General features: G+C 38.5%; 63 protein-coding genes (1 of these 63 running past the window's edge). 54 read left to right on the top strand and 9 right to left on the bottom strand.

Annotation, left to right across the window (positions count from 1 at the left end; all coding sequences use genetic code 11):
• The 14 genes from upp to ACIQ7L_RS12365 all read left to right on the top strand — a co-directional run.
• Window positions 1-261, top strand: the end of a protein-coding gene (gene upp, locus ACIQ7L_RS12430; protein WP_003202275.1) for a uracil phosphoribosyltransferase. The gene continues 369 nt to the left of window position 1, outside the view; 261 of the gene's 630 nt are visible here — the last part of the coding sequence; its start codon lies off the left edge, out of view; the stop codon is at window positions 259-261.
• A 395-nt stretch (window positions 262-656) separates the two neighbouring features.
• Window positions 657-770 (top strand): DUF4024 domain-containing protein, encoded by a 114-nt coding sequence (locus ACIQ7L_RS12425; protein ID WP_400569479.1) that lies wholly within the window; start codon window positions 657-659, stop codon window positions 768-770.
• Between the two features lie 26 nt (window positions 771-796).
• Window positions 797-1,021, top strand: a complete 225-nt coding sequence (locus tag ACIQ7L_RS12420; protein WP_400569477.1) for an AtpZ/AtpI family protein — start codon at window positions 797-799, stop codon at window positions 1,019-1,021.
• Complete coding sequence (locus ACIQ7L_RS12415) at window positions 1,021-1,413, top strand: ATP synthase subunit I (protein WP_000567602.1); 393 nt, start codon at window positions 1,021-1,023, stop codon at window positions 1,411-1,413. The genes ACIQ7L_RS12420 and ACIQ7L_RS12415 overlap by 1 nt, the downstream gene beginning before the upstream one ends.
• A 7-nt stretch (window positions 1,414-1,420) precedes the next feature.
• Window positions 1,421-2,140, top strand: a complete 720-nt coding sequence (atpB, locus tag ACIQ7L_RS12410) for a F0F1 ATP synthase subunit A (protein WP_400569474.1) — start codon at window positions 1,421-1,423, stop codon at window positions 2,138-2,140.
• Between the two features lie 70 nt (window positions 2,141-2,210).
• A complete protein-coding gene (gene atpE / locus ACIQ7L_RS12405; protein ID WP_000052064.1) occupies window positions 2,211-2,429 on the top strand; it encodes a F0F1 ATP synthase subunit C in 219 nt (72 codons plus the stop codon).
• Between the two features lie 128 nt (window positions 2,430-2,557).
• Window positions 2,558-3,064, top strand: coding sequence for a F0F1 ATP synthase subunit B (atpF, locus tag ACIQ7L_RS12400; protein ID WP_400569472.1), 507 nt, complete (start codon window positions 2,558-2,560; stop codon window positions 3,062-3,064).
• The gene (locus tag ACIQ7L_RS12395) at window positions 3,061-3,603 is read left to right on the top strand and encodes a F0F1 ATP synthase subunit delta (protein ID WP_400569471.1); all 543 of its coding nucleotides are present in this window, start codon (window positions 3,061-3,063) and stop codon (window positions 3,601-3,603) included. Before atpF ends, ACIQ7L_RS12395 begins: the two co-directional genes overlap by 4 nt.
• A gap of 11 nt (window positions 3,604-3,614) precedes the next feature.
• On the top strand, window positions 3,615-5,123 hold the full coding sequence (gene atpA, locus ACIQ7L_RS12390; protein ID WP_400569468.1) for a F0F1 ATP synthase subunit alpha: 1,509 nt from the start codon (window positions 3,615-3,617) through the stop codon (window positions 5,121-5,123).
• 217 nt (window positions 5,124-5,340) lie between these two features.
• Window positions 5,341-6,201 (top strand): F0F1 ATP synthase subunit gamma, encoded by an 861-nt coding sequence (gene atpG / locus ACIQ7L_RS12385; RefSeq protein WP_097896173.1) that lies wholly within the window; start codon window positions 5,341-5,343, stop codon window positions 6,199-6,201.
• Between the two features lie 235 nt (window positions 6,202-6,436).
• Window positions 6,437-7,831, top strand: coding sequence for a F0F1 ATP synthase subunit beta (gene atpD / locus ACIQ7L_RS12380; RefSeq protein WP_400569467.1), 1,395 nt, complete (start codon window positions 6,437-6,439; stop codon window positions 7,829-7,831).
• A 20-nt stretch (window positions 7,832-7,851) separates the two neighbouring features.
• Window positions 7,852-8,253 (top strand): F0F1 ATP synthase subunit epsilon, encoded by a 402-nt coding sequence (locus ACIQ7L_RS12375; RefSeq protein WP_400569465.1) that lies wholly within the window; start codon window positions 7,852-7,854, stop codon window positions 8,251-8,253.
• A 173-nt stretch (window positions 8,254-8,426) separates the two neighbouring features.
• Window positions 8,427-9,212: a DUF975 family protein gene (locus tag ACIQ7L_RS12370; protein ID WP_400569749.1), complete on the top strand. Its 786-nt coding sequence runs from the start codon at window positions 8,427-8,429 to the stop codon at window positions 9,210-9,212.
• Window positions 9,213-9,333: 121 nt separating this feature from the next.
• Window positions 9,334-9,987, top strand: coding sequence for a DUF975 family protein (locus ACIQ7L_RS12365; RefSeq protein WP_400569463.1), 654 nt, complete (start codon window positions 9,334-9,336; stop codon window positions 9,985-9,987).
• Window positions 9,988-10,098: 111 nt separating this feature from the next.
• On the opposite strand, the gene ACIQ7L_RS12360 is transcribed toward ACIQ7L_RS12365, so the two are convergent.
• Window positions 10,099-10,251, bottom strand: a complete 153-nt coding sequence (locus tag ACIQ7L_RS12360) for an EAL domain-containing protein (RefSeq protein ID WP_400569461.1) — start codon at window positions 10,249-10,251, stop codon at window positions 10,099-10,101.
• Between the two features lie 235 nt (window positions 10,252-10,486).
• Between ACIQ7L_RS12360 and ACIQ7L_RS12355 the strand changes: the two genes are divergently transcribed.
• The 30 genes from ACIQ7L_RS12355 (at window position 10,487) to pgtP (ending at window position 40,263) form a co-directional block, all read left to right on the top strand.
• Window positions 10,487-10,855 (top strand): NADH-quinone oxidoreductase subunit A, encoded by a 369-nt coding sequence (locus ACIQ7L_RS12355; protein ID WP_400569460.1) that lies wholly within the window; start codon window positions 10,487-10,489, stop codon window positions 10,853-10,855.
• On the top strand, window positions 10,846-11,364 hold the full coding sequence (nuoB, locus tag ACIQ7L_RS12350) for an NADH-quinone oxidoreductase subunit NuoB (protein WP_017153544.1): 519 nt from the start codon (window positions 10,846-10,848) through the stop codon (window positions 11,362-11,364). The genes ACIQ7L_RS12355 and nuoB overlap by 10 nt, the downstream gene beginning before the upstream one ends.
• Window positions 11,361-12,578, top strand: a complete 1,218-nt coding sequence (locus ACIQ7L_RS12345; RefSeq protein WP_400569457.1) for an NADH-quinone oxidoreductase subunit C — start codon at window positions 11,361-11,363, stop codon at window positions 12,576-12,578. The genes nuoB and ACIQ7L_RS12345 overlap by 4 nt, the downstream gene beginning before the upstream one ends.
• A 4-nt stretch (window positions 12,579-12,582) precedes the next feature.
• Window positions 12,583-13,683 carry an NADH-quinone oxidoreductase subunit NuoD gene (nuoD, locus tag ACIQ7L_RS12340; RefSeq protein WP_400569455.1) on the top strand — a complete coding sequence of 367 codons (1,101 nt, stop codon included), beginning with the start codon at window positions 12,583-12,585 and terminating at the stop codon, window positions 13,681-13,683.
• Window positions 13,683-14,684: an NADH-quinone oxidoreductase subunit NuoH gene (nuoH, locus tag ACIQ7L_RS12335; protein ID WP_097899229.1), complete on the top strand. Its 1,002-nt coding sequence runs from the start codon at window positions 13,683-13,685 to the stop codon at window positions 14,682-14,684. The genes nuoD and nuoH overlap by 1 nt, the downstream gene beginning before the upstream one ends.
• A 25-nt stretch (window positions 14,685-14,709) precedes the next feature.
• Window positions 14,710-15,129, top strand: a complete 420-nt coding sequence (gene nuoI, locus ACIQ7L_RS12330; RefSeq protein ID WP_017153540.1) for an NADH-quinone oxidoreductase subunit NuoI — start codon at window positions 14,710-14,712, stop codon at window positions 15,127-15,129.
• On the top strand, window positions 15,126-15,650 hold the full coding sequence (locus tag ACIQ7L_RS12325; protein ID WP_400569453.1) for an NADH-quinone oxidoreductase subunit J: 525 nt from the start codon (window positions 15,126-15,128) through the stop codon (window positions 15,648-15,650). The genes nuoI and ACIQ7L_RS12325 overlap by 4 nt, the downstream gene beginning before the upstream one ends.
• Window positions 15,643-15,957 (top strand): NADH-quinone oxidoreductase subunit NuoK, encoded by a 315-nt coding sequence (gene nuoK / locus ACIQ7L_RS12320; RefSeq protein WP_400569451.1) that lies wholly within the window; start codon window positions 15,643-15,645, stop codon window positions 15,955-15,957. Before ACIQ7L_RS12325 ends, nuoK begins: the two co-directional genes overlap by 8 nt.
• A 27-nt stretch (window positions 15,958-15,984) precedes the next feature.
• On the top strand, window positions 15,985-17,844 hold the full coding sequence (gene nuoL, locus ACIQ7L_RS12315) for an NADH-quinone oxidoreductase subunit L (RefSeq protein WP_400569449.1): 1,860 nt from the start codon (window positions 15,985-15,987) through the stop codon (window positions 17,842-17,844).
• Window positions 17,844-19,346: an NADH-quinone oxidoreductase subunit M gene (locus tag ACIQ7L_RS12310; protein WP_400569447.1), complete on the top strand. Its 1,503-nt coding sequence runs from the start codon at window positions 17,844-17,846 to the stop codon at window positions 19,344-19,346. The genes nuoL and ACIQ7L_RS12310 overlap by 1 nt, the downstream gene beginning before the upstream one ends.
• A gap of 7 nt (window positions 19,347-19,353) precedes the next feature.
• A complete protein-coding gene (gene nuoN / locus ACIQ7L_RS12305; protein WP_400569747.1) occupies window positions 19,354-20,868 on the top strand; it encodes an NADH-quinone oxidoreductase subunit NuoN in 1,515 nt (504 codons plus the stop codon).
• 218 nt (window positions 20,869-21,086) lie between these two features.
• Complete coding sequence (locus tag ACIQ7L_RS12300; RefSeq protein WP_003202077.1) at window positions 21,087-21,323, top strand: DUF1146 family protein; 237 nt, start codon at window positions 21,087-21,089, stop codon at window positions 21,321-21,323.
• A gap of 45 nt (window positions 21,324-21,368) precedes the next feature.
• Complete coding sequence (locus ACIQ7L_RS12295; protein WP_400569445.1) at window positions 21,369-22,082, top strand: YwmB family TATA-box binding protein; 714 nt, start codon at window positions 21,369-21,371, stop codon at window positions 22,080-22,082.
• A gap of 39 nt (window positions 22,083-22,121) precedes the next feature.
• The gene (murA, locus tag ACIQ7L_RS12290; protein ID WP_097899222.1) at window positions 22,122-23,426 is read left to right on the top strand and encodes a UDP-N-acetylglucosamine 1-carboxyvinyltransferase; all 1,305 of its coding nucleotides are present in this window, start codon (window positions 22,122-22,124) and stop codon (window positions 23,424-23,426) included.
• A 234-nt stretch (window positions 23,427-23,660) separates the two neighbouring features.
• The gene (spoIID, locus tag ACIQ7L_RS12285) at window positions 23,661-24,674 is read left to right on the top strand and encodes a stage II sporulation protein D (protein ID WP_400569443.1); all 1,014 of its coding nucleotides are present in this window, start codon (window positions 23,661-23,663) and stop codon (window positions 24,672-24,674) included.
• Between the two features lie 139 nt (window positions 24,675-24,813).
• A complete protein-coding gene (locus ACIQ7L_RS12280; protein ID WP_400569441.1) occupies window positions 24,814-26,427 on the top strand; it encodes a long-chain fatty acid--CoA ligase in 1,614 nt (537 codons plus the stop codon).
• Window positions 26,428-26,599: 172 nt separating this feature from the next.
• Complete coding sequence (locus tag ACIQ7L_RS12275; RefSeq protein WP_400569439.1) at window positions 26,600-27,607, top strand: LytTR family transcriptional regulator DNA-binding domain-containing protein; 1,008 nt, start codon at window positions 26,600-26,602, stop codon at window positions 27,605-27,607.
• A 195-nt stretch (window positions 27,608-27,802) separates the two neighbouring features.
• The gene (locus ACIQ7L_RS12270) at window positions 27,803-28,645 is read left to right on the top strand and encodes an ABC transporter ATP-binding protein (protein ID WP_400569437.1); all 843 of its coding nucleotides are present in this window, start codon (window positions 27,803-27,805) and stop codon (window positions 28,643-28,645) included.
• Window positions 28,645-29,352, top strand: a complete 708-nt coding sequence (locus ACIQ7L_RS12265) for an ABC transporter permease (RefSeq protein ID WP_400569435.1) — start codon at window positions 28,645-28,647, stop codon at window positions 29,350-29,352. The genes ACIQ7L_RS12270 and ACIQ7L_RS12265 overlap by 1 nt, the downstream gene beginning before the upstream one ends.
• Window positions 29,353-29,512: 160 nt before the next feature.
• Window positions 29,513-30,535, top strand: a complete 1,023-nt coding sequence (spoIIQ, locus tag ACIQ7L_RS12260; protein WP_400569433.1) for a stage II sporulation protein SpoIIQ — start codon at window positions 29,513-29,515, stop codon at window positions 30,533-30,535.
• A gap of 142 nt (window positions 30,536-30,677) precedes the next feature.
• Window positions 30,678-30,812, top strand: coding sequence for an ABC transporter ATP-binding protein (locus ACIQ7L_RS12255; protein ID WP_097899215.1), 135 nt, complete (start codon window positions 30,678-30,680; stop codon window positions 30,810-30,812).
• A gap of 335 nt (window positions 30,813-31,147) precedes the next feature.
• Entirely contained in the window at window positions 31,148-31,420 is a 273-nt protein-coding gene (gene spoIIID / locus ACIQ7L_RS12250; RefSeq protein ID WP_042981008.1) for a sporulation transcriptional regulator SpoIIID, read from the top strand.
• Window positions 31,421-31,584: 164 nt separating this feature from the next.
• A complete protein-coding gene (gene mreB, locus ACIQ7L_RS12245; RefSeq protein ID WP_400569431.1) occupies window positions 31,585-32,586 on the top strand; it encodes a rod shape-determining protein in 1,002 nt (333 codons plus the stop codon).
• Window positions 32,587-33,020: 434 nt separating this feature from the next.
• Window positions 33,021-33,455: a 3-hydroxyacyl-ACP dehydratase FabZ gene (gene fabZ / locus ACIQ7L_RS12240; protein ID WP_097899211.1), complete on the top strand. Its 435-nt coding sequence runs from the start codon at window positions 33,021-33,023 to the stop codon at window positions 33,453-33,455.
• Between the two features lie 242 nt (window positions 33,456-33,697).
• Window positions 33,698-34,612: a polyisoprenyl-teichoic acid--peptidoglycan teichoic acid transferase TagU gene (gene tagU / locus ACIQ7L_RS12235; protein WP_400569429.1), complete on the top strand. Its 915-nt coding sequence runs from the start codon at window positions 33,698-33,700 to the stop codon at window positions 34,610-34,612.
• A gap of 300 nt (window positions 34,613-34,912) precedes the next feature.
• A complete protein-coding gene (locus ACIQ7L_RS12230) occupies window positions 34,913-35,584 on the top strand; it encodes a response regulator transcription factor (protein WP_400569427.1) in 672 nt (223 codons plus the stop codon).
• An 8-nt stretch (window positions 35,585-35,592) separates the two neighbouring features.
• Window positions 35,593-37,023, top strand: coding sequence for a sensor histidine kinase (locus ACIQ7L_RS12225; protein WP_400569425.1), 1,431 nt, complete (start codon window positions 35,593-35,595; stop codon window positions 37,021-37,023).
• Window positions 37,024-37,089: 66 nt separating this feature from the next.
• Window positions 37,090-37,872: a DUF3919 family protein gene (locus ACIQ7L_RS12220; protein ID WP_400569423.1), complete on the top strand. Its 783-nt coding sequence runs from the start codon at window positions 37,090-37,092 to the stop codon at window positions 37,870-37,872.
• Window positions 37,869-38,903: an ABC transporter substrate-binding protein gene (locus tag ACIQ7L_RS12215; protein WP_400569421.1), complete on the top strand. Its 1,035-nt coding sequence runs from the start codon at window positions 37,869-37,871 to the stop codon at window positions 38,901-38,903. The genes ACIQ7L_RS12220 and ACIQ7L_RS12215 overlap by 4 nt, the downstream gene beginning before the upstream one ends.
• 19 nt (window positions 38,904-38,922) lie before the next feature.
• On the top strand, window positions 38,923-40,263 hold the full coding sequence (pgtP, locus tag ACIQ7L_RS12210) for an MFS transporter (RefSeq protein ID WP_400569419.1): 1,341 nt from the start codon (window positions 38,923-38,925) through the stop codon (window positions 40,261-40,263).
• A gap of 463 nt (window positions 40,264-40,726) precedes the next feature.
• Here the strand turns inward: pgtP and ACIQ7L_RS12205 are convergent, their stop codons facing one another.
• Window positions 40,727-41,038 (bottom strand): heavy metal-binding domain-containing protein, encoded by a 312-nt coding sequence (locus ACIQ7L_RS12205; protein ID WP_097899204.1) that lies wholly within the window; start codon window positions 41,036-41,038, stop codon window positions 40,727-40,729.
• A gap of 423 nt (window positions 41,039-41,461) precedes the next feature.
• On the opposite strand from ACIQ7L_RS12205, the gene ACIQ7L_RS12200 reads away from it, so the two are divergent.
• The 5 genes from ACIQ7L_RS12200 (at window position 41,462) to ACIQ7L_RS12180 (ending at window position 46,212) form a co-directional block, all read left to right on the top strand.
• Window positions 41,462-42,652 (top strand): efflux RND transporter periplasmic adaptor subunit, encoded by a 1,191-nt coding sequence (locus ACIQ7L_RS12200; protein WP_400569417.1) that lies wholly within the window; start codon window positions 41,462-41,464, stop codon window positions 42,650-42,652.
• Window positions 42,649-43,329: an ABC transporter ATP-binding protein gene (locus ACIQ7L_RS12195; RefSeq protein ID WP_097899200.1), complete on the top strand. Its 681-nt coding sequence runs from the start codon at window positions 42,649-42,651 to the stop codon at window positions 43,327-43,329. Before ACIQ7L_RS12200 ends, ACIQ7L_RS12195 begins: the two co-directional genes overlap by 4 nt.
• Window positions 43,326-44,525 (top strand): ABC transporter permease, encoded by a 1,200-nt coding sequence (locus ACIQ7L_RS12190; RefSeq protein WP_400569415.1) that lies wholly within the window; start codon window positions 43,326-43,328, stop codon window positions 44,523-44,525. The genes ACIQ7L_RS12195 and ACIQ7L_RS12190 overlap by 4 nt, the downstream gene beginning before the upstream one ends.
• 328 nt (window positions 44,526-44,853) lie before the next feature.
• Entirely contained in the window at window positions 44,854-45,534 is a 681-nt protein-coding gene (gene yknW / locus ACIQ7L_RS12185) for a YknW family membrane protein (RefSeq protein ID WP_400569414.1), read from the top strand.
• A 210-nt stretch (window positions 45,535-45,744) separates the two neighbouring features.
• Window positions 45,745-46,212 (top strand): sigma-70 family RNA polymerase sigma factor, encoded by a 468-nt coding sequence (locus ACIQ7L_RS12180; RefSeq protein WP_400569413.1) that lies wholly within the window; start codon window positions 45,745-45,747, stop codon window positions 46,210-46,212.
• Window positions 46,213-46,263: 51 nt separating this feature from the next.
• Here ACIQ7L_RS12180 and ACIQ7L_RS12175 read toward each other — a convergent pair whose 3' ends face one another.
• The gene (locus ACIQ7L_RS12175; protein ID WP_400569411.1) at window positions 46,264-46,743 is read right to left on the bottom strand and encodes a competence protein ComK; all 480 of its coding nucleotides are present in this window, start codon (window positions 46,741-46,743) and stop codon (window positions 46,264-46,266) included.
• Between the two features lie 255 nt (window positions 46,744-46,998).
• Between ACIQ7L_RS12175 and ACIQ7L_RS12170 the strand changes: the two genes are divergently transcribed.
• Window positions 46,999-47,397, top strand: a complete 399-nt coding sequence (locus tag ACIQ7L_RS12170) for a DUF4359 domain-containing protein (RefSeq protein WP_400569409.1) — start codon at window positions 46,999-47,001, stop codon at window positions 47,395-47,397.
• Between the two features lie 20 nt (window positions 47,398-47,417).
• Here the strand turns inward: ACIQ7L_RS12170 and ACIQ7L_RS12165 are convergent, their stop codons facing one another.
• Together ACIQ7L_RS12165 and ACIQ7L_RS12160 are read right to left on the bottom strand one after the other, a co-directional pair.
• Window positions 47,418-47,633, bottom strand: a complete 216-nt coding sequence (locus ACIQ7L_RS12165) for a DUF2922 domain-containing protein (protein ID WP_400569407.1) — start codon at window positions 47,631-47,633, stop codon at window positions 47,418-47,420.
• Between the two features lie 29 nt (window positions 47,634-47,662).
• Window positions 47,663-47,887: a DUF1659 domain-containing protein gene (locus ACIQ7L_RS12160; RefSeq protein ID WP_097899370.1), complete on the bottom strand. Its 225-nt coding sequence runs from the start codon at window positions 47,885-47,887 to the stop codon at window positions 47,663-47,665.
• A gap of 110 nt (window positions 47,888-47,997) precedes the next feature.
• Here ACIQ7L_RS12160 and ACIQ7L_RS12155 point away from each other — a divergent pair, with 110 nt between their 5' ends.
• Window positions 47,998-48,483 carry a VanZ family protein gene (locus ACIQ7L_RS12155; protein WP_400569405.1) on the top strand — a complete coding sequence of 162 codons (486 nt, stop codon included), beginning with the start codon at window positions 47,998-48,000 and terminating at the stop codon, window positions 48,481-48,483.
• A gap of 261 nt (window positions 48,484-48,744) precedes the next feature.
• Here the strand turns inward: ACIQ7L_RS12155 and ACIQ7L_RS12150 are convergent, their stop codons facing one another.
• Together ACIQ7L_RS12150 and ACIQ7L_RS12145 are read right to left on the bottom strand one after the other, a co-directional pair.
• Complete coding sequence (locus ACIQ7L_RS12150; protein WP_400569404.1) at window positions 48,745-51,501, bottom strand: DEAD/DEAH box helicase; 2,757 nt, start codon at window positions 51,499-51,501, stop codon at window positions 48,745-48,747.
• Window positions 51,485-53,104, bottom strand: a complete 1,620-nt coding sequence (locus ACIQ7L_RS12145; protein WP_400569403.1) for an SWIM zinc finger family protein — start codon at window positions 53,102-53,104, stop codon at window positions 51,485-51,487. The genes ACIQ7L_RS12150 and ACIQ7L_RS12145 overlap by 17 nt, the downstream gene beginning before the upstream one ends.
• 153 nt (window positions 53,105-53,257) lie before the next feature.
• On the opposite strand from ACIQ7L_RS12145, the gene ACIQ7L_RS12140 reads away from it, so the two are divergent.
• The 3 genes from ACIQ7L_RS12140 to ACIQ7L_RS12130 are packed head-to-tail and all read left to right on the top strand — an operon-like array spanning window position 53,258 to window position 56,685.
• Window positions 53,258-53,749, top strand: a complete 492-nt coding sequence (locus ACIQ7L_RS12140) for a zinc ribbon domain-containing protein (protein ID WP_400569401.1) — start codon at window positions 53,258-53,260, stop codon at window positions 53,747-53,749.
• Window positions 53,750-53,754: 5 nt separating this feature from the next.
• Window positions 53,755-55,296, top strand: coding sequence for a zinc ribbon domain-containing protein (locus ACIQ7L_RS12135; RefSeq protein WP_400569399.1), 1,542 nt, complete (start codon window positions 53,755-53,757; stop codon window positions 55,294-55,296).
• 12 nt (window positions 55,297-55,308) lie between these two features.
• Window positions 55,309-56,685: a zinc ribbon domain-containing protein gene (locus tag ACIQ7L_RS12130; RefSeq protein ID WP_400569397.1), complete on the top strand. Its 1,377-nt coding sequence runs from the start codon at window positions 55,309-55,311 to the stop codon at window positions 56,683-56,685.
• Window positions 56,686-56,742: 57 nt separating this feature from the next.
• On the opposite strand, the gene ACIQ7L_RS12125 is transcribed toward ACIQ7L_RS12130, so the two are convergent.
• Complete coding sequence (locus tag ACIQ7L_RS12125) at window positions 56,743-57,036, bottom strand: DUF3910 family protein (RefSeq protein WP_400569396.1); 294 nt, start codon at window positions 57,034-57,036, stop codon at window positions 56,743-56,745.
• Between the two features lie 440 nt (window positions 57,037-57,476).
• Window positions 57,477-57,671: 3D domain-containing protein (locus ACIQ7L_RS12120; RefSeq protein ID WP_400569394.1), on the bottom strand; the 195-nt coding region annotated here is incomplete at its 5' end.

The following is a 57,671-nucleotide window of genomic DNA, read 5'->3' as shown; positions in this document are numbered from 1 at the left end:
GAACGTGACTTTATCGTACTTGATCCAATGTTAGCAACAGGTGGTTCTGCAGCTGAAGCAATTAACTCTCTGAAAAAGCGTGGTGCGAAACAAATTAAATTAATGTGTATCGTAGCTGCACCAGAAGGGGTAAAAGTTGTGCAAGAAGAACATCCTGATGTTGATATTTATGTAGCGGCATTAGATGAGAAGTTAAATGACCATGGTTATGTTGTTCCAGGTCTAGGCGATGCTGGTGACCGTTTATTTGGAACGAAGTAAGACAACAGACGAGAGGGATTCCCTGCTCGTCTGTTTTTCTATTTAAAAATACTGGAGTTTGGGAAAGAAGTGATGAATCAACATAAAAATGGTATTTTTTGTATATACAACATAAATTGCATATATATCACATATACTATAGAAGTCTAACTTCTATGAGGCTCTATACTATGGAAGAAAAACGTTATATCCTAAAAATATAATAGTGACAAACTTGTGAACATTTTCTTCTATTATAAATAGAAAACTTCAAGAAATTATATATCTTTCACCAGTATTTAGAAGGGGAACGTTTTCATTTTTGGCAGGAAATGACTAATACTCAAATTTTTTGATTTTTTACGATTTCTCGTTGACAGTGCTAATACCCTATTGTATGCTAACAACGGGGATAGATGGTAGGGCTTTCAGTGACAAAATTGCATCTATTTCGTGAAGAAAAAGCAAAATTTTTATTTTGTGTAGAATTTATACAAAAAAATGAGTTATTATTAACACATCGTGAATGAGGGTTACATATTGGAGGGATGAATCCTTGCAAAAAGACGATCGCAACCCCGTAAAAGCATATGCTTTAATGACAGGAATTCTTGCTCAATTAGTCGGTTCCATTCTTGTTGGAATCTTTGGTGGGCAATGGATTGACAGTAAGGTTGGAACGTTTCCATTGTTTCTTATTATAGGCTTATTGCTTGGATTAGGAACAGGGATTTACGCAATGATTCGACTCATTCGACATTATTATTCGGGAGAGCAATGATGATAGACGTACATGGACTTGTCCAAAGACAAAAGAAATATATGTACTACTTGCTTGCGCTTCTTGTGCTAGGATGGGGATTTACCTCTTACAAGGATGTATTTCTTGGACTGATTATCGGGACGATTTTCAGTTTTCTTAGTTTGCGCATTATTGCACGTAGAACAGACAAGCTATTAGACCGCGTTACAAATGGAGAAAACGTGAAATTTAAAGCGACGGCTGTAAGTACATATTCGAGATTTGCCACGATTGGGTTATTAATTTTATTTGCAGCGAAATATCAGCATTTAATTGCGATGTGGAGCTTAGGTGTAGGATTGCTGACAGGATATCTTGTCATGATCATAGATTTTCTTTATTTAGAGTATAAGAGCAGGGAAGAGAGGTGAATTACTAGTGGAACACGGTAAATTAGTTGAATTTCTAGGTTTAACGTTCGATTTGTCCTCAGTCATGATGGTTACTGTTGCAGCAGTTATTGTTTTCTTAATCGCTGTTATCGGGACTCGCACATTAGCTCTTCGTCCAACAGGAATGCAAAACTTCCTTGAGTGGATTTTAGACTTCGCGAAAGGGATTATTAACAGTACGATGGATTGGAAAACAGGTGGACGCTTTTTAACACTCGGCGTTACGCTTATGATGTTTATTTTCGTATCAAACATGCTCGGCCTACCATTCATGTATTCAACAACTGAGGCTGGCGAACACATTGCATGGTGGAGATCGCCAACGTCTGACCCAGCAGTTACATTAACATTAGCCGTGATGGTAGTTACCCTCACCCATTACTATGGAATTAAGATGAAGGGTACAAAAGAATACTTAAAAGGGTTTATCCAACCTATGAAGTTCTTATTTCCTTTAAAGGTTATTGAGGAATTTGCTAACACATTAACGTTAGGTCTTCGTCTATTCGGTAACATCTATGCTGGTGAGATTTTATTAGGATTACTTGCCAAATTAGGTGGAAGTGGAGTACTTGGAGCGTTGGGTGCCATTGTGCCGATGTTAGCGTGGATGGGATTCAGTGTGTTCATTGGTTCAATCCAAGCGTTTATCTTTACAATGTTAACGATGGTTTACATGGCTCATAAAGTAAGTCATGACCATTAATATACTTTAATAAGTAAGTAAAGTAAGTAAAAAATCTATTTTTTTTATAATACAAAGGAGGACATTTTAAATGAGTTTAGGTGTAATCGCAGCTGCAATTGCAATTGGTTTATCAGCATTAGGTGCAGGTATTGGTAACGGTCTTATCGTATCACGTACAATCGAAGGTGTTGCTCGTCAACCAGAATTAAAAGGCGCACTTCAAACAATTATGTTCATCGGGGTTGCATTAGTTGAGGCACTTCCAATCATCGGTGTAGTTATTGCATTCATCGTAATGAACAAATAAGGGATACTCCCCTTACATAGATGGCGAAGAGTGTTTTTTGAACTTTCTTCGCCATTGCTTTATGAACGAAATGTATGTCTTTTTTTTTCATATGGTCAATTTAGATATCTCGAAGGGAGTGAATCCTTGTGCCAACTTTATTATTAGGAGCTGCCATTCCATTTGGAACGATCGCTTATACATTGGTCGTTTTCCTAATTTTATTAATAATGCTACGTAAATTTGCTTGGGGTCCTTTGATGGGAATTATGAAGGAACGTGAAGAGCATGTTGCTAGTGAAATCGACGCTGCAGAAAAGAACAACGCAGAGGCGAAAAAATTAGTGGAAGAACAACGTGAAATGTTAAAACAATCACGTGTGGAAGCACAAGAGTTAATCGAAAGAGCGAAAAAGCAAGCAGAAGATCAGAAAGATGGTATTGTCGCTGCTGCAAAAGAAGAAGCAGAGTCAATTAAAACATCTGCTGTACAAGAAATTCAACGCGAAAAAGAGCAAGCAATTGCTGCTCTGCAAGAACAAGTCGCTTCTTTATCTGTTCAAATTGCTTCTAAAGTAATTGAAAAAGAACTAAAAGAAGAAGACCAAGTGAAATTAATTCGCGATTATATTAAAGAAGTAGGAGAAGCGCGATGAGCAATGAGATTGTAGCAAAACGTTATGCTGTCGCTCTTTTTCAAATTGCAAAAGAAAAACACGTATTAGAGATGTTTGAAGAGGAATTACGCCTTGTACAAAACGTTTTTGTAAAAAACGAAGAACTACATAGCTTTTTAACACAACCAAACATTTCGAAGGAACAGAAAAAAACGTTTCTTTCTAACGTATTTGCCTCTGTTTCGGAATCAATTTTAAATACGTTATATATTTTAGTTGATAATAAACGCATTGAAATCCTACCTGAAATTGCAAATGAATATGTTGTTCTTGCTAATGAAGAACGCAACGTAGCAGATGCAACTGTTTACTCTATTCGTCTTCTATCTGAAGATGAAAAACTTAGCATTGCAGAATCATTTGCGAAGAGAACAGGAAAAGATGCAATTCGCATAAAGAATGTTGTAGATGAAGATTTACTAGGCGGAATTAAAGTACGCATTGGAAATCGCATTTATGATGGTAGTTTACAAGGAAAGTTAGCACGTATTCAGCGTGAACTTATGAAGAATAGATAGGGGTGAAGCACATGAGCATCAGAGCTGAAGAAATTAGCGCACTGATAAAGCAACAAATCGAGAACTATCAGTCTGAAATCGAAGTTAGTGATGTTGGTACAGTTATCCAGGTTGGTGACGGTATTGCGCGTGCTCATGGTCTTGATAACGTTATGGCTGGTGAACTTGTAGAGTTCTCTAATGGCGTTATGGGACTAGCACAAAACTTAGAGGAAAACAACGTAGGTATCATTATTTTAGGACCTTACACAGAAATCCGTGAAGGTGACGAAGTTCGTCGTACTGGTCGCATCATGCAAGTGCCAGTAGGGAAAGAACTAATCGGTCGTGTTGTAAACCCATTAGGTCAACCAGTAGATGGTTTAGGCCCAATCAATACAACAAACACTCGTCCAATCGAAAGTCCAGCACCAGGTGTAATGGATCGTAAATCTGTTCATGAGCCACTTCAAACAGGTATTAAAGCGATCGATGCTCTTGTACCAATTGGCCGTGGTCAACGTGAGTTAATCATCGGTGACCGTCAAACAGGTAAAACAGCAGTTGCGCTTGATACAATCATTAATCAAAAAGATGAAGATATGGTTTGTATCTACGTTGCAATTGGACAAAAAGAATCTACAGTACGTAACGTAGTAGAAACATTACGTAAGCATGGTGCGTTAGATTACACAATCGTTGTAACTGCATCAGCTTCTCAACCAGCTCCATTATTATACTTAGCTGCTTACGCTGGTGTAACAATGGGTGAAGAATTCATGTACAACGGTAAACACGTATTAGTAGTATATGATGACTTATCAAAACAAGCAGCTGCTTATCGTGAACTTTCATTACTATTACGTCGTCCTCCAGGTCGTGAAGCATATCCTGGGGATGTATTCTACTTACATTCTCGCTTACTAGAGCGTGCAGCAAAATTAAGTGATGCAAAAGGCGGAGGTTCTTTAACAGCCCTACCTTTCATCGAAACACAAGCAGGGGACGTATCAGCTTACATCCCAACAAACGTAATCTCTATCACAGATGGACAAATCTTCTTACAATCTGATTTATTCTTCTCTGGCGTACGTCCAGCAATCGATGCAGGTACTTCTGTATCTCGTGTTGGTGGAGCTGCTCAGATTAAAGCGATGAGTAAAGTATCAGGTACACTTCGTCTTGACCTTGCATCTTATCGTGAGTTAGAAGCGTTCGCTGCGTTCGGTTCTGACCTTGATAAAGCAACTCAAGCGAAATTAAACCGTGGAGCTCGCACAGTTGAAGTATTAAAACAAGGATTACACAAACCACTGCGAGTAGAGAAACAAGTTATCATTCTTTACGCTCTAACACGTGGATTCCTAGATGATATCCCAGTAGCAGATATCACTCGTTTTGAAGAAGAATTCCATGCTTGGTTAGATTCAAATGCAGCTGAATTATTAAGTGAAATCCGCACAACTAAGAAACTTGCGGATGACGATAAATTTGCAGCAGCAATTAACGGATTCAAAAAAGTATTCGTAGCTTCTGAATAATAAAAAGCGGAGGTGGCTCGTTAGCCGCTGAAACTAGATTATATAAACAGGCAACTCTTACAGAGATTGCTGACGGTTATGTAAAGGAAAAGAGTAGGTGCACCTATTCTTTTCCTTCAATCATGAGCAAGAAGATCTTGCAACGTAGATTAGAAAGATGAATGAAAAGAAATCTTACTAATCGTGCCAACTTCCGGAAAAAAGGTGGTGAAAACCTGTGGCATCTTTACGCGATATAAAAGCGAAAATTAATTCGACTAAGAAAACGAGTCAAATTACGAAGGCGATGGAGATGGTATCTGCATCGAAATTAAACCGTGCAGAACAAAATGCTAAATCTTTCGTTCCGTATATGGAAAAAATTCAAGAAGTAGTAGCGAGTATTGCGCAAGGTAGCAAAGGAATCAATCATCCAATGCTAACAGCACGCCCTGTAAAACGTACGGGATACATCGTTATTACATCTGATCGCGGACTAGCAGGTGGTTATAACAGTAACGTATTACGTACGGTAAGTAACGTAATTCGTGAACGTCATAATATGGATTCAAACCAATATTCAATTATTGTGCTTGGACGACTAGGACGTGATTATTTAAAACGTCGCGGCTTTAACATCATTGATGAAGTAGTTGGACTATCTGACCATCCTTCATTTACAGATATTAAAGACCTTGCTTCTCGAGCGATTGCGATGTTCGCAGATGGTGCTTATGATGAGCTGTATATTTACTACAACCATTACGTGAGTAAAATTTCACAAGAAGTAACGGAAAATAAAATTTTACCGCTTACGGAAGTGACGTCTGACAAACCGACGACAGCTTATGAGTTTGAACCTTCTGAAGAAGATATCTTAAAAGTATTATTGCCACAATACGCAGAAAGCTTAGTGTACGGTGCATTGCTAGACGGTAAAGCAAGTGAACACGCAGCGCGTATGACAGCAATGAAGAGTGCTACAGACAACGCAATGGAAGTTATCGATACACTTACACTTTCATTCAACCGTGCTCGACAAGCAGCGATTACGCAAGAAATTACAGAAATCGTTGGTGGAGCAGCAGCGTTAGAATAGTAATAAAAAGCGGAAGTGGCTCGTCCAGAAGGGGAGGGCATTGGAACTCCTGACGAAGAGGCGCTCTTTGCCTCGCAGGAAGGGGTGAAATGACCGACCCTTCTAGCCACCGGAGCTAGAGTAATAAAAAGCGGAGGTGGCTCTTTCCGAAGAGTCGCTCAAGCTAACTAATAAAAAATGAAAGCCGACTCTCATAGAAAGCTGGCTAATTTAAAGAAAGCTAGGAGGGAACCCGATGAATAAAGGGCGCGTTACGCAAATCATGGGTCCGGTTGTAGACGTTAAGTTTGACGGCGGAAAGCTACCTGAAATCTACAATGCCCTTAGAATTAAACAAGACGCAGTTAACTTAACTTTAGAAGTTGCACTTCACTTAGGTGATGACACAGTTCGTACGGTTGCGATGTCTTCTACAGATGGACTTGTTCGTGGCATAGAAGTAGAGGATACTGGTAAACCAATTTCTGTTCCAGTTGGTGATGCAACACTTGGTCGTGTGTTTAACGTATTAGGTGATGCAATTGACTTAGATGGTGAAGTTGCAGCGGATGTACGCCGTGATCCAATTCACCGTCAAGCACCTGCATTCGAAGAGTTATCTACAAAAGTAGAAATTCTTGAAACTGGTATTAAAGTAGTAGACTTACTTGCTCCTTACATTAAAGGTGGTAAAATCGGTCTATTCGGTGGTGCCGGTGTAGGTAAAACAGTATTAATCCAGGAGTTAATTAACAACATCGCACAAGAACACGGTGGTATCTCTGTATTCGCTGGTGTAGGTGAGCGTACTCGTGAAGGTAACGACTTATACCACGAAATGAGCGATTCTGGCGTAATTAAGAAAACAGCGATGGTATTCGGACAAATGAACGAGCCACCTGGTGCACGTCAACGTGTTGCATTAACAGGCTTAACAATGGCTGAACATTTCCGTGATGAGCAAGGACAAGACGTACTATTGTTCATCGATAACATTTTCCGTTTCACGCAAGCGGGTTCTGAAGTATCGGCCCTTCTTGGTCGTATGCCATCTGCGGTAGGTTACCAACCAACACTTGCAACTGAAATGGGTCAATTACAAGAGCGTATTACATCAACAAATAAAGGGTCTATCACGTCTATCCAAGCGGTATATGTACCAGCCGATGACTATACTGACCCAGCACCAGCAACAACGTTCGCTCACTTAGATGCAACAACAAACTTAGAGCGTCGTTTAACACAAATGGGTATTTACCCAGCGGTAGACCCATTAGCGTCTACATCTCGTGCACTTTCTCCAGAAATCGTTGGAGAAGAGCATTATGCAGTTGCTCGTCAAATTCAGCAAACATTACAACGTTATAAAGAGCTTCAAGATATCATCGCTATCTTAGGTATGGACGAGTTATCTGAAGAAGATAAATTAGTTGTACATCGTGCTCGTCGCGTTCAGTTCTTCTTATCACAGAACTTCCACGTAGCAGAGCAGTTTACAGGTCAAAAAGGATCTTATGTACCTGTAAAAGAAACAGTTCGTGGATTCAAAGAAATTCTAGAAGGAAAATATGATGACCTTCCAGAAGATGCATTCCGTCTTGTTGGTAGCATTGAAGAAGTTATTGAAAACGCGAAGAAAATGATGGCGTAAGGCCTTAGGAGGGACGAATTATGAAGACATTTCCAGTCAGTATTGTAACTCCTGATGGACCGGTTTACGAAAAAGAAGTAGAAATGGTAAGCGTGAAAACAGAAAGTGGGGAAATGGGGATCTTACCAGGTCACATTCCAACTGTTGCGCCGCTAAAGATTAGTGCGGTTCGTTTGAAAAATGGCGGTCACACTGATTATGTAGCAGTAAGCGGTGGCTTTATCGAAGTTCGTCCAGATAAAGTAACAGTATTAGCACCATCTGCTGAAGAAGCAAACCATATCGATATCCATCGTGCAAACGAAGCGAAGCGTCGTGCTGAGCAGCGTTTACAAGATAAACAAGTACATGTTGACTTTAAGCGTGCAGAGCTTGCACTAAAACGAGCGATTAACCGTTTGAATGTTTCTGACATGAAATAAGAAAATCCGTAAAGGTTCATTCCTTTACGGATTTTTTTATGAATAGAATAGGCTAAATTTTTACGTTATAGGAAATATTACAAAAAAATATTACAAAAAATGATATAATTGTAAGTGTAATTTTATCTATAAATAGATACATAGTGTAAGGAGATGAGAAAGTGATTGGTGAAATGAAACGAGAAGCATTGCAATCGTTAAATGGAAAATGGGGGCTTGGTGTAGGTTCGACAATTCTATATTTTATTTTGAATTATATACTCTCATTCGTGGCATCATTTATTATTTTAATTCCTGGTATATTTTTAATGGCGATAATTGGTAGTTCTATAAGCTCATTTGAAGAGGAAACAGCAACAGTTGGTGCTGTTATGGCTATTATCGTTATTTATGGTCTGATGTTCATCGTGAACCTTGCATCATACGGTATCATGACATATGGTTATATGAATCTGTCCTTACGCCTTAGCAAGAGGGATGGTGCTGTAATAGATTGCTTATTTGAAGGGTTCCGTGGGTTTAAACGAATGCTGAAGGCAATGAAGGCTATGTTGGCAATTTGCCTATACACGGGAACTTGGATACCGTTAATATTGATCGGTATGTTTGTGTTTCTATTTGGTGGAGAAAGTGAGTCAGCAAATGAATCATTAGGAATTACTTTCTTTGTTTTATTATTTATTTCGTTTATAGTAATTGTTATTGCTTCTCTTTCATATGCGATGACTTATTACATTCTAGTGGAAAATCCAGAATACGGTGTTTTACAAGCGCTGAAAGAAAGTAAAGTGATGATGAAAGGACATAAAATGGATCTATTCCTTTTAGGGCTTAGCTTCATCGGTTGGGCTGTGTTAGCAATCTTTACTTTTGGAATTGGATTTCTTTGGCTCTATCCATATTTCAATACAACGATAGCACATTTTTATCAATACGTATCAGAGAATGAATCGCATTAGGAATATATGGAGAACGAGGTGCATAATAGTTGTATGCACCTCGTTTTTTTGAAATATAAGATGCGAGCGGCGTGCTATACTAATAATAAATTAGAGGTTCATTCGATTTAGGAGGTTTCATATGATTAGTGATTTAAAAGGAAGAGCGCTGGATGCATTGGAAGGGAAATGGGGACTAGCAGTGGGTACTACATTACTGATCGCAGTTCTTGCTTCTGTTTGTAGGATTGTTGTTACATTTCCTTTCTCGATGGTTTGGGGATGGGATGAAGCAAGAGGATCTTTTTCAGTGGATATTGTCACAATGCTTATTATTGGACCGTTAACTTTAGGGGCATATTATCTTGTTTTGAATGCGATTCGTGAGAAAGAGGTTCGTATTGGACAGTTGTTTAGATGGTTTACAGATGGAACTAAATTTATAAAGTCATTTTTAACATATTTGTTAGTGTGCATTTATCTTACTTTATGGACAATACTACTGATTATTCCAGGAATTATTAAATCTTTCTCGTACGCGATGACGTATTTTATTTTAAATGATCATCCGGAGTATTCAATGAATCAAGCCATTACGGAAAGCCGTCGCATGATGGATGGACATAAAATGGATTATTTCTTATTATGCTTAAGTTTCATTGGTTGGTTCTTGTTAAGTATCGTTACTTTGGGAATCGGTTTCTTATGGTTAGCACCATATTTTTATACAACAACTGCGGCATTCTATGATGAAATTTCACAGGACTATTATCAAAAAGAAAATCCTACCTTTTAAGAAAACACCCAGCATGAATTATTTATGCTGGGTGTTTTTTGTAGAAATTTCATGAATTGTTTACTGCTGAGTGGCTTGCTGAAGTAGTAGCCTGGCATATACCTACAATTGTTATCTTGTAAGAATGGCAGTTGTTCTTTCGTCTATCATTGCAATATGTTCTGTTAGTTCTATATCAAGAAGATATGGTTGTAAACTAGTTTCTTCTAAGATGGAAACAATCGTTTGTACAAGATTATTTTGTAGAAATTCTTTAGCTGACAAATTAGCTCCTGTTTTAACAAAAACATATTAGAATTCCCTTTTAAGAAAAATGTGAATTATTTAGGAAGATTTTACACATTATTCCTAACGTATCGACATAGGAATTTGAAGTTTGCTATAATGATATAAATAGTCGCATTATTTAGAAAAATTTAAAAATAATAAATGATGCAGATGAGACATATTGTTTACTAAGTGAATTTGTTCTTAATTCAGGGGGGGGGAGGGTTTCACAATGGCAAATGTATATGAAAATAGTTATATGATCGTTGGCATCTTCTTGCTATTGGGCATATTGCTGCCGGTAGCGGCTCTTACATTAGGAAAGTTGTTGCGACCGCATAAGCCGAGTGCGGCAAAGGAAACAACGTACGAAAGCGGAATTGAACCCTATCATGATGCAAATGTTCGTTTTCATGCTCGCTATTATATTTTTGCATTATTATTTGTCATCTTTGATGTGGAAACCTTATTTTTATATCCGTGGGCTGTTGCGTATGACAAGCTTGGTTTGTTCGCGCTTATTGAAATGCTAATCTTTGTCATTATGTTAATCGTGGGTCTGGCGTATGCTTGGAAAAAGAAGGTGTTACAATGGCTATAAATTTCGAGGAATTACATCCACAGGAACGGGCGGAATTAGAGAGGAATATTTTCTTTACAACATTAGAACAGGTAAAGGGATGGGCACGTAGTAACTCTTTATGGCCAATGACATTTGGATTGGCGTGCTGCGCAATTGAAATGATGGGGGTTGGTTCATCGCATTATGATTTGGATCGATTTGGGTCATTCTTTCGGACATCACCGAGGCAATCGGATGTCATGATTGTTTCTGGAACAGTGACGAAGAAAATGGCACCTATTGTGCGGCGTTTATATGATCAGATGCCAGAGCCGAAATGGGTCATTGCAATGGGATCTTGTGCAACAGCTGGCGGACCATATGTGAATTCGTATGCTGTTGTAAAAGGGGTAGATCAAATCGTACCAGTAGATGTGTATATCCCAGGATGTCCTCCTAATCCAGCAGCCTTAATTTATGGAATTAATAAACTGAAAGAGAAGATTCGTTACGAAGCAAAGACTGGGAAGCAGGTGACGAATAGATGAGTGATCCTAATAACAATTTAGAGGATATGAAGAAAGAAGCCGCTAGACATGCGAAAGAAGAAGCTCGAAAACGTCTTGCCGCAAAACATGAAATGGAAATAACTAAGTTTGAAGCACAAGAACAAGAGAAAGCGCTATCAAGTGATAATGAGGTAAATATGGAAGAGACTCAACACCATGCTGCGGAGAAGAAACAAGCATCGGTGGATGGGGAAATATCAGAAGAAGCCAAAGTGAAGGCAAAGGCAGCGGCAGCAGCGAAGGCAAAAGCGGCAGCGCTAGCGAAGCAGAAAGCAAAAGAAGGAGCAGGGGTATCAGACGAGGAGAAAGCCAAAGCGAAGGCAAAAGCCGCGGCAGCAGCAAAGGCAAAAGCGGTAGCGCTAGCGAAGCAGAAAGCAAAAGAAGGAGCAGAGATATCAGACGAGGAGAAAGCCAAAGCCAAAGCAAAGGCAGTGGCGGCAGCGAAGGCAAAAGCGGCAGCGCTAGCGAAGCAGAAAGCAAAAGAAGGAGCAGGGGTATCAGACGAGGAGAAAGCCAAAGCGAAGGTAAAAGCCGTGGCAGCAGCAAAGGTAAAAGCGGCAGCGCTAGCGAAGCAAAAGGCATTGGAAGGTACTGGGGCACCTGAAGATGAGAAAGCGAAGGCAATTGCAGCAGCGGAGGCAAAAGCCGTCGCTATCGCAAGAGCAAAGGGGACTGTGAGTAAGAAGGAAGAAGCACTAGAGCAGGAGAAACCATCACTAAACCAACCATATTTAAATACTTATGTAGAGATTGTTAAGGAGAAAATAGGGGAACATTCATTAGTAGATTCCTATATTAATAAGCTTTCAAAAGATGTTCCAACGCTTGTAGTTCAGCTGGAAAATTACTATGAAGTGATGGAATTATTAAGGTTCCATAAGGGACTTGCTTTTGATTATATGTCGGAGCTACATGCGACTGATTTTGTTACACATATGGAAGTATATGTTCATTTATTTTCATATGGAAAGAAACAGTCTGTAGCGGTGAAGGTGAAATTAGACCGAGAGGCGCCGCAAGTAGCATCGATTACACCGCTTTGGAACGGGGCAAATTGGCCAGAGCGCGAGGCATATGACTTACTTGGCATTATCTTTAAGGGGCATCCGAATTTAACGCGTATTTTAATGCCAGATGATTGGGTAGGGCATCCGCTTCGAAAAGATTACGAACCGTTTGACGTGGAGGTGTAGCATTATGATCCGTACAGAAGAGATGCTTTTAAATGTAGGGCCACAGCACCCGAGTACACATGGTGTATTTCGGCTTGTTATTAAAATCGATGGGGAAATCATTAAAGAAGCTACACCTGTCATTGGTTATTTACACCGTGGGACGGAGAAAATCGCTGAGGGCTTACAGTATACACAAATTATCCCGTATACAGATCGAATGGATTATTTATCAGCAATGACCAATAACTATGTCATTTGCCATGCTGTTGAGACAATGATGGGACTGGAAATTCCGGAGCGTGCGGAATATTTGCGAGTGCTTGCGATGGAGCTTGGCCGCGTTGCCAGTCATCTTGTTTGGTGGGGTACCAACCTTCTTGATATTGGTGCAGTTAGTCCATTTCTATACGCATTTCGTGAGAGAGAGATGATTATTAATCTTTTAAATGAACTATGCGGTGCACGGCTTACTTTTAATTATATGCGGGTGGGCGGTGTGAAGTGGGATGCCCCGGATGGTTGGATCGAAAAGGTTCGGGAGTTTGTCCCATATATGAGAGAACAATTAAAAGGTTATCACGATCTTGTGAGCGGAAATGAAATTTTTTTGAATCGTGTGAAAGGCGTTGGTATATATAGCGCGGAAGATGCGCTCTCTTATTCTCTAAGCGGAGCAAATTTGCGGTGCACGGGTGTGAAATGGGATCTTCGCAAGGATGAACCGTATTCTATTTATGATCGCTTTGATTTCGATGTTCCTGTTGGAGAAATAGGAGATGCTTGGGATCGTTACATTTGTCGGATGAAAGAGATTGAGGAGTCTCTCAAAATTATCGAGCAGGCAGCGGAGCAGTTTCCGGAGGAAGGAAGTGTAATAGCGAAAGTGCCGAAGATTATTAAGGCGCCGAAGGGCGAGGCATTTGTCCGCATTGAGTCGCCGCGTGGGGAAATTGGGTGCTATATTGCGAGCGAAGGAAAGAAAGAGCCGTATCGTCTGAAATTTCGCAGACCATCTTTTTATAACCTACAAATCTTGCCGAAGCTTTTGAAGGGTGAAAATATCGCAAATTTAATTACGATTTTAGGCGGCGTTGATATTGTGCTTGGGGAGGTTGATGGCTAATGATTGAGACGATCTTAGAGTCATCGGCAGGTTGGAAGAATTTCTTCATTTTTTTTGGCTTAGCGGTACTTCTACTGTTTGCTGTCCTTGGATTTGTTACATATGGGATTTTAGCAGAGCGGAAAGTGATGGGTTTTATGCAAGGGCGAATTGGCCCGAACCAAGTTGGTGGCCGCTTCGGATTACTGCAAACAGTAGCTGATGTTTTAAAACTTTTATTAAAAGAAGATAGCATTCCAAAAGCTGCGGATAAGCCGCTATTTATATTGGCACCTATTATTGCGTTTGCACCTGCCTTTATGGTTCTTGCGGTCATTCCATTTACGGATAAATTTCAGTTTGCTGATATTGGAGTTGGGCTTCTTTATTATATTGCAGTTTCAGGGATTACAACGATTGGCGTTCTGACCGGCGGCTGGGCATCGAATAATAAATACTCACTTTTAGGCGGAATGCGTGCGGCGGCGCAGATGATTTCCTACGAAATTCCCCTTGTCATGAGTGTTATAGGTGTTGTCTTATTAGCTGGTAGTCTCAATCTAAATGAAATTGTAGCGGCGCAGGAGAAGGTTTGGTACATTTTCGCGCAGCCGATTGGTTTTGTTATTTTCTTAATTGCAGCGGTTGCAGAGTTGAACCGGACGCCGTTTGACTTACCGGAAGCGGAGTCGGAACTTGTCTCTGGATATCATACGGAATACTCGGGGTTTCGCTGGGCGTTCTTTATGCTTTCTGAGTATGTATACTTCTTTGGAATGGCCTCGTTAATTACGGTGCTCTTCTTAGGTGGCTGGAATCCAGTTATGTTTCTTGGTTTTATTCCTGGTGCTGTATGGTTTGCCTTAAAGTTCAGCGCGGTTGTCTTTCTATTAATTTGGTTCCGCGTGACGTTTCCACGTATAAGGGGTGATCAGCTGATGGAATTTGGCTGGAAGGTATTATTGCCAATCGCACTTGCAAATATTTTCTTAACGGCATTGATTAAGGAGTTATTTTTCTAATCTATGAGAGGGGTGCCAGTAAGATATGAAAGGATTATTCAAAGGGTTAAAGTATACGCTGAGTAATTTAAGCAAGAAAAAGGTGACATATGATTATCCCAATCAGCCGCTGCCACTACCAGATCGTTTCCGCGGTATTCAAAAGTTTTATCCGGAAAAATGTATCGTTTGTAATCAATGCGCGAATATTTGTCCAACTGACTGTATTCAATTAACCGGAAAGAAACATCCAGACCCTACGAAAAAAGGAAAAATTATTGATACGTACGATATTAACTTTGAAATTTGTATTCTTTGCGATTTGTGTACAGAGGTTTGCCCGACAGAGGCAATCGTGATGACAAACAACTTTGAGTTGGCAGAGTATACGCGTGATGATTTGTTTAAAAATTTGCAGTGGCTCGATGAAAACGATGAGAACGTCAGAAAGGAGAATAAAGCATGAATGGCGAGTTTGTAGCATTCTTTGTCTTGTCCTTAACGGCGATTATTGGTGGTATTTTGATGTTGAACTTAACGAAAGTGATGCATATGATGCTTGCCCTTGTGTTCACGTTTCTTAGCATTGCAGGCTTGTATTTTCTTTTGTCAGCTGAGTTTATTGGGGTGGCGCAAATTTTAATTTACTCTGGAGCGATTACAATTATTATGATTTTTGGCATTATGTTAACGAAGCATGATGCAGAAAGTGAGTCAGGATTTAGTTTCCGCAAATTTGTTGTTTTCCTTGCGGTTGTATCGTTTGGCGCGGTCATGTACTTCGCGGTTAATAATATAGACTTTACAAATCAAAATGTACAGGGGGGGGTGCCGCTTCATGAACAAAATACACTTCAAATCGGTACGCTTTTGTATTCGAAATATGTCATTCCATTTGAGTTAACATCAGTTGTTTTACTTGTTGCACTTGTTGGGGCCATTGTACTTGCGAAGAGTGATGAGAAAGAGGGGGATTCCCATGAGTAGTGTTCCAGCTTCCGCCTATTTAGCACTTGCGATTATTCTATTTTGCATCGGGTTATTTGGAGCTTTAACAAAGCGAAATACCGTCATCGTTTTAGTTTGTATTGAACTTATGTTGAATGCAGCGAATTTAAATTTAGTCGCTTTTAGTAAGCTCGGCTTTTTTCCAAACTTAACAGGACAAATTTTTTCACTGTTTACGATGTCTGTTGCGGCGGCAGAGGCAGCGGTTGGGCTCGCAATTTTAATTGCATTGTATCGTAATCGTACAACAGTTAACGTGGATGAGATGGATACGCTGAAAGGTTAATTGTGACCGAAAAGGGGGAAGGAAACAATGATCGATTATGCATGGCTTATACCGCTTTTCCCGCTTGCCTCGTTTTTTTTACTCATTATATTTGGAAAGAAGTTAAGAGAAGGAAGTAGCTTACTTGGTATCTTTTTGACATTTCTTTCCTTTGTGGGTGCGGTGGTTGTATTAGTAGAACGCTTTTCATCAGAAACAGTAAAACATACGTGGTTATGGTTACGAGTCGGTGATGTAGATCTTTCGTTTGGATTTGAGGTTAATGCACTGAATGCCTTAATGCTCTTTATCGTTACACTTGTGAGTTTCCTTGTACATGTGTATTCGAAAGGATATATGCAAGGGGATGAAAGGTTGCCGACATTTTATTCATATCTAGGACTATTTACATTCGCGATGTTAGGGCTAGTCATTTCAACGAATTTATTGCAGCTCTATATATTCTGGGAGTTAGTTGGACTTGGTTCATTTTTACTGATTGGTTTTTACTTCTTTAAGGAATCCGCGAAGGCAGCTGCAAAAAAGGCGTTTATTATGACGCGTATTGGCGATGTCGGTTTATTTATTGGGATGATTCTACTTTTCTGGCAAGCGGGCAGCTTTGAGTACGAGGTCATCTTTAAAGCGGTACAAATGGGAGAAGTCTCTCCTTCTATGATTACATTCACAGCGATTTTAATTTTTATCGGCGCGATGGGGAAATCCGGACAGTTTCCGCTGCATACTTGGCTGCCAGATGCGATGGAAGGGCCAACACCTGTCTCGGCACTTATTCATGCGGCGACGATGGTTGCAGCTGGCGTGTACTTAGTCGCGACGATGTTCCCGCTGTTCGTGGCAAGCCCTGTGGCAATGCAAACAGTGGCAATTGTCGGTGCCTTTACTGCAATCTTTGCTGCTTCCATTGGGCTCGTGCAAACGGATATAAAGAGGGTTCTCGCGTATTCTACGATCAGTCAGCTCGGGTATATGATGCTTGCGCTTGGCTCCGCAGGTTATGTGGCCGGTGTCTTTCATTTAACGACACACGCCTTCTTTAAAGCACTCCTTTTCTTGGCGGCGGGAAGCGTGATTCATGCGGTGCATACGCAAAACATTAATGAAATGGGCGGCTTGCAGAAGAAGATGAAAGTAACGGGAGTCCTGTTCTTAATGGGTACGCTTGCTATTAGCGGTGTTCCACTTTTTTCAGGATTTTTTAGTAAAGATGAAATTTTAGCGGCGGCGTGGATGCGCGGCAATTATGTTTTGTTCGTCCTTGCAGTGATCGCGGCGTTCTTAACAGCATTTTACATGTTCCGATTATACTTCCTTGTTTTTACAGGGGAAGCAAAGACAAAGGCGGAAGTGCATGAATCTCCGCGCGTTATGACATTTCCAATGATTGTTCTCGGTGTCCTTGCTGTTTTAGCGGGCTACATCAATACGCCGTGGTTTGGAACATTTCTTGGAGATTGGCTGACAAAGAATGTTCTATTTCAAGTGGAGCCAAGTCATGGCCCGACTTGGATTATGATTGTTGCGACGCTCGTTTCGTTTGCTGGCATTCTCTTGGCCTACCTTATTTACGGAAGACAATCTATTCCTAGAGATTGGGCTGGAGGACAAGGAACGGTCCTACATGGCCTGCTTGCGAAAAAGTATTATGTAGATGAAATCTATAATATGACTTTAGTGCCACTAGTAAAAGGAATTGCCTATGTGTTTCGTTTGTTTGAAGTATATATTGTGGAAGGAATTGCTCAGTTAGTTAGAGGTATTGTTAAAGGAGTGAGCAGTGCTGGTTCCAAACTTCAAAATGGGAATGTACAAGTATATGGAACTGTGACTGCTATTTCTCTAGCAGCATTAGTTGTCATTCTGTTATATACAGGGGGGTATTGGTAATGAATGCATTATTATTATCGTTCTTCATTTTCTCCCCACTCCTTGGTATCTTCTTCCTTGCATTAACACCGAAAACGGAAGTACGTGCCGTGCGCGGACTTGGCTTGTTTGGGACAGTGCTCCCGCTTGGGATGGCCATTGTCCTAGCTAGTACATATGCTTCTAGGAAGAGCTTATCGATATTTGCAGAAAAGGTAAAATGGATTCAATTTGGGAATTTTCCCGAGGTAGATAAAAAGATATTTTCTATTTACTATGAGCTCAATATCGATGGATTTTCACTTGTGATGATGCTACTCACAGCACTTTTAGCAACACTTGCGGCGATTACAGCATTTTCAATTCAAAAAAATATAAAAGGATTTTATATGCTGTTATTAACGCTTGAAGTGGGAATGCTTGGTGTCTTCGCTGCCGAGAACTTATTTTTGTTCTTCATCTTCTTCGAGATCACATTACCTCCGATGTTTTTGCTCATTGGGAAATGGGGGAAACTTTCGAGTGAAAAAGCTGCTTATAGTTATTTAATATATAACGGTATTGGTTCAGCCATTTTACTCATTGTTTTTTCGATCCTCTTTGCAAAAACAGGTACGACAAATTTTACAGCGTTAAAAAATATTTTAACTGGAGCAGAACCGACGCTTTTAAGTGGAGTTTCAAGCGCGTTACAACAAGGGTTATTTATAGCGCTTATGATCGCTTTTGCAATTAAGCTACCGATTTTTCCTTTGCATCGCTGGATGGTGAATGTGCATGTAGAAGCACATCCCGCAGTAGTTATGTTACATGCAGGTGTTCTGTTAAAAATCGGGGCGTACGGTATTGTGCGCTTTGGGAAAGGATTATTTCCAGATCAGTTTCAAAATTTTGCAATGCTGCTAGCGATACTAGGGGTAATTAATTTGTTGTACGGTGCTTTTCTTGCATTGATTCAAACAGATTTTCGGAAGGTACTCGCTTACTCCAGTATTTCACATATGGGGATCGTCTTGATGGGACTTGCGGCACTGAATGCATCTGGCGTGCAAGGGGCATTATTTCAAGTTGTCTCCCACGGCTTAATTGCCGCATTATTATTTTTCTTGCTTGGCATCATTGAAGAGCGCTTTGGCACATCTGACATTACGAAGCTTGGCGGCTTGGCAAAACAAGTTCCCGTGCTTAGCGGTTTCTTATTAGCAGGGAGTATGGCCTCGCTTGGTCTGCCAGGAATGTCAGGGTTTGTTAGTGAGTTCCTTGCTTTTCTCGGTTTATTTCAAGGAAAGCCAATTGTAGCGGCCGTTGGTGCACTTGGCATTATTTTAACGGCTGTATATGTCTTAAGAGCTACACTTCAAGTGACATTTGGAAAACGAGAATTAGAGGCGAAACCGGATATTCGCGGCTGGGAGTACGTTCCGGTTCTTCTGCTACTTATATGTATCATAGCGGTTGGCGTAATGCCAGAATTGCTTGGAGAGCCGTTTCAAAACACATTGAAAACATGGGGGGTGAAGTAGGATGGATATGAATACATTGCTTAGTTTGCCTTGGCATTTAATGGTGCCAGAGTTCATCGTTCTTTTGGTGGCCATCCTTCTCTCTCTTCTTGATTTGTTTTATAAGCTGAACCGTAAGTACTTAGCATTTGGAGCAATTGGCGCCGTCATCTTATCATTAATCGCATTGATTACGCTTTACAGTGAACCAGCTGACTCCATTTTAAATGGTTCGTTTGTATTAGATGGATTTTCAAAAGGATTTAAAACACTATTATTACTTAGTGCGATTCTCATCTTATGTATGGCGATAAGCGATGATAGAAAGGAACCTATTCAAGATAAAGGGGAGTATTATTACCTATTTTTAATGGCACTTCTTGGCGCAATGTTTATGGCATCCAGCATCGATTTTATTACCCTCTTTATCGGTTTAGAGCTACTGTCACTTTCTTCTTACATTTTAGTAGGAATTCGGAAGAGAAATTGTGCTTCAAATGAAGCGGCAATGAAGTACGTCATTAATGGAGGAATTGGAACGGCCATTACGCTCTTTGGAATGAGTTATTTATATGGTATTACCGGATCAACCAATATAGTTGATATGCAGCGTATACTTACGCAAGGTGTGACCGGAGGTATTCAGCTTTTGTTAGCAATCTCATTCTTGTTATTGCTTGTTGGTTTATCATTTAAAATTGCAACGGTACCATTCCATATGTGGGCACCGGATGTATATGAAGGAGCAGCGACACCTGTCACTGCCTTTCTCGGAACAATCTCCAAAATCGCTGGCTTTATTATGGTTATTCGTTTGTTCCTGATGACGTTTTCTAGTATAACGATTGAGGGAAAGGAACAATCCTTGTTTAGTCATATGAGTGTATATATTGCAGTCTTAGCTGGTATTACAATGATTATCGGTAATATAGTGGCGTTAAAACAATACAATGTGAAGCGTTTATTTGCTTATTCAGGCATAGCACATGCTGGGTATTTACTTGTTCCGCTTGCAGCACTATCGCCGTTTACAATGGACGGCATGTGGTTTTATATACTCGCGTACATGTTGATGAACATAGGAGCATTTGCAGTGATTCATGGATTAATCTTACAAAGTGGAAAGGAAAGTGTAACGATTTTCTCAGGTTTGTACAAACGCTCACCATCTATTGCCGTGATGATGACAATCTTTATTTTATCCCTGGCTGGTATTCCAGGGACGGCTGGTTTTATTGGAAAGATAAATATTTTCTTGGGAGCGTTTATTGTAGAACCATCTCATTATATATTGGCATCTGTCATGATGGGCACAACGGTCATATCATTTGTGTATTATTTCCGCATTTTACAGCAAATGTTTTTCCGGACAGGGAATGAGGATGAGAAGATACATCTGCCAATTAATTTAAAAATCGTGATTAGTTTCTGTGCAATTTCAATCGTAATACTAGGGATTTTACCGGCGATTGGTTACAATTTCTTTTATGAATATTTTCCTTTAATGAAAGATTTCTTCTTTACAGGGAACGTGGTACAATAGTTAAAATAAAAAGTGTAGGGTGGTCACTCTACGCTTTTTATTGTGCGTAATGACGCAAGAAGGAACGCTGATAGGTACTGTGTAATCTCTTCTCATTATATGAAAGTGTGAGGATGATTTCGTATTGCCTGTTCGAGCGGGAAAAAGTGTGGTTTTCATTCATATGGGATCGTTATACATCCTAGGTGGTGGAAAGCTAAACAAAAGGGGTCGGTTTTTTGGCACAACTTTTAGGGCAACAAGCACTGATTGCAATTGTTTCGCATCTATTGTTTATTACCATTACATGGTGGGCCTTACAAGGGATTCATATCGAGCGCCTGATGAAATCTGGAAAGGTATTGCAAACAAGGATTCTACTTATTCTTGTAACGATTGCAATTGGAACGTCTGTCAGTAATTTTTTTCTTGATTATTTAGGCTATTCAAAGAGTTTAACGTATTTAGTAAAGTAAGTGTATAGAACCTCATATCTCCGTGAACAATGGGGATAGGAGGGGATGAAATTGAAAAGGTTCCAAACAATTCTTATTGTTGTCGTAAGCATTGTCGTATTCTTAGTGGGATATAAAGAGATAAAACCCATAACTGATGAAGAGAAGATGGAGAGCATGATCGCAGCTCTTGAAAAAAATGGCGCAAAAGTGGAGCGATGGTCATGGCTAGCACGAGAAACCAAAACCATTTCTAATATACATACGTTTCAAAAATTGTTAAACGATGTGAAAGAAAAAACAAATATTCAAAAGTGGGAATTGGAACAGTCTCACGATGGATATAAAGCAACAGCATACAAAAAATTTTCTTCTCATGAAGAACGAATAGTAGTCACTTGGAGTAAGGAAAATACAAAAGAAAACACTTTCATTATCTATGAGGTAAGCGGGGCAAAATGGGACCCTAAGAACATTCGGGAAATGGATACAATTTTTAGTACAAAACCTATAATTTACACTTGTGTTCAGGGTGTACTGAATGATAAGATTGAAGGTGTTTTGCAAAATAAAACCAATCAGGTTTTGAAAAATCTTTCAGCAAGAGCGATCGAAAAGATAGAAGAAAGAGCATTTGTGTCAGTCTCCGCATATAATAAAAAGTGGAATGACGCTCTTTCAACAAATAGAGAGAAAATAAATGTGCAAATAGCAATACGTTCTACAGACAACAAAGATACAATTGTGGTTGGCACACCGATCATAACTTCTGAGTATTGAATGAATAGATATTGAAAAAAGGACACGGAGGGGAATAAATTGGAAAAGATCATCGTCCGTGGCGGAAAGCGGTTGAACGGCACAGTGCGTGTTGAGGGCGCAAAAAATGCTGTATTACCTATAATCGCTGCAGCCCTATTAGCGAGTGATGGAAAGAATGTACTATCTGAGGTACCAGTTTTGTCTGATGTATACACAATCAATGAGGTATTACGTCATTTAAATGCTGAAGTCGTATTTGAAAATAACCAAGTAACAATTGATGCTTCAAAGGAATTAAATATTGAAGCACCATTTGAATATGTACGTAAAATGCGTGCGTCTGTTCAAGTAATGGGGCCATTATTAGCACGTAACGGTCGTGCTCGCATTGCACTTCCTGGTGGATGTGCAATTGGTTCACGTCCAATTGATCAACATTTAAAAGGCTTCGAAGCAATGGGAGCAAAAGTAAAAGTTGGTAATGGATTTGTTGAGGCGTATGTAGACGGACAATTACAAGGTGCGAAAATTTACTTAGATTTCCCAAGCGTAGGTGCAACAGAAAATATTATGTCTGCTGCTACATTAGCAAAAGGGACAACAATACTTGAGAACGCAGCAAAAGAGCCAGAAATCGTTGACTTAGCAAACTTCTTAAATGCAATGGGAGCGAAAGTACGCGGAGCTGGAACTGGAACGATTCGTATTGAAGGCGTTGATAAATTATATGGTGCAAACCATTCTATTATTCCTGACCGTATTGAAGCAGGAACATTTATGGTTGCAGCGGCAATTACTGGTGGAAATATCTTAATTGAAAATGCTGTACCAGAACATTTACGCTCTATTACAGCGAAAATGGAAGAAATGGGTGTTCAAATTATTGAGGAAAATGAAGGTGTACGTGTTATCGGCCCAAGTAAATTAAAAGCCGTTGATATTAAAACAATGCCTCATCCAGGATTCCCAACAGATATGCAATCACAAATGATGGCATTATTATTACATGCTGACGGAACAAGTATGATTACAGAAACGGTATTTGAAAACCGCTTTATGCATGTTGAAGAATTCCGACGTATGAATGCTGATATTAAAATTGAAGGCCGTTCCGTTATTATGAATGGACCTAACAACTTGCAAGGGGCAGAAGTTGCAGCAACTGACTTACGTGCTGCAGCGGCATTAATCCTAGCTGGTTTAGTATCAGAGGGTTACACTCGTGTAACAGAATTAAAACATCTTGATCGCGGATATGTAAACTTCCATAAGAAATTAGCTGCATTAGGTGCAACTATTGAACGTGTAAACGAAAAAGTAGAAGAAGTGAAAGAACAACAAATTTCTGATCTTCATGCGTAATTGAAATAGTCTCTATGTCTTTTGACATAGGGGCCATTTTTTTTATTATTACTGTTATAGTCAATAAATCTTAGACTTATGCATGTCTCGTTGAAATATTTAGAAAATTTTTTGTTTACAAAGAGGTTTTGATGTAGGTTGTTTTCACAGAAGAAGTTCCCCCTGAGTATGTTCTAAAAGTCTCAAATGCTCCATAAGAATGAAATGAGTCTAATTTTATATCGGGGGAAAAAGATGAAAATTTCAAAGCCGCTTTTCATTACAATAGCGCTCTTAATAGCGCTCGTCATCATTATACCAGCCGTACTTGTCATTCCGTTTACGAAAGCGAAAGTAAGTCAACCGTCTAAAAATCCTCCAGTCGTACAAAACGTGCCAGCTCCTGAGAAGGTAAATACTGCTGTCCAAGTCACTGTGTATCGTAATGCTCAAAAGAAGGTAGAAACGATGCCGCTGGAAGAGTATGTTACAGGTGTAGTAGCTTCTGAGATGAATGCTAGCTTTGAAGTGGAGGCATTGAAAGCGCAGGCATTAGCAGCGAGGACATTTATTGTACAGCGCATGCTAAGCAGTACTAAGAAAAATAATGCGGATGTGACAGATACGGTTAATGATCAAGTGTACAAAAGTAAAGAAGAGTTACAGAAGACATGGGGTAAGGATTATGAGAAAAATTTGAAGAAGATTGAAGAAGCTGTGTCCAAAACAGCCGGACAAGTTTTAACTTATGACGGTAGTCCCATTACAGCGTCATTCTTCTCAACAAGTAATGGCTATACAGAAAACGCTGCTGATTATTGGGGGAATGACTATCCTTATTTAAAGAGTGTAGATAGTCACTGGGATCAAGCCTCCCCAAAATTTACAAGTGAGCAAACCTTTACTGTAGATGATTTTCAAAAGCGTCTTGGTGTAAAGGTACTTGCGAATGGAAAAGTCGGTACTATTAAAGAACGTACAGAAGGAAAACGGGTCAAAGATGTAGAGTTTCAAGGAAAAACGTTAACGGGAAAAGAAGTGCGAGAGAAACTAGCTTTACGTTCTTCTGACTTTGCATGGAAACAACAAGGGAGCAACATAATCATCACAACGAAAGGGTTCGGTCATGGCGTTGGCATGAGTCAGTATGGTGCGAATGGAATGGCGAAAGAAGGGAAAGGATACACGGATATTGTTGCTTATTACTATAAAGGCATCGAAATTAAAACGCTAAACGATTATGAAGGAAAGCTAATGGCGAAGAAATAGGTGTCAGGATATCCTGACGCCTATTTCTTTGTCATTTTTTGTAGAAAACAAAAGAAAGGTTACCAGTTTTTGTCTAGTTGCACTATGTTATAATACAGTTGTATGAGTATATATAAAATAATAACAGGGGGCATGGATGATGATGATGGACGTACCACTTCTCATTCCCGCAATGATGGAACGGGCGGAGAAGTATTTTTCGAAAAAGGAAGTTGTCTCACGAACTGCATCGCGTATTCAAACATTAACATACGGAGAGATTGCGAAGCGGACAAGGCGGCTTGCTAGTGTATTAAATAAAATGGGTATTGAAACAGGGGATAAGGTTGGGACGATTGCTTGGAACCACCACCGCCATTTGGAAGCGTACTTTGCGATTCCAGGAATCGGTGCAGTGTTACATACGATTAACCTTAGGCTCTCTGCGGATCATATTTCTTATATTATTAACCATGCTGAAGACAAAATTATTTTTGTTGATGAAGATATGGTGCCTGTATTAGAAAGTATTCAACATGAAATTCCTCACGTGAAAGCATTTATTATTATGACGGATGATCACGAACTACCTCACACAACACTATCACCAGCATATCATTATGACAAACTACTTGAAGAAGGTGACGAAACATTTCCATTTATTACGAATTTAGATGAAAAAGAACCTGCAGGGATGTGCTACACTTCCGCAACGACAGGAAAACCGAAAGGCGTTGTGTACACACATCGTAGTATTGCTCTTCATAGCTATGCGCTCGGCCTTGTAGATGGCGGAAATATATCGGAAGTAGACACATGTATGCCTGTTGTTCCGATGTTCCATGTTAACGCATGGGGGCTTCCATTTGCCAGTACATGGTTTGGTACAAAGCTTGTTTTACCAGGACCACACTTTACTCCGGAAATTTTAGCACAGCTTATTGAACGTGAGAAAGTAACGATTACTGCGGGCGTACCGACAATCTGGATTGGCTTATTACAGGAGCTTGAAAAGTATCCGTACGATATTAGTAGCGTTCGGACAATATGGTCGGGTGGATCAGCAGCACCAAGAAGTATGGTTCGTACTTATGAAGAAAAATATGAAATTGCTTTCCGGCAAATATATGGAATGACAGAAACAAGTCCAGCTGTTGTCATTAACTGTCCAAAATCATATCAGCGTGATTTACCGAAAGAAGAATATTATGATTTACGCTCCCGCCAAGGATATTTACTTCCGGGCCTTGAAATGAAAGTAGTTGGCCAAGAAGGTGAGGTTAAGTGGGACGGTGAAGAAATGGGAGAACTTTGTCTTCGTGGTCCATGGATTGCTGGTAGTTATTATAACGATGAACGTACAGAAGATTCCATGAAGGATGGCTGGCTACATACAGGGGACATTGTAACAGTTGATCCGGAAGGGTTTATTAAAATCGCTGACCGTACGAAAGACTTAATTAAAAGTGGAGGCGAATGGATTTCCTCCGTTGATTTGGAAAACGCTTTAATGGCACATGACAAAGTATTAGAGGCATCTGTCGTTGCGGTTCCGCATGAAAAATGGCAAGAGCGTCCTGTCGCTTGTGTTGTGTTAAAAGAAGGACAAGCAGTAGACCAAGAAGAGCTGTATGCTTTATTAGAAGCGCAGTTCCCAAAATGGTGGATGCCAGATGACATTTTATTTGTTGGAGAAATCCCGAAAACATCCGTCGGAAAATTCTTAAAAAGAGCGCTTCGTGATCAGCTCAAGACTTATATGGTGAAGCAATAATAATCGTTTTGTGTCACCCACTTTTGAATATATTAGCGTTTTGACATCACTTATCGACTATTCAATAAAAAGGAGCTAATTCAAATTAGCTCCTTTTTGATTTGGGAATACATATCATAATTTTCCATTAATTGTTTGGTATAATGAAATAAAAAATATCTGGAGGAAAAAAATGGCGTTATTGGAGCTAAAACAATTGGGGAAGACGAATCAGTTACCAGCGATTGAGCTGGAGATTGAAAAAGGACAATGTGTTGTACTGCAATGTAATAATCATGTCGCTAAGGTTTTGCACCGTATTATAATCGGTGAAGAGGAGGCTTCTACAGGGAGTATTTTATTTGAGGGAGAAGTAGTTGGAAAGAGAGTGTATTCGCGCATTGGTTTTTGTTTTTTAAAAGATGAAGCGTACGATCGCTTAAAAGTGAAAGAATATTTCGCCTTTTTAGCTGGATTGTATGACTCAATTATTAGCATAGAAGAAGTTGTCCAGTATGTTGGTTTATTAGACAAATTGAATGTCAAAATAGAGAAACTATCTTTTTCTGAAAAACGTCGTCTTCATATTGGCCGGGTCATGATTCATAATCCAGATTTAATTATTTTCGAAGAGCCAGAACAAAATGTAGATATAGAAAGTACAATTATTATTCGAAAAGCGATTATGAAGATGAAAGAACAAGGGAAGGCGATCTTTATTACATCATCTTTCTTATCAGACGCACTCTCCCTAACAGAAGATGTATACATATTAAATCAAGATGGCGTGAAAAAGGTGGAAATTGAGCAGGATGAAGCTGAAGAGATTGATGAAGAAAAAGTTGTTCAAATGATTCCACAAATGAAGCTCGAAAGAATACCAGCGAAAGTGAATGATAAAATCATTTTGCTTGATCCGATGGAAATTCATTTCATTGAAACACAAAATGGAACGACGCATATTCATCTTCACGAAGGTGATTTTGTATGTGCTTTAACATTAAGTGAATTAGAAGAGAGATTAAAAGGCTTCGGATTCTTCAGATGTCATCGTTCTTATCTTGTGAATTTGCAGCGTGTGCGAGAAGTGATTACTTGGACTCGTAATAGTTTTAGTTTAATTTTAGATGATGAACGAAAAAGTTCCATTCCACTTTCTAAAGGGAGAATGGATGAATTAAAAGGTGTAATTGGACTATAAATAATGCTCCATTGAGCTAAAAATAGGATTCATTCACCGGTAAAAATACTCCTTTTACCGGTATTTTACTGCGTAACCCCTTTGTTTTTCATATGATTGAGTCAAGAAAAGCGAAACAAACAAACAAACAAACAAACAAACGAAAGTCGCTGAAGCGAATTTCATCTATAAAAGAAAAACAAAGGGGATGACGAAATGACACTAGCGATTGAAATGAAGGATGTAATGAAAACCTTTAATGAAAAAACAGCACTTCGAAATGTAAATATTGAGGTGAAGCAAGGAGAAATTTTCGGGTTTCTTGGACCGAGTGGATCAGGGAAAACAACGACAGTAAAAATGTTAACTTCCCAATTACTTCATAGTTCTGGAACAGTGAGAGTGCTAGGGAAAGATATTACAGGGCCAAGCAGCATCGATTATAAACGAATTGGTATTTTAACAGATAACAGCGGCTTATATGAAAGACTCAGCATTTATGATAACTTACTATTATTTTGCGACTTATACGATTGTAAAAAAGAACGAATTGATGAAGTGCTATCACAAGTGAACTTATTAGAAGATAAAAAAACACTAGTAAAGAAATTATCAAAAGGGATGAAGCAGCGTGTAACGTTAGCGAGGGCAATCCTGCATAAACCAGATATCCTCTTCTTAGATGAACCAACATCAGCACTTGATCCAGTAAACGTCCAAAACATTCATAACATCTTAAAAGACTTAAATAAAGAAGGAACAACGATTTTCTTAACAACGCACAACATGGATGAAGCAGAAACACTTTGCAATCGTATTGCCTTCTTATGCGGTGGGGAAATTGTAGCGCTTGATACACCAGAAAACCTGCGTCTGCAATACGCGAAAGACAAAATTGAAGTCGTGTTAACGGATAAGAAAAAAGAAACTGTACAAAAAGATGAATTAGGTGCAAAACGTATTTCAGAATGGATGAAAAAAGGCGAATTACTATCGATTCATTCTTACGAACCAACTTTAGGCGATATCTTTATTGAAGTAACTGGGAGGGGATTATAATGACATTTTCAATGAGAAGATTTACTGCTATTTTTCGGAAAGAGGTACAGGATTTTAAAACAAATTCACAAACTTTAATTATGATGGCAATGCCAATCTTCTTTGCAATACTATTTAGTCGGTCAGATAAATTCCGAGAAGTCGGGGCAAGTATGTTAATTACGATGACATTAGTTTTTGTTGGTGGGTTTATACAAGCGATGCTCATTGCTGAAGAAAAAGAAAAAAGTACGCTTCGCGTTCTTATGCTATCGCCAGCTTCGTCTATCGAAGTATTGATTGGTAAAAGTTCATTAACAGGTATGATTACAGTTGCAATTTGTTTTATTAATCTACTTATTTTAGGAAAGCTAGAAGGCAATATTGCATTATTACTACTTATCTTTGTCCTTGGAATGTTACTATTTAACCTCATTGGTACTTGTATTGGATTACTTGCTCAAAACGTACCGCAAACATCAACAATTGGATTACCGATATTACTGGTGTTTCTTGTTGGGGATTTAATAGGAGCTGTTGTAAAAAATGAAGTCGTTACAAAAATAATCGAGTATTTACCAACTCGTCATATCGGCCTTGCAGTTAGTAGTGTAATAAAAGGAGAAGGTTTTAGTGCAATTACTAGTAATTTATTGAATATAACAATCTGGTTAGTTGCAGTACTTGTTATTACACTTTTCGTGTATAGAAAGAAACAAATGGACTAAAAACTGAGCCAAAGCGCTCAGTTTTTTCTTTTTTCATCATTTCCTCGGAAATTTTTCGTTTTATATACATATTTTTACAGATTTTGTCGAAAAGTAATTAATTATAGGTTGTATAGGATGAATGAATATTGTTCAAAATGATTGCTGAGGTGATGATAGAATGCGAGGAAGGAATAATAAAAAGTCGCGAAAAGTAGTTCATTTATTTCAAAGAAGATGGGTGTTCCCGGCACTATACATTGCTTGTGCAGCGGTAATCTTATCTGTTGCTCTATGGTTCCAGGCAGCTAATCCGAAGAAAGCGCCTAACCAAGATCAAGCAACACCGTATACACAAACGGAAGATCCAGGAATTCCAGTAACGAAGTCTTCAGAAGTTGTGAAGATGCCAGCTGCAGCGAATGCAGAAGTTGTTGTACAGAAGAAGTTTTATGAGGATGGAGCACCGGAGAAGGAGCAAGAACAAGCACTTGTCTTTTATAACAACACATATTCTCCAAATAAAGGAATCGATATTGCTGCGAAAAATGGCAAAGAGTTCGATGTTACAGCTGCTTTAAGTGGTACAGTAACAAAAGCGGAAAAAGATTCATTACTTGGTTATGTTATTACGGTGGATAGTGGCAATGGTCTTGCAACATCTTATCAAAGCTTAGGCAGTGTAAAAGTAGAAAAAGGTGCAAAGGTTGCACAAGGTGAAGTATTAGGTAAATCCGGTCTAAGTGCAATGAATAAAGAAGCAGGTTCTCATGTTCACTTTGAAGTACGTAAAGATAATGTGGCTGTAAACCCAGAGCGTTACTTAAATAAATCAGTAACAGAAATTAAAGCAGATGCAAGTACGGCGAAAGCAACAAATGGCTCTGCAAACAAAACTGATGACAAGCAGAAAAAAGAAGATAAATCGACAAACAGTAAGCCTGAAGAAAAAGGGCAAAAAGAGGATAAATCCACAAATAGCAAGCCTGAAGAAAAAGGGCAAAAAGAGGATAAATCGACAAACAGCAAGCCTGAAGAAAAAGGGCAAAAAGAGGATAAATCGACAAACAGCAAGCCTGAAGAAAAAGGGCAAAAAGAGGATAAATCGACAAATAGCAAGCCTGAAGACAAGCAACAAAAAGAGGATAAATCTACAAATGGTTCTACAGAATCATCTAGTGATTCTTCTTCTACACAAGAATAAGAAGACAAGAAAATCAGTTCTCACTAGGAGAACTGATTTTTTTATTTTTATATAAAAATAATTAATTTCGAGAAAAAGATTGCAATAACAAGGAAAATTGACGAGATTCTCGAATATATATTACTAAAAGGAGGGGATTACTCTGTCATTTGTATTTGTTCTGTCGATTGCTCTTATTCTATTGTTTGTTTTATTTACTTTATATTATTACATTGCCAGCAAGAAAGAAGTTCCCCACCATCAATTATTGGAAGAAGAATGTGATCGTGAAGAATGACGCCTTTTATAGAAGGTGTCATTTTTTTATTTGGTTATTAATAGGGAAGTTTGCGAGGTGAAAATTGTCATTGTTAACGTATTTCTCACAAAAATTTGTAATTTTTCTTAACTTAGTCCGTAAAAATACCGAACTTGTAGCATATATCAGTAGTGCGGGCAATACAATGGTATAAACCAAAGCAAAGAGAGTGTTTGAGGTGAGAAATCGTGAATCATTTCATTATAAATTCTAGAATGTTTAACGCTTACAAACAGCACTCGAATTTACTTCTTAGTCGTATGCAGCGAGTCTCATTTCACACTTCTCACATCCAATTTAGGGAGGCGAGTGGTGTGCACGATTACATCAAAGAGAGAACTATCAAGATTGGCAAGTATATCGTGGAGACAAGAAAGACAGTGCGTGTAATCGCAAAGGAATTTGGGGTATCAAAAAGTACAGTTCATAAAGATTTAACAGAGCGTCTACCAGAAATTAATCCAGAGCTCGCAAATGAAGTGAAAGAAATTCTTGATTATCATAAGTCGATTCGTCACCTAAGAGGAGGGGAAGCGACAAAACAGAAGTACCGAAAAGAAGATACAGAAAAAACAGTGCGACAATAAATGATTATATGGCAAACATTCCTTACTCATTCTGTAATATTTTTTTAAGAAGAATTCTTTTTGCGAATATTACGTTTCTGTTAAATTTATGATAAAATCAGAAATTAGGTATAAAAGAATTCGGGTATAACCTGATTTTGAATATTGAGGAGGAAAACACAGGAATGTTTGCGAGAGATATCGGAATTGACCTAGGCACGGCTAACGTATTAATTCATGTAAAAGGTAAGGGTATCGTATTAAATGAGCCATCAGTTGTGGCAATTGATCGTAATACTGGAAAAGTATTAGCAGTAGGTGAAGAAGCAAGGAGCATGGTAGGGCGTACACCTGGTAATATTGTAGCGATTCGTCCACTTAAAGATGGTGTAATTGCAGACTTCGAAATTACAGAGGCAATGTTAAAGTATTTCATTAACAAATTGGACGTAAAGAGCTTCTTTTCAAAACCTCGTATTTTAATTTGTTGTCCAACAAATATCACATCTGTAGAGCAAAAAGCAATTCGTGAAGCTGCTGAGCGTTCAGGTGGTAAAACAGTATTCTTAGAAGAAGAGCCAAAAGTAGCTGCTGTTGGTGCTGGTATGGAAATCTTCCAGCCAAGCGGAAACATGGTTGTTGATATTGGTGGAGGTACAACGGATATTGCCGTACTTTCAATGGGTGATATTGTTACCTCTTCCTCTATCAAAATGGCTGGAGACAAGTTTGATATGGAGATCTTAAACTATATTAAACGCAAGTATAAGCTATTAATCGGGGAACGTACATCAGAAGATATTAAAATTAAAGTCGGTACAGTATTCCCAGGTGCACGTAGTGAAGAACTTCAAATTCGCGGACGTGACATGGTAACAGGCTTACCGCGTACCATTACAGTATGTTCAGAAGAGATTACAGAAGCATTAAAAGAAAATGCAGCTATCATTGTACAAGCTGCAAAAGGCGTATTAGAGCGTACTCCACCAGAACTATCTGCAGACATCATTGACCGCGGTGTAATTCTAACAGGTGGCGGTGCATTATTACACGGTATCGATATGCTTCTGGCAGAAGAATTAAAAGTACCAGTATTAATCGCTGAAAACCCAATGCATTGTGTTGCAGTTGGTACAGGAATTATGCTGGAAAATATCGATAAATTACCACGTCGTGCGTTGAAATAATCCCCAAAAAGGACTAGGAGATAATCCTAGTTCTTTTTTGTATTTTTTTAAATTCCAATTTTTTAAGAAAATAAAAGAAAATAGGAGAAAATTAAAGAAAAAAGGTGATATATTCATATATATGGTTAAATTTAATATTTTCTTATTTGAAATTATATGTAATATAATAATGCGGAATACGACACTTAAGGCAAACAATGTTTTGAATACATATTGCCTTTCCCTAACTTGGGCATACACTCTTTTCTACCTCCGTGCCAGCTGTAATTATTTTATTATATGAAGCTTGTTATTTAGAAAAGAGTGTGTGCATTTTTTTAAAAGTTACGAAACAAATACTGCTTCTTTTTAATAATGACAAACCGTGGGTAAAATGGGATAATAACAATATATCCTAATGGTAAGACCAATGTGAAAGAAGGAGCGATATTTTCATGTTAAATATAGAGCAAATTAAAGAAATTATTCCGCACCGCTATCCATTTTTACTTGTTGATAAAGTTTTGGAAGTAGAAGAGGGTAAGCGAGCAGTTGGAATTAAAAATGTATCGGCAAATGAGGAATTCTTTAACGGGCATTTTCCTGACTATGCAGTGATGCCAGGCGTATTAATTGTAGAAGCTCTCGCACAAGTCGGAGCTATTGCTATATTAAAGAAAGAAGAAAATCGCGGTCGTCTCGCTTTCTTCGGAGGTATTGATAATTGTCGCTTCAAAAAACAAGTACGCCCAGGCGATCAACTTCGTTTAGAAGTTGAAATGACGCGTGTGCGTGGTCCAATCGGAAAAGGAAAAGCGATTGCAACTGTAGACGGTGAAATTGCTTGCGAAGCAGAGATTACATTTGCACTTGGTGAGAAGAAAGAATAGACGTTTAAATATAAGATTTTTTAATGGACAAATGACAAGAAGTATAACTATTGTCATTTGTCTATTTTTTTGAACAAAATCAGGTTAATGTTTATATATGGAAAAATATTGAGAGGGCAAATGATAAAAAGGTAAATGTATCGTATAATAGTTTTTAATTACTAAAATTGGATAACAAGCATAGAGGTGCATTTGTTTATACTAAAAGTTGATGATGTTTAAAACGAAAGAAGGTTGAATTGATGAAAAAGAAAATCCTGTTGTGGGTTTTAGGGATTGTGGGTGTTCTTTTAATAGGCGGTGTAGCGTATGCCTATCATATTTATTCCTCTGTTTCTAGTACGTTAGATAAAGTACATCAACCGTTAGCCCGTGATCATTCAAAGAAAAGAGCTGAAGAGGTAAGCGTGCAAGATTCAAAACCGGTATCCATTTTATTACTAGGTGCTGATGAACGTGGCAATGATAAAGGGCGTTCGGATTCTTTAATGGTCATCACATTAAATCCGAAGCAAAAGTCAATGAAACTTTTAAGTATTCCTCGTGATACATATACGGAGATTGTTGGTAAAGGTAAGAAAGACAAGATCAACCATGCATATGCATTTGGTGGTATTAATATGTCAGTTAATACGGTTGAGAATTTCTTGGATATACCAATCGATTACTACATTGAAGTAAATATGGAGGGATTCAAGGATATTGTTGATGCAGTTGGTGGTGTAGATGTAAATAATGATTTAGAGTTTACGCAAGACAATCATCATTTTGCTAAAGGAAATATTCATTTAACAGGTGATGAAGCTTTATCATTTACACGTATGCGTAAAGAAGATCCACGCGGTGACTTTGGCCGCCAAATGCGCCAACGCCAAGTGCTACAGGCAGTTATTAAAAAAGGTGCAAGCTTCTCATCACTTACAAGTTATGGTGATGTATTAACAGCAATTCAAAAGAACGTAAAGACAAATTTAACACAAGATCAAATGTTTGATATACAAAAGAACTATAAAGATTGCTTGAACAATAGTGAAGATATTCAAATTCCAGGTGATGGACATAAAGCAGCTGACGGTATTTGGTACTACTATGTGCCAGACCAGGCGAAGCAAGATTTAACAAATAAATTAAAAGCACATCTTGAATTGACTAAGTAATACTTGCGATAAGCCCAACTACCTTTGGCGGGAGTTGGGTTTGTTTGTGTATAGTTTGTCACTTCCATTGATAATGAAACAAGGAAATGGCTAATACAATCGAACAGATAAATGAAGTAAGAGCATTAAAGAAAATGAGGTTTGGAAGCAGTATGTTAAAGATTACTTTGTAGTTAAATAATGAATCGATTACAGAAAGGGTATCGTCGTTCAACATATGTTCGACAATCCCTTCTCTTTTTGTATACGATATTTGCTATACTAAACTGTGCTATAAGATGAGATGAAAGGAGGAGACCCATGAAAATACTCGTAGTTGATGATGAGTCGAGCATTCGCAATTTGATCCGGATGCAGCTGGAGATGGAAGGATATGAAGTATTGACGGCAGCTGATGGGAAAGAGGCCTTGAAAAGATGGGACGAAGAGCCGGATGTACTTATTTTAGATGTGATGCTTCCGGATACGGATGGGTATGAATTGCTTCGTTTGTTTCGGGAGAAGGACCGAGATATTCCGGTGTTGATGCTTACAGCGAAGAGTCAGATGAATGATAAATTGCTTGGTCTTCAGCTTGGGGCTGATGATTATGTGACGAAGCCATTCAATTATGCGGAGCTTATTCTTCGGGTGAAGAATATGGCGCGGCGCGTGACGAAGAGAGAAGTACCTCGGGGTCATGAGGTGATTCGAGCTGGTGAGTTAGTGATTTGTCCAAAGGAAAGAAAGGTGCATGTGAGCGGGCAGGAGATTCAGTTAACATACCGAGAGTTTAACTTGTGTCAGCTGTTTGTTTCGAATCCGCAGCGTGTGTTTATGAGAGATGAACTGCTGGAGAAGGTATGGGGCTTTGAGTACATCGGAAATACAAGAGCAGTTGATATTATGGTGCAGCGCCTTCGGAAGAAGCTTGGGGCAAGCGGTGAGCATATTAAGACGATCTATGGCGTTGGGTATAAGTTAGATTGTTAGGTGATAAGATGTCATTAAAACGAAATATGGTATTTGGTATTGCCGGATTGTTAATTCCGATTTTGTGTCTACTTTATACAGTGACGTATATTGCACTAGAGAAAAATATGTACCATAGTGCAGCGGACTCTTTGGAGAAGTTAAGTGTAGAGGCGCAAATTTACACGATGAATTACTTAGAGAAGGAAGCGGAAGTAGAGACTCTTGGACAGAGTTCAATGCTGATTGCTTCTTATTTAGGGAAGAGGATGGATGTCAGGGTACAGATGATTGGGAAGAATGGAGATGTTGTTGCGGATACGCAAAAAGGAGCGTTGCTTCATAAGAATATAGACATAGATCGGTCGTTACAGGGAAAGAAGGCCTACGTTTTTGAAAATGGTGATCCAGCACCATTGTTATTATTTTCGAGCCCTGTATACCGAGGGAATGAAGTGATTGGAGCAATTCGTTTTATTCATGAATTAAAAGATGAGAAAGAAGTCTTATTGAATGTGAGCTGGACGTTTCTTGTTACATCCCTTTGTTTAGTGGCTGGTGGTATTTTCTTTGCGATTCGTTTAGCAAAGTCTCTTCACAGGCCGATTGATCAGCTAAGACAAATGGCGAAGCGGCTCGCAAATGGGGATTATCAAAGTAAGATTGAGTTAAATGAGTATGTAGAAATTGCGCAGCTTTCGGCGTCCTTTAATGCGATGGCCGATGGGATTGAGCTGCATATCTCGCAGCTTAAGGAAGAGAAAGAGAAGCAGAAGGATTTCTTAGATAGGATTACACATGAGTTAAAAACACCGCTTACGGCGATTATCGGTTATGTAGATTTAATCCCGAAATTGCAATCGAAGCAAGATGTACAGGAAAGTCTTCATTATGTTTCTGTGGAAAGTCAGCGGTTATTATCACTTGTTGAGGAGTTACTACAATCTTCAAAGTACGGGACAAGTACGTTTGAAGTTTCACCAACAATTGTAAATATAAAGGAACTAGCAGAAGAAGCGATTTCGATTGTGAAACCTCGCTTGCAGCAATTTGAAATTGAAGTTGTAAATGAGTTAACAGAGGCACATGTTGTTGCGGATTTTGATAAGACGAAGCAGATTTTCTTGAATGTGTTCGATAATACGATTAAATATAGCGATGCCTCACAAGTACGTATGAATGTCGTTGTAAATGAGCATGAGGCAAAAGTTTTTATTTATGATGACGGAATTGGTATGGATGAAGGTATATTAGCTGAATGGAATCGTTCTCCAAAAGGGAAGGTACTCTCTTCTAGTTATGGGAATGGGTACGGTTTGTACATTTGCCAAGAGATTATGAATAAACAAGGCGGAAGCATGCGAATTGAGAGTAATGAAGAAGTGGGCACGATGGTGACGATCATATTTTTGTTACCGAGACGTTTGGAATATATAAAAAATTTGAAAGCGGTTGAATGATACATTTATGAAACAATTATGCGGTATTTTCGAAACAACGTTTTTTTATCTTGGAGGTAGGCAGAAATGAAAAGGCTATCATTTCAAATCCTTTTGTTTGTCTTTTGCACGATTGCTTCTCTTGTGTTGTTTTATTTTCTAGAGAAGCAGCTATATAACCGTGTTACAACTTTAGATGACAAACAAGCCGTTTTAGAAAGAGCGAATGAATCCCTTCCTACTGAAGTGAGAGTAAAGCATGAGAAGTGGGGAGAGCTAGTTGTAACGGATGAAGTTCGTCTACATGCGATTGTTTCATTTTTTGACCGGATTCGAATGGAACAGACAGAGGCAAAGATCCATGAACAAGTATTTACTGGAGAAGTAACGTACTTGAATGGACATAAGCGTACTTTTGCAGTAGGTGACTTGTTCCAGTATGAGGAAAACGTATATGGAAAGAATGGTACGGATCCAATGATTTCCGCATTCCAAACGTATTTGTTAAGCCTGTATTATACACCGGAGTCTATTGGCAACTTCTTTGCATCAGCAAAGGAAGTTATCGTGCGGCAAGGTGATATAGTGCGTTCTACTGATCTTACGCGATTACTTGATTCGATTCGGCAAGCAAAGCAAATTACAGACTACGGAGAAATTCAGCAGCTACTGCAAGCGCAGAAGGATCCGATCGCTTATATGACTGCTTATCAAAACGGGAAGCAGGTAAAGAATGAACGCGAGGATGTTCTGACGATTTCTGTATATCCTTCTTACTTTGTTGTGCAATATCTTGGTGATAATAACGGGAACGTGATGTATATGAAAGGCTCCCTAGCAGATCTATTTGTAAAGGAGAATGTTTCATGAGAAAGATAGCCTTTTTCTTTTTTTTGCTAGTAATAGGAGGAGCGATGTCTAGTTGCTCTCGAGATACACCATCTATTAAATATGATAAAAATGGTCTTCCGATTTTGAAGGATCGCCATCTTGTTGCGTATGTAGCGGCTCGTGAAGAAGTTGGTGAAGCGCTGCTTTCATCATTTTGTAAACCGCGCGGATGTACGTATGAATTTATTCGTCTTTCTACAGAAGAGATTTTAAGGAGAGTAGAAGCGGAAGCTGGAAATCCGAAGGCGGATATTATTATTGGTGGTACACTAGATGCACATCAAACAATGAAGCAGAAAAATCTATCTATTCCTGTTACAAGTCAGCATACGAATAGTCTTTCTAAAGCCGTTAAAGATAAGGATGGCTTTTGGTATGGCTATGAAGTCGAGCAGCTTGCCATTGCGATTAATAAAGAGCGATGGAATGAGGAAATAGCGCCGCTAGGACTTTCATATCCAACGGAGTGGAAGGATTTATTACATCCAGCATATGCCGGAAAGATTGTTATGCCTGATCCGAATGTTTCAGGAACAGCTTACACGTTGTTCCAATCACTTATTGATACATTTGGTGAAGAAGAGGCGAAGAGGTATGTAAAGAGCCTTGCCAAGCAAGTTGCAGAGATAACGGTGAATGGCTATATGCCTGCTGAGTATGTGGCAAGCGGTGAATATATGATTGGTATTAACTTCATGGGAGACCAACGGATGCTTCAAAAACAAGGCTTTCCGATTTTGAGTAAAGTGCCTGAGCAAACAGGGTTATCTGTCAATGCGATTTCGAAACTGAAACATGCGCCGAGTGGTATTATAGCGGATTTATTTATTGATTATTGTTTATCAGAAGAAGCGGGGCATATTTTGGAAAAAGTTTCGTTTGGCGTACCAACAATGCTTGCGAAGAATCAGAAAGAAATAGAAGGCCAGCCTGTTAGAAGAACGAATAAAAATGTATCAGATAGTGGAGTAATCGAGATATGGAATAGACAACGTCTCTCTCAAAAGTGAGAAAAGGAGAAGAGATGATATGTTTAAATGGCTTAAGCCAGCGCCAATAATAGAGCGCTTACCAGCAGATATGATTGATAAAGTATACAAACTTTTGCGTATTCGCGTGTTGCTGGGAATTTCGGTTGGGTATGCAGCGTATTATTTAGTTCGTAGTAACTTTACGTTATCTAGTACGTACTTAATGAAAGAATATGGTTTTAGTGCAACGGAATATGGTTTATTAGGTTCCGTTACGGCGATTGTGTATGGACTAAGTAAGTTCTTTATGGGAAATTTATCAGATAAAGCGCATGCGCAGCGTTTTATTGCGGTTGGTTTATTCATATCGGCAATTATAAATATTTGTCTTGGTTTTGCATCTTCATTTGGCATGATATTAACATTGTTAGTTTTCAACTATATTTTCCAAGGTATGGGGGCTCCGCCTTGTAGTACCGTAATGGCAAAGTGGTTCTCGAAGAAAGAGCGTGGAACTAAAACAGGACTTTGGAATATTTCACATAATGTTGGTGCGATGCTTGTAGCACCACTTGTTGGAATTGGTATTGGTATTTTCGGTGAAAGTCATTGGCAAGCCGGCGTGTTTATCTTCCCGGCGATCATTGCAATGATCATTTCAGTTTTTGTTTGGGTGAATGCGAAGGATACACCAGAATCTTCTGGTCTTCCACCAATTGATGAATATCGCAATGATTATGAAGATCTTGAGAAGGCAGACAATGCCAACAAAATGTCACCAAAAGAAATTTTGATGAAATATGTAGTGAAAAATAAATTTGTTTGGTATTTATGTATTGCGAACGCATTTGTATATTTAATTCGTTTCGGCGTTATTAACTGGGTACCGATTTACTTAACAACGGTTAAAGGATTTACAAAAACAGAAGCGCATGCAGCGTATTCAATTTTTGAAGCAATGGCAATTCCAAGTTCATTAATCGTAGGTTTGTTAAGTGATAAGTTATTTAAAGGGAAACGTATGCCATTATGTATTATTAGTATGGTTGGCGTTGTTATCGGAACGGTAGTATACTGGCAAGCATCAAATATACTTGTTGTGAGTGCTGCAGTTTCGATTATTGGTTGCTTAATTTACGTACCACAATTTTTAATTGGTTTAAGTGCAATGGAATTAGTACCGAAATTTGCAATAGGCACAACAGTTGGTATGTGCGGCTTGTTCGGTTATTTAGGAGGAAGCCTTGTTGCAAACGCAGCGATCGGTGTTATCGTTGATCGCTCTGGTTGGGACGGCTGTTTCATTCTATTATTAGCAGGTGGTATTTTATCTACTGTATTCTTATTTATCGTTCAATTTGGTCATGAGAGAAAAGAGTCTAAGAAGCAAATTGCTTAATGATTTCGGAGAGGAGAATCTATCAATTGGTAGGTTCTCTTTTTTAATCAAACGTTTGTTTAAAGTATATCCCCTCGAATTTTGATAAGTTGTTGTTATGCAGAATAAAAAATGAGCTGCACTCGTTGAGGATACTGAAAAAGTCCATAAAAAAATCAAAAAGAGGATACCTCCCTATTGTATATAGGGGATTATCTTCTTTTTGGTTTCTGTATATTTATAAAAGTTCTGTTACTTACTCAGAGTAGGTGCTTTTTTAGTAGCCTCGCACTTGCTTTCTCCTTTTGTTTAAAATCCTGGATGTGGTAGGAAAAGGCTCTGACCGCTTCTATGCACGGCCAGATGCTCTCGTCCACCTAAAAAAATGTATCATTGTTTGATAGGTTTCTTGCGTTTTATAAAAAAGGAAAAGCACCTCAACTTCCAACGAGGTGCTTTCGTAATGATGCTTCTTTTCTATTATTTACACACGTACAGCTGTACCGCTTACGGCAACCATTAACATTCCGTCACGAACAACCTCGTAGTCTACATCAATACCAACAATTGCATTTGCACCTTTTTGCTTCGCAAGAGTTTTCATTTCTTCCATTGCAATATCACGTGCTTCTTTCAATTTACCTTCATATGCACCAGAACGGCCGCCGACAACGTCACGAACAGAAGCGAATATATCACGTACGATATTTGCACCCATAATTGCTTCACCGTTTACAATATCAATATACTCAATAATTTCTTTTCCTTGAATAACAGTAGTTGTTGTTAAAATCATTAGCGACACTCTCCTATAACTTCTAAAGATTTAATGTTACTTCTTATATTGCTATTATCACATTGAAATAGGAAATGAACTATCGAATAACCTTACATAAAGATGACAGTTCTGTAAGATTCCATAAGTGAAAAAATGAACGTAAATTAGTATCGAAAAGTTTATTTTTAACATAAAAAGCTAATTCCATTACACAGGAATTGGCTAGGTAGTTCGTTCTCTCGTTAATCTTTTTTCATTCCTTAAAACTTGCTTAAAAGATAAGATGTCATATTTCTAAACATAGGTATTTTTGTTACAATATAAGCGATGGTGTAAAACTTTGTAAAAAGAGCGTAATAACACAAGGTTATGTCGCGCTTTTCTGAAAGTTTTATATGAGTACATAATTATCATATCAAGATATAAAAAAGGAGAGAGAATATGTTACCAAATACGGTTCGTACTCCAAACAAAAAGAAGAAATGGATTATTATTGGGGTTATTGCATTAATTGTTGTCGTTGCAGCTATTAATATTTTTGTGATGCAAGGGAAGAAGAAGGGTGAAGCAAAGGCAGATGCTGTTAGCTTCGAAAAAGTAACAGAGCGTAAACTGAATAATACGAAATTGATTTCAGGTCAGGTGAAACCTGGGAATATTGAAAGCTTCTACGCAGATCCAACAAAAGGAAAAGTGAAGGATATTGCGGTGAAAGAAGGGCAAGAAGTAGAAAAGGGAACAAAATTATTCTCTTATGATAATGAAGAAATCAATTTACAAATAAAGCAAGCTGAGCTGGATCAAAAAATGGCTGCTATGCGTTATGATCAAGGGAAAAAGAAAATAGACTCATTGAAGAAAGATATTAAGAAAGCGAAAGATAGCGGTGCTGGAAAAGAAGTAACAGACCCAATGGAAGCGCAAGTAAGTGAGCTAGAAATCGGGCAAAAAACAACAGACCTTGAGAAAGAAAAAGGTCAACTACAAGCAGAAGAGTTAAAGAAAAAACAAAAAGAACTTACGATTTATAGTAACTTTGCAGGTGTCGTACAAAAGTTAGATAAAGATGCAGCACAAAGTTCATCACAAGCAATGGGCGGACAAGGAAAATCATTTTTACAAATTGCTTCTAAAGACCCATTCCAAATTCAAGGAACGTTAACTGAACTTCAAAAATCACAAATTCAAAAGGATCAAACATTTACTGTAACTGCAAAAGCAAATAGTAAGAAGAAATGGACAGGTAAGATTACAGAAATAAGTGAATTCCCAACAAGTGCAGAGATGGCTCAAGCTGCTGGTGCAGGTGATGGAACACAAAGTATGTCACAGTATACATATAAAGCAAGTCTAGATGGGCAAGAAGGTTTATCTCCAGGCTATCATGTATCACTGCAAGTAAATTTAGAAAACAAGAGTATGATTGCTGTTCCTAGCAAGAGCATTGTAGAAAAAGGAGATGACACATTTGTTTATGTGGAAGACAAAGGAAAGCTTCGTAAACAAAATGTGAAAAAAGGTTCTAATGATGGAGACTGGACAGAAGTTCTTGAAGGCGTAACAGTGGGGCAAAAGGTGGTTAAAAATCCTTCCGACAACGTGTATGACGGAATGGAAGTGAAAGAAAGATGATTACGTTAAATAACATTTATAAAACATATTATCAAGGAAAACTCGCGGTACCAATTTTACATGGTATTAGCTTAACGATTCAAAATGGTGAGTTTGTTTCAATTATGGGACCGTCTGGTTCTGGTAAATCAACGCTTATGAATATTATTGGTTGTTTAGATCGTCCAACAGAAGGCGAATATATGTTGAATGACGTGAATATCTTAACAGCAGATGAAGCAAAGCTTGCCCTTATTCGTAATGAATATATCGGTTTTGTGTTTCAGCACTTTAATCTATTACCGCGTCTTTCAGCAGTGGAAAACGTCGAGCTTCCGCTCATATACGGTGGTGTAAAGAAAGCAGAACGTCGTCAAAGAGCTCTGGAAGCACTTGGGAAGGTTGGATTGTCGGACAGAGTGCATCACTTGCCAAGCGAGTTATCAGGTGGACAGAAGCAGCGTGTGGCGATCGCGCGTTCCATTGCGAATGATCCAACCTTTATTATGGCCGATGAACCAACTGGTGCCCTTGATACAAAGTCAGGGGAACAAGTTATGGATATTTTTACAAAGTTAAATGCAGAAGGTACGACGATTGTCATGGTTACGCATGAAGAGGAAGTCGCAGCTTACTCTTCGCGCCGAATCGTACTAAGGGACGGGAAAATTACAGAAGATAGAAGGTGTGTGGTATGAGTTTACTAGATAGTATGAAGATTGCCCTATCTTCTATTTTAGCTCATAAACTGCGCTCAGCACTTACGATGCTTGGGATTATTATTGGTGTAGGTTCTATTATTACTGTTGTTGCGATTGGGCAAGGCGGAGAAGCGATGTTAAAGTCGCAAATTGCTGGCTCTGGTAATAATGTGATGCCAATTCACTTTGCTGCGGATATGAATGATCCATACGGAATGGGAGTGAGTGAAAGACCGAAATTAACGGAAGAAGACATCTTTGAAGTGAAAAAAATTCCGGAAATTTCTCATGTCATTACAACAAATAATACGATGGAACCACTCGATATTAATGATAAAAAAGAGATGGTTAATGTTATAGGGTTAGATAGTGAATATTTTGCAGTGAATAAAACGAAAGTAGTAAAAGGTCGCACACTAAATGAAGCGGATATTTCTCAAGGAAATAACGTGGTCATGATCAGTACGAGTATGGAAGATAAGGTGTTTAAGAAAGAAAATCCCGTTGGTAAAGTTATTGAAATGAAAGGCCAACCGATGCAAATTATCGGCGTGTACAAGTCGGATAATGAGTTTATGGGAATGGGTCCTTCAGAAGCATTAATTCCAATTACATTATGGCCAACATTATATGGAAAAGATGAAATTCAAAGCATTTCTGTTCAATCAAAAAATGTAGATAATCTAGAAATCGCAGGTAAAAAGGCTGTTGAGGTTTTAAATAGCCGCAAACCAAGCGATGCTTCTGGTAAGTATGAAATGGTGAATTTAAAAGAATTCCAAGAAGGTGTTTCGAAAGTAACAAACATTATGACAATGATCATCGGCGGTATCGCTGGTATTTCCTTAGTCGTTGGTGGTATTGGCGTTATGAACATTATGCTTGTATCCGTAACAGAGCGTACACGCGAAATTGGGGTACGTAAAGCACTTGGGGCAACGCGCAGTAAAATCTTACTGCAATTCTTAATTGAGGCTGTTATGTTAACGCTTCTTGGCGGATTAATTGGAATTGGTCTTGGTTACGGGGGTGCATATATAGTTTCCACATTTGCGAAATGGCCACCGCTCGTTTCATGGGAAGTTGTTGTTGGCGGCGTGTTATTCTCCATGACGCTCGGCATTATCTTTGGATTAATTCCAGCAAACAAAGCAGCGAAATTAGATCCAATTGAAGCACTTCGTTATGAATAGATTGCTAGTGTAGTAGAGGAATGATTTCTCTACTACACATACATCAATTAAAAAACCGATATAAACCCCCTCTTTTTAGGTGGGAGAGAGCATCTGACCATGCATAGAAGCGGTCAGGGCCTTTTTCTGCCACATGCGAAGTAAAAATAGAAAGAGCAAACGAGTGTAGGTTACTTTTTATTCTGCATAGCAGGGATTTAGATGTCGGAAAATTAAAATAGAATTATATACACATACATATCGTTCTGGCGGGCGGTTCACCGCCTCTAGTAAAGAGGAAGTGAACCGCCCGTTAGAACGGGTTACAAAAATAAAAGGAGGCGTTAGAATGGAAGCGAATGTTAACACGCAAGATGTGAGCGGGAAAAAGCCATCATTATTAGGAATGATTACATCACCTGGAGTACAGTTTGAGAGAATGAAGACGAAGAGCCCTGTTTGGGGAGCGTTTTTCCTTTTCATTATTATGGTGTCAGTTGTTAGTGCAATTGGCATGTATCAAGCGATGAATAATCCAGAAGTATTGAAAAATGTGCAAGATCCAGAAGCTGCTAAAATGATGGGGTATTTTGGGATTGGCACAGGAATAATCGTAGGATCATTTGGGACAGCATTTTGGTTCTTTGTTGCAGCAGGGATTTATAAAATAATTATGATGTTTATGGGTAACGATACGCCATATATGAAGCTATTATCACTTTACTTATACACGTATACAATTTCGGTTTTAGGTGTAATTGTGAATTTCATTTTAAGAATGATACTTGGTGGAGATCTCCAAACCTCCTATACAAGTTTAGCTACTCTATTTGAGCCAGGTACATATATCCATGGCGCAGCTTCAGCGTTTGAAGTTTTCAATATTTGGGGATTAATTGTAATGGGTTTAGGTTTACAAATTGTAGCGGGATTAAGCAAAAAACAAGCAACAACACTAATTGTAATCTTCTTTATCCTTTCTGTTGGATTTGGTAGTTTAAGTGGTCTTACACCTAGTTTTGGTAAGTAATATATGAAAAGCGGCTCTTGATAAGAGCCGCTTTTTTATTTTTGTCCTTATTTAAAATAATGCGCTTAGAATTTTAAATTCTCCCTAGTGAAATTTCAAATTCCCTATATAGAATTTGAAATAACCCACCATGAAATTCTACGTTTCTTCTTATATTGTAAAGGTACCGCGGAATAACAAAGAGGTATACCTTTTAGAAACAGGTATGATATGAAGCCGGTCACTTTTACAGAAGCAGTTACTTTGTATGAAAAGATGATTAAGAACCAAATGAAAAGGCTTTGTCTGTATAAAGATTATGAAGAGTTTTATCAATGCGGTTTAATTGGGCTTTGGGTTGCATATGAAAGGTACGAGGCAGAGAAAGGGAGTTTTTCAGCATATGCTCTTGTAATGGTACGCGGGTATTTGTTAGAGAAGTTAAAGAAAGAAAATCGATTTCAAAAGCGGTATATATGTTTTGATCAAGAAATGTTGCAGCTTGTATGCGGAGTAGAAGTGTCGTCAGAAGTGCGAGATTATATGAGTTTGTTAGACGAGAGGGAGAGATATATTATTTCGGAGCGTTTTTACGGGGGGAAGAAAATTCATGAAATTGGGGAAGAAATGGGGATGACGTATTATCAAGTGAGATGGATATATCGGCAGGCGTTAAAGAAGATGCGGTCTGAGATCTAGTAAACATAAAGTGGAGACAAGTAATACCTTGTCTCCACTTTATTATTTCTATTAGAAATTGTTATGAAAATCATCGAGCATCATTTGAGCCAAAATATTACCGGCTTTTCTCCATTGCTGTATCATTTGATAATAGCTAATAGGTAAAGTTTCGATATCTCCATTACGAAAATATAGTATGGCTCGCTTTTTATTATCTTTTTTAATGTGTTTAATACTTTTATAGAATATCCAGATGCAATCCCAAGCAGCAGGAGATTTTGTCGGAATGGCACAAATGAAGCGACGATGATTAATAGGGATAGGCGTGTTTTGGCATAAATTCCATTTTTCAATAATTGCTTTGCGTCTTCCTTCGTATGTGGAATAATTGTGTGAGATAATCGATTCTTTTATTAATTCTAATGGTGTTTTTGGTGAGTAGAGAAATCCGTTAGTGGTATAAATTTGAGCGCGAAAAAAAGGATCTTTATAAGGCCGTAGCATTATTATAGCATCAGAAATGGTGTGAAGACTAACTGGGTAAGGCAACTGAACAGCCTCCTTTAAAAGTATTAGTTTACATATTTTAGTATATAGATAAAATATAAAAATAATTTTAAAATTCTGTAAATATTTGTAAAGTTTCCGTTGGTTTAAGGATATTTTATCAGAAAATGGGCAAGAGACCCCCACTTCAAAATCCGAAGGAGATAAGTGGCGGGAGTTTTCATGGATGGTAGGTTTTCTAATTTGCACCGTTTGTACATATATATGAAAATAGAAACAGTTAGGCGGTGATGGAATATGAAGTGGAAATATATTATTTTGGCACTTGTTGTCCTTCTGTTTGTTTATTTAGCAAACAGCAACCCGAGTAAAGGGGAATATACAGAGTGGGCAGCAAAGCAATTTATGAATCACAATGATATTAGTAAAAAGTTAACGGAAGTTGAAAAAGAAGATCCAGATGGATTTGTTGGGGAGCTTGCGAAAATTGGTAATAAGTTAGGGAAAAAGTATGTACAGCCGCAAGTAGGGTTGTTAATTGATCATTATACAAAGCGTAATGATTATATTTTCTTCTCGACGTATACAACGGAATTTACAATGGGAAAAGAAAATTATAAATATGTTTCAGTCGGATTCTCTCGTATTTTCATTCCAATTGAAATGCCGAAGAAGAAAGACGAAGCTGCAAAGTGAGGCAGCTTCGTCTTCTTTTATTAAGGAGCAATATTTACTTCTGATACTGTCTTTTCAATAAGGCGTGCTCCCTTTTTACGAGTGTTTTCATCAATTGATAGGAAAATGGAAGAGGAAAGAATCGTGTCCATCACTTGGGTAATTGTTTGTTCATTTACAGGTGTTGTCGGATTGTCGATAGAGAAAATAACAGTTTTTCCATCCTCTTTTGCGAAAATCAATTCGAGTACTTGCATGTTTTATGACCTCCTTTGTATTAAAAATTTTACAGGTTAGAAAGATCGGCTGTGCTCACAAGCTGTACAGCATGGAGCTTTAATTCTTGTAATGAAGAAAGTGCACGCGCTACTTCGTGTACCTTTCCTAAATCAGCATTTGGTTTTACTCGTTTAAACTGTTTGTTTTTGAAAACTGTTTTCCCGTTTTTGTCTAGGCCATCGTTTAATACAAGGCGTAAAGTCAAATCCGTTACAATCGTTTCAACTGCCATCTTTTTCACCCCCTTTTCGTCATATATATAGGGAACAACGGTAATATTTTGGCGTGAATTTTTTTCTTTTTTTTGGTACGCTTAGAAGAATAAGAGAGGAGCCTCAAAAAATGAATCGTAAATGGTTATTTTGGATTCCCGTTTTATTATGGATGGGGATTATTTTTTATTCTTCAGCACAGCCATATAAGAAGCAGGATATGCGATCAAATATCGAGCAGCACGTGAATGTGGAATTTGTGAAAGAACATTTTTCGTGGGTATCCATTGATTATGGCGGAGGCACACCAGTTAGTATTGCAAATAAAGGTGTTGGTGGTTTTATCGAGTTCTTCATTCGTAAGGGAACGCATTTTATGGTGTTCTTTATGCTTGGTTCATTGATATACTACGCCTTATATCGATCGGGTTATTCGAGAAAGCGTTCCTTTATATTTGCATTGCTTTTCGTAGCGGGCTATGCAACATTCGATGAAATTCATCAATGGTTTACAGGTGATCGTACACCGATGTGGCAAGATTCATTATTAGATACGTGCGGTGGATTGACGGGAATTATAATCAGCAATTGGTTTTGGCATAGAAAAAGGAGCTAATCCATTAGGAATAGCTCCTTCTTCATATATCAATCGTTCGATAATATACGATATTACACTATATAAATCCATTTTAATTTTTCGACATCTACATCCCTGCTATGCAGAATAAAAAGTAACCTACACTCGTTTGCTCTTTCTGTTCTTACTACGCATGTGGCAGAAAAGTGCTCTGACCGCTTCTATGCATGGCCAGATGCTTTCTCTCACCTATAAAAAGAGGGGATTTATGCCGTTTTTTAATTGATGTATATATAGATTTTAAACACCAAGTAGTTCTTTTAATTCGTCTGTTGATAGTTCTGTCATCCAACTGTCGCTTGTGATAACAGCGTTGTTTAGTGATTGTTTGCGTTCTAACATTTCATCGATTTTTTCCTCAAGTGTTCCAGTTGTAATGAGCTTATGAACGTGGACAAATCGTTTTTGACCGATGCGATAAGCACGGTCTGTCGCTTGGTTTTCTACAGCTGGGTTCCACCAGCGGTCATAGTGAATGACATGGTTTGCTGCAGTTAAGTTTAACCCCGTACCGCCAGCTTTTAAGGATAGAATAAAAATATCATATGTTCCATTTTGGAACTGTTCGATCATCTGATCACGATCTTTCTTCGGTACGCTACCGTTTAGGAAGAGGACGCGCTGACCAAATGTTTCTTCTAATATCTTTTGTAGCATATTGCCCATTTCGATATACTGTGTGAAGATTAAGCAACTTTCGTTTTGATCTTTTATATTTTCAATCAAATCCATCAGTGTTTGCGTCTTCATAGAACGCTGCACAATATCTTGCGGTGCCTTTTCTTTTAAATAAAGCGCGGGATGATTACAAATTTGTTTTAATTTATTTAACATGAGTAAAATAAAACCGCGTCGCTCAATCCCGCTTAGCCCCTCAATGTTTTGCAAGGTATCCTGCACGAGCTGTTCATATAGTGATGCTTGTTCACCAGTTAGCGGACAGTATTCTTTTTGTTCTTGTTTGTCCGGCAAGTTTAATGCGACCGTTTGATCTTGTTTTGTGCGGCGCAGTAAGAATGGTGAAATGAACCGCTGCACTTGCTGGATTTTCGCTTCATTACGATCTTTTTCAATCGGTGTTACGAAGCGGCGCTGAAACTGCCCTAAACTTCCGAGATATCCGTGATTTAGGAAGTCGAAAATAGACCATAGCTCTGCAAGACGGTTTTCCATCGGTGTACCGGTTAAAGCAATCTTATGATTGGCCTGTAAATTTCGAACGGCCTTTGATTGTTTTGTATGCGGGTTCTTAATATTTTGCGCCTCATCTAAAATAATAGAATCCCAGCATAGTGTGCTCAGTTCCACTTCATCAAGCTGTGCTAACGCATAAGAAGTTAATATAACATCTGCATCTTGAAGAAATTCTTTAAAAGAGTCTCCCTTGGAACGATTGCTTCCATAATGTAACTGTACGCGCAAGTTAGGTGCAAAACGTTCAAATTCCTTTTGCCAGTTCCCAAGTACAGATGTTGGTGCCACGATTAAAGCTGGGCCTGTTTGGAGACTATTTTCTTTTATATATAACAAGTAAGTAATCGTTTGAATACTTTTTCCAAGACCCATATCATCCGCTAACAATGCCCCAAATCCAAGCTTTCGTAAATATAATAACCACTCTACACCGCGCTCTTGGTAAGGGCGAAGTGTCGCCTGTAAGGAAGATGGTAGTTCTACTTTTGGAATGTCTCCGATATGGAGTAGCTTTTGGAAGAGCCCTTCGTAATAGCCATCTAACTCAATTTCAATGTCGGTAAATGGATTATCTTCTTCGATGATTTCTGTTTCTGCTGAGTTTGATAAATGCTGCTGCAGAACATCTTTCATTTCAAGGCCATACTTATCTGCGCGTTTCATTAGTTTTTTTACTTCTTCAATAAAAGCAGGATCAAGTCTCATCCATTGACCATTTAAGTTGAAGAGTCGCTTGTTTTGTTCAACAAGTTCAAAAAACTCGCTTTCTGACAAATCAATTCCATTTGTGGAAACACGCCAGTCGAAATTGACGAGAGTGTTCATGCCAAAGAAAGACTGCGTTTGATTTGTGTTTTGCTTTAATTGGACGCGTAATTTCGGTTTTGTTGCTTTTAAATTTTGCCACCAAGATGGTAGTAAAATGGTAACGCCAGCTGCTAGTAGCTCATTGCTTGCTTCTGTTAAGAAGTTCCAAGCTTCTGTTTCATAGAGCTCTTCCCTGAAATGGTCATCTTCTTTAAGCCATGGAACTAGTCTGCTGAACCCTTCCTGTGTTTCTGTAATACGTTCTTCATAATCATGCCATCTCTTTGGTAGTGAATCGATGCCATTATATACATATATTCGGTGTGCACCACGCTTTGGCGTAATAATTGTTTCCAGTTTCCACATTTCAAATTCATCTTGCGGCTCTTGGAGACGAAGACCGATTGTGAAGGGAAGATCATCCTCAATGTAACCAATCTTTCGGAGCCAATCTTCTTCATGCATCGCTGTCTCAAGTTGTCTTTTTGTAAAGTCATAGTGTTCATATAGTCGTTTTGCATCCTCCCAGCCATCATTAGAGCGAGCGTCTTGAAGAATACTTTCATTAATTGCCTGAGAGAAGAGCGATGCTAGCGTATCATCTTCAATTGAAACATGATTAACTTTCCATGACGGATGATTTGACCAGCGTTTCATATCAGGTATAAAGCTTCCAGTTACAAAGGCATCCCATAGTTCTTTTGCATCTGGCGTAAGGGCAGTAATCGGTCCATTTATTTGCATTTCAGCAAAGGAATTCATTGGCTTATTTGCGATATACTCGAACGCTTGGACGTTTGTTAACATAATGCCGCTTCGTTCTTCATGTGTAACTTCCTTCAAGAAGGTACCATAGAAGGAAGTGGAGTGCCATGTGAAGGCGTTTTGTTTCCAAGCTGCTACAGGTAGGAGGATACCGGCTTCATCTTCTCCCCAAAGGAACCAACCTTGACTGACATGCTGGAGCCTAATTGTTACTTCAGTTTGTATGATCATCGATTAATTTTCCTTTCCGTAATTCTTCCTGTAGTGCACGTAAGCGTGAATGTAAATTTGCGATTTGGATGATGAAAACATCCCATTCATCTGTTCGTTTCAAGCGCTTATAGAGCATACGTAATTTCTTTAAGTAGCGGACGGCACGGCGGTATGATTTACGATTCCGTTCTTCAATCGCTTGCACTGCTGCAAGATGATAGAGAGGAAGGGCTGCTTCTGGTGCTTCCTTTTCAACTTCTTTCAGTGGCTCTTTTAACAATTCAATTGTCTGGGGCCCGTGTAAGAGATGAAGCTCTGTCCATGTATGATATTGTTTCTTTGCTAGTGCATATTGTTCGTAATTTGTGAAGCTGTACGGTAATAGTTCTTGTAAAATCATTTCAAGTCCCGCTTGTTCATTTGTATGTGTCGCATATGTTTCATACATCATGATAAATAAACGAACGATATCTTTTACAAAAATCGTATCGGTCTGATCACGAATTGTTTTCTTCACTTGTTTATATGTGAAAGAAAGCCAATTTTTAGTACGGTCCCACTGTGTGGTGCTCAGCAATTCTTCTAACCAGTCAAAATAAAGGCTAACAACTGAAGCTGGTTGCTTTTCAAGTATTTCCATAGCGGCTTTATCGTTTTGCTGTAAAAAGAGTAGATGAGAAGAAGCAAGTGCTTTTGAAAGAGGGTGCATCTTTGCATCAATTCGTTTTTGCTCTTCCTGTATCCAGGATTTTTCTGTTAAGAGTTCTCCCCATATATGCCGGTAAATAAAGAATCTCTCCTGTGTATAGGAATCGGCTGAGAAGAAAATGGTGTGCACGAGGCGAGCTGTTTCTTGTAAAATGGGCTCACATTCAGCGGGAATAGGTTCCGATTTAAAGTCACGTACAAGCGATTCTACTTTATCAACAAATAGGCGAACGACATTAATTGGTTGATGATAAGAGTAGGTTTTATTTGCTTCAAAATCCCCGATTTCTTCTAATAATTTTTGAAAACAATAAAGTGCACCGTGTAATTTAAATAGTTCATGTATCGTAATGATGCGCGGTGCTTTCCGTTCCAATTTCATATAAAAGTCTGTAAAGATACTCATAAGAAAATACATTTGTTTATATGTGAGCCGTGCTTGTTCTTTTTTAAATGATTCGTATTCAGACTCAAAGTATGTCTGCCAGCTTTTATAATCCGTGTCTTCAAATGCGGACGATTGTAATACTTGTCGCGCCGTTCGAATCGGAGGGAGCGTTGGCTTTGTTTTATTTTTAAACAAGGTTAATACATCTCCCACTTGCCCAAAACTAGAAGCGGCAGATAGTAAAACAGCGAGCATGTGCTCACATTGCGTTGGCGCGAAGCAATCGCAATAGCTTTCTGGGATATTACGAATCGGTATATGAACGCTATACACGTTTCCTTCAGCATCTACGGTACCTGATAACGTATAACCATCAAAGTCAACATTGTAGACAACGCCGCTGCGATACAAATGACGAGCAGTCGCAACGTGTTCTTGATCGGCTGCTTGATGCGGGTCCAGTCCTTGAACAAATTCATTCGCAATCATCATAATTTCATCTTTCGTAATTGAATGTTGCAGCATAGTTTTCCTCCGTACAAAAGAATTCTTTCCTCTACCATTATAAACAAAAAGCTGCGAAAACAGAAAAAATGAATTCGCTCGTACAAAAAAAGGAAAATATGGTAACATATACTTGGGAAAATATATGATTTTTTATTGAGGAGGAGATTGAATTTGTCAGATTTGCAGACGAAACTAGGTAGTGGTATGAATAAGCTGCAAGAAGGAATTGAACAAGGAAAGGTGAAGCTGCAAGTTGCACAAGAGATTGCACAATTGAAGAAGGAAATACAAGTACAGCTCCAGAGGAAGACAGAGGTTTTATTAGATCTTGGTCAAAAGGTGTATGTTCAACTTCGAGATACTGGAGTAAGGGAAGAATCATTAAAGCCATTAGTTGCTCCAATCCAAGCATTCGATGTTACGATTTATCAGGCAAGAAAGCGAATTATTGAACTGCAAAAGCAACAGGGGGAGAAAGTGACGTGTGAATGTGGTGGTTCTCTATCAATCAGTGATAAGTTTTGCGGGGCATGCGGGAAGCCAAATCCAATGTTAGCAGTAGAGAGAAGTGAGGAAAAAGTTGCATGTGCATCATGTAATGAGCGCATTGCAAAAACATCTATCTTCTGTCCAGTTTGTGGCATTAAGCAAGGTGGGGAGTGAGCAAGATGTATTGTCGCATGTGTGGGAATCAACATGGAGAAGAAGTGAACTACTGTCCTAACGAAGGAAGTATGGCAATGGTGATTACAGATAGTGTAGTCCTGGAACAAGATAATTCTAGGTATTGCTGCGGTTGTGGGAACGAAAATGCCCACCAAAATTTGTACTGTCAAAAGTGCGGTCATTCTTTATTTACGGTGAAGAAAAAAGAACATATCGTAAAGTTACCTAGTATGGAAAAAAGCACTAAAGTTGAATTAGGATTACATAAGGGCGGTTTAAGAACGGGTCTAATTGGCGGAGCTATTGCGAGTGTTCTTATGTTACTTGCGGGATGGATTGGAAGTTTTGTATTTGCAACAATGACACAGGAATTTCTTCATAAGTTTGCTCGTGAACTAGATATGCTATCAGGTTTTTATAATGGAGCAACAGCAACGCTATTAAACTACCATTTACTTGGATTTTCAGCCGGAGATACAGATGGAATAATTCTTTCTTTATATTGGCATACTCCATTTTTACTATTATTATTAATTCCATTTATTATTTTAGGCGGAACAGGTATATGGATTGGAAAGAAGCGAGTTGCTCATACAATTGGTGAACAAGTGACAATGGCAGCTACAGTCGGTATTGCTTATGGTGTATTTTTATTTATTGTTAGCTTCATTGCATCTAAATCAATTGTTATTCCAGGAATGGATGCTGTAACGGTAGGAGTTGGGTACTCTTCCTTTAAAAGTTTGGTAAGTGGATTTATATGTGGAACGATTTTTAGTTTATTAGGAATGATTGCTCATACAAGCCAAAACAATATGGCAGAAGCATTCCGTGAGTTACTTCCATATGGAGCATCACTTTATTACGGAGTAGCAGCAGTGGTAAAAGGCTTTTTGCTAACAGCTGTTATTTTATGTGTAATGGCTCTCTTTATGAAAGAGGATAGTGTGAAACCATTGAAAGAATTAGCATCTACAACGTCACAGCGTGTGATGTTAACACTGCAGCTGACGCCACAAGTATGGAATATGGCTCATCTTGCACCAGTAGAAGTAACAAGCCCTGCTTTTGAAAAAGGTTTTTCACGTAAGAGTAAAAAGGAAAAAGATAACGAAATGCAGTTCTCATTCGTATCTGGTATGTCTTTTAATGGAACAGGGTTAAAGGAGCTTGCAATTGCTGAAGGGGCAGGACCAGAAGAACTTGCAGGAATAGAAGATGTAAATAGTAGATTCCATTATGGATTGTTACTGCTTATTATTCCGTTCTTCTTTATGTTTAGAGCAGGACAAAAATTAGCGAGAATATCAGCAGCTAATATATATGTAACGCTTGCTGTATGTAGTAGTGCTTATACAGTTATGATGCTCTTAATAAATATTCTTTCCAAGTTTCAAATTGATGTTTCAGGGAAATTGACAAGTATGTTTGGAATGAGTGGAACGATGCTATCTATGCAGGGCAACTGGATCTATTTAATACTCGGTAGTTTTATTCTGACATATGTAGCTGCTTTTGCTGGAATGAAATTGGCAAGAAAGTAGGAGGGAATCGTTGTGAAGTTTTGTGGAACGTGTAAAAAACAAGTCGCAGATCACTTGAACTTCTGTTCGGAATGCGGAAGTAAAGTAGAAGTGATTGAAGAAAATGTGGCTGCTTCGAGAGCGGATGTATATCAGGAAGTACAGCCAAAGAAGAGTAAGAAAAATATTGTGATCTTAATTGTAGTTGCATTGTTTGTTGCTGCATTGTTTGGCGCATATAAATTCGGGGCATATAAATTTTCGAAAGAAAAGCAAATCAATACATTAATTGAGGCTTTCAATAAAAAAGATATAAATACAATTGCTTCTTTTGTAAAATCGGATGACCCGGGTTTAAAAATAACAACAGAAGATATTAAATCCTATTTACGTTATTTAAAAGATAATCCTTCTTACAATAAAAATTTATTATCTTACTTACAAAAGCAAACGGTAGATCAAAAGCTTGTAGATAAAGAGAGTTTTGTGGATGGACAAATTGTAGAAGATGGGAAAGAATGGCTCTTATATCCGAAATATAAGTTTAGCATTAAGTCGTATTTCATGAACGTCAGCACAACTGCAAAAACTGCAGAAGTATATGTAAATGATAAAAAAGCAACTGATATTTCTAGCGAAAAATCGTCTAAAGAAATCGGACCTTATTTCCCTGGTACGTATGTTGTAAAAGCAAAGGCAAAAGCAGAGCTTACTGAACTGGAAACGGAAAAGGAAGTTGAGCTAGCTGGAGAAAAAGATGGGAAAGTGGATGTGAAATTACCACTTGAAGGAAACTATGTTACAATCTCTTCTGACGAAAATAGCGCTAGTGTCTTTGTAAATGACAAAAAGCGTGGAAAGTTAGCTTACGGAAGTTATAAATTAGGCCCTGTGCCGGCAGATGAAACAGTAGAGGTACATTTGGAAAAACAAACGGATTTTGGAGTCGTGAAATCTGAAAGTGTAAAAATTGGAGAGCAAAGCTCCTATTATTTAAAATTCCCAAAACAAACATCTGATGCTGCGATTGGTGAATTTGTTCGTACTCACATTTATAACAACGTGCGTGCTATTTCTTTAAATGACTTTAGCTTAATTGAAAATGACTATGATAAGAGCGGGAAATCATATACAGAAGACCGCGATTATCTGCAATATTTAAAGAAAAAGGGAATTACTGAGGATTTATTAAAATTCGAAGTGCGCAATGTTGAACGCCAAAATTCTACGAAATATAAAGTAACGACGTATGAAGAATATAATATTCGCTATGGTGATGGATCTGTGAAGTTCAAAAGCTTCAGCAATGAACATATTGTTACAGTAAGTGCGGATGGGAAAATATTGTATCATTCAATCGCTGCGAATAATACGCTGAAATCAGAAGAAATATCTGGTCCAACGCATTAAAATGTGAAAAGACTATCTCTTTACAAAGAGGTAGTCTTTTTTGATATATCGATGCCTCTATAAAATACGACAAGCTTGTACATATGGATCTTGTAGAATTCTTTCTACTAACGGGAGCATTGCTTCTTGAAATGGTATATCAATCGGAAATGGTTTTTGTGATCCAGGTTTGATGCCGTATTGTACAATTTTATAATGAATTTTTTCATGATGTTTGAGTACGATTAATTTATAGCGATTATCGTCTTGCTCAAGTGAAAAATCAATGGCAGTGGCATCGTATGTAACGTCGTCTTTATATATATACGGCTTCGGTGTGCCGATCCAGTCTATTTTTGCGCGTACGTTCATTGTACAACCTCCTTATTTGTCATTATATATATCCATTTTGATTTTTCAACATATAAGTCGCGGCTATGAAGAACAAAAGGTGACCTGCACTCGCTTTCTCTCCTTGTTTTCATTTGGCATGGGGTAGTGACTGCTTCTATGCATGGTCGGATGCTCTCTCCTGCCTAAAAAGAAAGGGTTTATATATATCCATTTTGATTTTCCAACATATAAGTCGCTGCTATGAAGAACAAAAAGTGACCTGCGCTCATTCTCTCTCTTTGTTTTAACTTGGCGTGGGGCAGGAAGAGGATCTGACTGCTTCTATGCATGGCTGGATGCTCTTTCCCACCTAAAAAGAAAGGGTTTATGTTGGTTCTTCAATTTGTATTTATATATATAAAATTAAAAGCCAGCTCTCAAATCATAAGAGAGCTGGCTTCCTATTTAGCAGTTATTGATTATTTTAAAATTTTCACTTTAACAGATTTACGTCCCCATTTGTCAGCAGCTGAATCTGAGCCAACTAGAACATCGATACGGTTACCTTTAATTGCACCACCAGTATCACCAGCGATTGCTTCTCCGTAACCTTCTACCCATATTTTTGATCCAAGTGGAATCACTTTCGGGTCAACAGCAACCATCTTCATGTT

Origin of the sequence: Bacillus sp. NPDC094106 (assembly GCF_044764345.1) — a bacterium.
Lineage (GTDB): Bacteria > Bacillota > Bacilli > Bacillales > Bacillaceae_G > Bacillus_A.
This window is presented reverse-complemented; position numbering and strand designations above follow the sequence as displayed.

Coding starts and splice junctions, on each gene's coding strand:
- ACIQ7L_RS12425 (WP_400569479.1), top strand. CDS start 657: ATGGTAGGGCTTTCAGTGACAAAATTGCATCTATTTCGTGAAGAAAAA.
- ACIQ7L_RS12415 (WP_000567602.1), top strand. CDS start 1,021: ATGATAGACGTACATGGACTTGTCCAAAGACAAAAGAAATATATGTAC.
- atpE (WP_000052064.1), top strand. CDS start 2,211: ATGAGTTTAGGTGTAATCGCAGCTGCAATTGCAATTGGTTTATCAGCA.
- ACIQ7L_RS12395 (WP_400569471.1), top strand. CDS start 3,061: ATGAGCAATGAGATTGTAGCAAAACGTTATGCTGTCGCTCTTTTTCAA.
- atpA (WP_400569468.1), top strand. CDS start 3,615: ATGAGCATCAGAGCTGAAGAAATTAGCGCACTGATAAAGCAACAAATC.
- atpD (WP_400569467.1), top strand. CDS start 6,437: ATGAATAAAGGGCGCGTTACGCAAATCATGGGTCCGGTTGTAGACGTT.
- ACIQ7L_RS12375 (WP_400569465.1), top strand. CDS start 7,852: ATGAAGACATTTCCAGTCAGTATTGTAACTCCTGATGGACCGGTTTAC.
- ACIQ7L_RS12370 (WP_400569749.1), top strand. CDS start 8,427: ATGAAACGAGAAGCATTGCAATCGTTAAATGGAAAATGGGGGCTTGGT.
- ACIQ7L_RS12365 (WP_400569463.1), top strand. CDS start 9,334: ATGATTAGTGATTTAAAAGGAAGAGCGCTGGATGCATTGGAAGGGAAA.
- ACIQ7L_RS12355 (WP_400569460.1), top strand. CDS start 10,487: ATGGCAAATGTATATGAAAATAGTTATATGATCGTTGGCATCTTCTTG.
- nuoB (WP_017153544.1), top strand. CDS start 10,846: ATGGCTATAAATTTCGAGGAATTACATCCACAGGAACGGGCGGAATTA.
- ACIQ7L_RS12345 (WP_400569457.1), top strand. CDS start 11,361: ATGAGTGATCCTAATAACAATTTAGAGGATATGAAGAAAGAAGCCGCT.
- nuoD (WP_400569455.1), top strand. CDS start 12,583: ATGATCCGTACAGAAGAGATGCTTTTAAATGTAGGGCCACAGCACCCG.
- nuoH (WP_097899229.1), top strand. CDS start 13,683: ATGATTGAGACGATCTTAGAGTCATCGGCAGGTTGGAAGAATTTCTTC.
- nuoI (WP_017153540.1), top strand. CDS start 14,710: ATGAAAGGATTATTCAAAGGGTTAAAGTATACGCTGAGTAATTTAAGC.
- ACIQ7L_RS12325 (WP_400569453.1), top strand. CDS start 15,126: ATGAATGGCGAGTTTGTAGCATTCTTTGTCTTGTCCTTAACGGCGATT.
- nuoK (WP_400569451.1), top strand. CDS start 15,643: ATGAGTAGTGTTCCAGCTTCCGCCTATTTAGCACTTGCGATTATTCTA.
- nuoL (WP_400569449.1), top strand. CDS start 15,985: ATGATCGATTATGCATGGCTTATACCGCTTTTCCCGCTTGCCTCGTTT.
- ACIQ7L_RS12310 (WP_400569447.1), top strand. CDS start 17,844: ATGAATGCATTATTATTATCGTTCTTCATTTTCTCCCCACTCCTTGGT.
- nuoN (WP_400569747.1), top strand. CDS start 19,354: ATGAATACATTGCTTAGTTTGCCTTGGCATTTAATGGTGCCAGAGTTC.
- ACIQ7L_RS12295 (WP_400569445.1), top strand. CDS start 21,369: ATGAAATTGAAAAGGTTCCAAACAATTCTTATTGTTGTCGTAAGCATT.
- spoIID (WP_400569443.1), top strand. CDS start 23,661: ATGAAAATTTCAAAGCCGCTTTTCATTACAATAGCGCTCTTAATAGCG.
- ACIQ7L_RS12280 (WP_400569441.1), top strand. CDS start 24,814: ATGATGATGGACGTACCACTTCTCATTCCCGCAATGATGGAACGGGCG.
- ACIQ7L_RS12275 (WP_400569439.1), top strand. CDS start 26,600: ATGGCGTTATTGGAGCTAAAACAATTGGGGAAGACGAATCAGTTACCA.
- ACIQ7L_RS12270 (WP_400569437.1), top strand. CDS start 27,803: ATGACACTAGCGATTGAAATGAAGGATGTAATGAAAACCTTTAATGAA.
- ACIQ7L_RS12265 (WP_400569435.1), top strand. CDS start 28,645: ATGACATTTTCAATGAGAAGATTTACTGCTATTTTTCGGAAAGAGGTA.
- spoIIQ (WP_400569433.1), top strand. CDS start 29,513: ATGCGAGGAAGGAATAATAAAAAGTCGCGAAAAGTAGTTCATTTATTT.
- mreB (WP_400569431.1), top strand. CDS start 31,585: ATGTTTGCGAGAGATATCGGAATTGACCTAGGCACGGCTAACGTATTA.
- fabZ (WP_097899211.1), top strand. CDS start 33,021: ATGTTAAATATAGAGCAAATTAAAGAAATTATTCCGCACCGCTATCCA.
- tagU (WP_400569429.1), top strand. CDS start 33,698: ATGAAAAAGAAAATCCTGTTGTGGGTTTTAGGGATTGTGGGTGTTCTT.
- ACIQ7L_RS12230 (WP_400569427.1), top strand. CDS start 34,913: ATGAAAATACTCGTAGTTGATGATGAGTCGAGCATTCGCAATTTGATC.
- ACIQ7L_RS12225 (WP_400569425.1), top strand. CDS start 35,593: ATGTCATTAAAACGAAATATGGTATTTGGTATTGCCGGATTGTTAATT.
- ACIQ7L_RS12220 (WP_400569423.1), top strand. CDS start 37,090: ATGAAAAGGCTATCATTTCAAATCCTTTTGTTTGTCTTTTGCACGATT.
- ACIQ7L_RS12215 (WP_400569421.1), top strand. CDS start 37,869: ATGAGAAAGATAGCCTTTTTCTTTTTTTTGCTAGTAATAGGAGGAGCG.
- pgtP (WP_400569419.1), top strand. CDS start 38,923: ATGTTTAAATGGCTTAAGCCAGCGCCAATAATAGAGCGCTTACCAGCA.
- ACIQ7L_RS12205 (WP_097899204.1), bottom strand. CDS start 41,038: ATGATTTTAACAACAACTACTGTTATTCAAGGAAAAGAAATTATTGAG.
- ACIQ7L_RS12200 (WP_400569417.1), top strand. CDS start 41,462: ATGTTACCAAATACGGTTCGTACTCCAAACAAAAAGAAGAAATGGATT.
- ACIQ7L_RS12195 (WP_097899200.1), top strand. CDS start 42,649: ATGATTACGTTAAATAACATTTATAAAACATATTATCAAGGAAAACTC.
- ACIQ7L_RS12190 (WP_400569415.1), top strand. CDS start 43,326: ATGAGTTTACTAGATAGTATGAAGATTGCCCTATCTTCTATTTTAGCT.
- yknW (WP_400569414.1), top strand. CDS start 44,854: ATGGAAGCGAATGTTAACACGCAAGATGTGAGCGGGAAAAAGCCATCA.
- ACIQ7L_RS12180 (WP_400569413.1), top strand. CDS start 45,745: ATGAAGCCGGTCACTTTTACAGAAGCAGTTACTTTGTATGAAAAGATG.
- ACIQ7L_RS12170 (WP_400569409.1), top strand. CDS start 46,999: ATGAAGTGGAAATATATTATTTTGGCACTTGTTGTCCTTCTGTTTGTT.
- ACIQ7L_RS12165 (WP_400569407.1), bottom strand. CDS start 47,633: ATGCAAGTACTCGAATTGATTTTCGCAAAAGAGGATGGAAAAACTGTT.
- ACIQ7L_RS12160 (WP_097899370.1), bottom strand. CDS start 47,887: ATGGCAGTTGAAACGATTGTAACGGATTTGACTTTACGCCTTGTATTA.
- ACIQ7L_RS12155 (WP_400569405.1), top strand. CDS start 47,998: ATGAATCGTAAATGGTTATTTTGGATTCCCGTTTTATTATGGATGGGG.
- ACIQ7L_RS12150 (WP_400569404.1), bottom strand. CDS start 51,501: ATGATCATACAAACTGAAGTAACAATTAGGCTCCAGCATGTCAGTCAA.
- ACIQ7L_RS12145 (WP_400569403.1), bottom strand. CDS start 53,104: ATGCTGCAACATTCAATTACGAAAGATGAAATTATGATGATTGCGAAT.
- ACIQ7L_RS12135 (WP_400569399.1), top strand. CDS start 53,755: ATGTATTGTCGCATGTGTGGGAATCAACATGGAGAAGAAGTGAACTAC.
- ACIQ7L_RS12125 (WP_400569396.1), bottom strand. CDS start 57,036: ATGAACGTACGCGCAAAAATAGACTGGATCGGCACACCGAAGCCGTAT.